Origin of the sequence: Bacteroides sp. ET225, from assembly GCF_024733745.1 — a bacterium.
Classification (GTDB): domain Bacteria; phylum Bacteroidota; class Bacteroidia; order Bacteroidales; family Bacteroidaceae; genus Phocaeicola; species Phocaeicola excrementipullorum.
In genome coordinates this window covers 1-40,662 of sequence record NZ_JANRHN010000029.1, presented here as the reverse complement: position 1 = coordinate 40,662, position 40,662 = coordinate 1, and the positions used below count along the sequence as shown (strand labels likewise).

The following is a 40,662-nucleotide window of genomic DNA, read 5'->3' as shown; positions in this document are numbered from 1 at the left end:
GAATGTGCCGCTGCCTTTACCTCTTCACTCCAGTGAAGAGATCGTATCACTCTAGTGAAGACATCGCATCACTCCAGTGAGGAGATCGTATCACTCCAGTGAAGAGGTTCGTCTGACGGCACATTTTTATGGGCAGTCCACAAACAAGGCATCCGGATAGCCTATGTCTACCAGAAACAAGGCGTTTCCCGGAGCGGATGTCCCCGCACTGCACCTGTCTTTCTTTTCTATGATCTGGCGGAAGCCTTCCACCGAGAGCTTGCCTCTCCCCACTTCCACCAGCGTGCCCACAATGGCGCGCACCATGTTGCGCAAAAAGCGGTCGGCCTGTATCGTGAAAACCCATTCATCCTCGCCTGTCTGCTCCCAGGCGGCCTGCATGATACGGCAGTTATTGGTTTTCACGTCCGTATGGAGCTTGCTGAAACTTGTGAAATCGGTATACTCCAGCAGCGTGCGCGCAGCCTCGTTCATCCGCCCGAAATCCAGCCGCTGGAATATCCGCCACACATACATCCGGTTGAACGGATCTTTCCGTGTGGTGACATAATACTTATAAGTGCGGTAGGTGGCATCGAAGCGGGCATGCGCATCCTGGCGGACACGGCGCACCTTATATACGGAGATGTCGGGCGGAAGGATTCTGTTCAGCTTGTCAGCCATCAGATCCGGATCAGCCATCCGTTCCAAATCGAAATGCGCCACCATCAGACGTGCATGCACGCCGGCATCCGTACGTCCGGCTCCCGTAACTCCTATCGCATCGTCACGCAAGAAAGTGACCAAAGCCTTGACAAGCGTTTCCTGCACGCTCACACCGTTAGGCTGCATCTGCCAGCCATGGTAGTTCGTGCCGTCGTATGCCAAATAAATGAAATACCTGAACATAGCCTGCGGGGGTTAGCGTGCGGTAATATGGAAACATCCCTGGCGAAGTTCATACTTCACATAGCACCGGTCGGCCTTGCGCAGGTCGCGCAGCACCTCCGAAAGCACCAGCTTCAGCGTATCCGCACTGACATCCTGCATCGGGCGTCCGTCGGGATCCTCCACCTTCTCAAAACGCTTCCAGCTGATGTCGAACGTCGTTCCATAGAAATGGCACGACTTCAGCGAAGCATTCATGTTTGTACGCCGCAGGCGCTTCACGTCATCCTTCGTGCGTGTCACCGAGGTCACGATCACACGGTTCGGATTCAGTCCCTTGTTCTCCAGCGAGTCAAGAAAGTTCGCCCCGATCGTATCCAGCAACGCACTGGCCTGCGGAATCAGGAACGGAATGGAATGGGTAAGCGAGTCCATGCCATACAGCTCGCAAGGCGCGATTTCAACCAACCGGCCTTCCATCTCGGCCGCACTCTCACGGCTTTCCATCGGACGGATGCCGATTTTCTTCGCCGTAGCCAACTGTACATCGTTCAGGTCGCCGAACGAACGCTTGTAGCTGATTACGCCACGGATATTGTGCGGGTTGTTCATTTTCATCGACATGTCTTTTTTCTCTTCTCCGCATCCGGCCACAATCATGGCGGAAAACAACGCGAGCGCAACGCACGAATGCAATAGTTTCTTCATATTCTCTGTCTTCTTTTTAGCAGACGCAAAGATACGCAAAATTCGCAAACCTCTATCCCGTTATTACTTTTGATTATACCCCATAAAAAAATGTGAATAGGACAATTCATGGAAAAGGCCTACCTTTGCAGGCGGAAAAAACAACTTAAAACCGATTATCGATATGTTTGAAAAAGGAAACAGAGCCAACACGCTGCACGGCATTCTGCTGATCGCCCTCTTTTCGTTTGCGGCATTCTACATCGCCGAAATACCGTTCGTAAAAAGCCTCTCATTCAGTCCGCTGATTGTAGGCATCATTCTGGGCATGCTGTATGCCAACAGCTTGCGCAACAAGCTGCCCGAAACCTGGGTTCCCGGCATCAAGTTCTGCACGAAGCAGATCCTGCGCGCAGGCATCGTGCTCTACGGATTCCGCCTCACGCTGACCCAAGTGGCCGCCGTGGGACTTCCTGCGGTTATCATCGACACAATCATCGTGGCAGGGACTATCTTTTTAGGAATATGGCTGGGAAAATTGCTGAAAATGGACAAGGACACTTCACTGATGACTTCTACCGGAAGTGCCATCTGCGGTGCGGCCGCCGTGCTTGGAGCCGAGCCTGTAGTGAAATGCGAAGGACACAAGACGGCCATTGCCGTATCTACGGTCGTGATTTTCGGAACCATCTCCATGTTCCTCTACCCGATCATGTACCGCACGGGAATCCTCGACGGACTGACTGACACAGGGGTTGCAATCTATACCGGAAGCACCCTGCACGAAGTCGCTCATGTGGCCGGAGCCGGGAACGCAATGGATCCTACCGATACGCTTGGCATAGCCGGAACGGCCACCATCACAAAGATGATCCGTGTGATGATGCTGGCTCCCGTACTCGTAATCATGAGCTTTGCACTGGCCGGACGCAAAAAGGCTTCACCCGAGGGAAAGGCCGAAAAAAGCAAGATCACCATACCCTGGTTCGCTTTCGGATTCATCGGGATAATCTGCCTGAACTCGCTGCTGCAATATGCGCTGGGAGTGGAGAGCGTGAAAGAGATTCCGCTGAACGGTGCCATCGAATACATCGACACCTTCATGCTGACCATGGCAATGACCGCACTCGGAACAGACACCAGCATCGAGAAGTTCAAGCAAGCCGGAGCACGCCCCTTCGTCCTGGCCGGACTGCTTTATGTATGGCTGGTGGGAGGAGGCTATCTGCTTACCAAATACCTCGTGCCAATGATCGGATAAAAAACATGAAAACGCGAAGGTACGGAGCCGAGCCTCAATGCAATCTTCAGCATCCGCTCTCTCTGCCTTCGCGCAGCTTCTGCCAAGATCAATCTTCCTTTATTTCCTCTATCGGCGTAACGTCCTGAATCTTAGCCTCCTTTTTATGGAAACGGATAAGGCGCACAACGTCTGTCAGCGAATAAACGATAAACGATATGCCCAGCATGATGAAAGGAACCATGGCCGCCTCAAACGGATTGAACAAGACAACCAGACCGGATGCCACAATCAGCACTGGCATGAAATACATCACCAAAGGAACTGCAAAATACCGTCTGGCAACCAAAAGCCCTGACAACTGGTTCAGCCCTCCCAGCAGAAGCAGCACACCCAGCACATACATCAGGATAGTCACAAAAAAGGCCGGCGTCAGAATAAGCCATAACCCGAGAAAGGCACTGCCCAGCGCAACCACAGGAAATATCACTCGCACATTCTCCTGCCTCATCTTCCGCCGTACATAAAAATAGGAAAAGATCCCGAACAGCCCGGGAATAAGAAACAGCGCGCCAATCGTTATCACCAGATAAGTAACGGCCACATCGGGCCACGCCACAAGCAGCACACCGATTACCAGCGCACACAAAGAACTGATGATGCCATAATTTAATGAATTCATACAAAACGGGGTTTAAAATACAGTCACGAATATAAGAAAGAAGTACGATATAACAAACAGAAACAGCATAAAATCCCAAATCCGGCAACCGATCATACCTACTCTTTAGTATTTAATATCTTTTTTTACCTATATATAGGTATTGTCCGCTTTTCTGCATCCCCATAACTTTGCTTCCGTTAAAAACAACAAAAAGCAAAGAAGAAAAATGAAAGGAAAAGTATTTTTATTCTCCCTCATTCTTGCAGCATGTTATGCACATGCGTTCGCAGCAGGCGAATCAGCAAACAACCATTCAGACGCAGCGGATGAAAAGCAGGAACAGCCTGCCAAAAAGAAATCACGCTTCACAATCGGAGGCTACGGCGAAGCGGCATACAGCCGCAACTTCTTCAGTGACAACTACCTGAGATACACAGATGCCGAAAAGTACAGAAACAGCAACAGCAAGCACGGACGGTTTGACCTGCCGCATGTTGTGCTCTTCTTCGGATATGATTTCGGCAAAGGATGGACTATGGGCACTGAAATCGAATTCGAGCATGGAGGCACCGAAAGTGCCGTCGAGATTGAAGACGAAGAAGGAGGCGAATACGAAAGCGAAATCGAACGAGGCGGAGAGGTTGCCCTCGAACAGTTCTGGATCCAGAAATCCTTCTGCCGGCAGTTCAACATCAAAATCGGACACATGATCGTTCCTGTAGGCGGAACAAACATGCACCACACTCCTACAGAGTTTTTCGGGGTTTACCGGCCCGCCGGAGAAAACACGATTCTGCCTTGCACATGGCACGAAACAGGCGTCAGCATCTGGGGGCAGGCAGGCGACTGGAGATATGAAGCCATGCTGATGCCTGGACTTGACTCCGACCGCTTCGGCCGTGAAAACTGGATCAAAGACGGAGCGGCCAGCCCTTACGAATTCAAGATAGGCAATTCCATAGCGGGGGCTTTCCGCATCGACAATTTCTCCGTCCCCGGACTGCGCCTTTCATTAAGCGGATATGTGGGCAATTCTTTCAATAACCACCTGACCGAACCGAAAGCTGGATATAAAGACATCAAAGGAACAGTGGGAATCGGAGCTTTCGACTTTCACTACAATGCGCACAACTGGGTTGTCAGAGGAAACTTCGACTACGGGCACCTCTCTGATGCCGATGCCATCACAGCCGTCAACAAGAAATACCGCGACGACGCTCCGTCGCCCAAACAAAACGTAGCTTCTGACGCTATCGCCGGAGGCATTGAAGCCGGATACGACATATTCTCCCAAATCAGCAAGATGCGCCAAAAAGAACAAAAGTTTTATGTGTTTGCACGCTACGACTACTACGATTCCATGCACAAGATGGCAGGAAACGTATTGAAATATGACTGGTGCAGCCGCCACCGCATCGCTGCCGGCATAAACTACTATCCGATGAAGGAGATTGTCATCAAGGGGGAATACGCTATAGGGCTCCTGAAAAAGCAATACAACAACGAACCTGCTCTCTCGTTCGGCATCGCTTACGCAGGACTTTTCAATCTATAAAATGAATGATCAGATACAGATAACAAAAAAACAGAACGAAAATGAAAATGAAAAATGTATTGATGGCATCTGCGTACATGGTACTGGGTGCATCTTTCATGACAGGCTTTTCTGCCTGCAGTGACAACGAAAACACTCCGGAACCTGAAGAATTGAGCCAACAGGAACAGGCGCTGAAGGCAGTCATTGAAGACTATGTGAACAAGTCGGTCGTCCCTACATACAAAGGACTGGCTGACGCTGCAATCGAGCTGGCCGACGCATGCCGCGCCATGTGCAACGCAGGCCCTTCAAACCTGACGGAGGACATGGTAAAGCAAGCCGGAGAGAAATGGATTACTGCCCGCCGTTACTGGGAGCTAAGTGAAGCATGGCTGTACGGAGCTGCCGCCGACTACAATATTGATCCGCATATCGATACCTGGCCGCTGGACAAGACAGCGATGGAGAACATGCTGAACAATGAAAGCCAGATGGCACAGATGAAAGACGAAGAAAGCGCCGCCACCTATGTGAGCAACAGCCTGGGACAAGGCTTGCTGGGATTTCACGCCATCGAATACATGCTGTTTGAGCCGGCAAACGCAACAACCGACCAGACCAGTCCGCGCCCGGCAGGCAAATTCACTGCAAACGAGCTTTATTATATGGCCGCTGTAGCCGATGACTTGCGCAACCAGTGTGTACGCCTGGAGATTTCATGGGCAGACGAAGGCACATACAGCGAATCTTCTGAAAAATGGACTTATCTGGCAGACGCAGAACTGGAACCGACTTTCTATTACGGCGAATCGATGAAAAACGCCGGACAGGGCGGAAGCAAATACAAATCATATGCAGAAGCTGTGCAGGAGCTGCTGGTAGGCGCCCAAGACATTGCTGACGAAGTGGGAGGACAAAAAATTGGCAACCCGATCGGCAACGGTGTGGAAAACGATGCCAACTACATCGAATCTCCGTATGCACTGAACTCAATCACCGACTTCATCGACAACCTGAAGAGTGTCCGCACCGCCTACATGGGGTATCAAACGGAAAATGGAGTGACAGAAAACTACATCCAGCCGGTCGAACACTCGTTAAGCGACTACATCAAAACCGTCGACCCGGAACTGGACACGAAAGTCATCAATACCATCGAGGGAGCCATCGAAGCCATCGGAAACATGAAAGAGCCGTTTGCATCCACAGCCCGCGATCCGCAATACGAACAAGTGAATCTGGCCGCACAAAAAGCCTGCCAGAATGTAAACGATATTTTGGATGAAGTGATGAACGCTATCCAGAACAATTGATACCGAAGCGTCCATGCATTGGTCGTTCTGCGTGCAGCACAACAAGATGCGTGCAGCCCTCCATTCGACTGTTATCGGACCGGCACACGATTTTCCCGGCTGCACGCAGCACGGCGCACCGTTTGCAAAGTCATCTCAAAGCAAAAGCTTTGAGATGACATACCCATCTTTTATAACTGACTCAATGTTGTTTTATGAAAAAAATTTATTTGCTCAGTACACTATTACTCACAGGATTAACAGCCTGCAGTGATGAAAATCCGGCTACTGATCCGGAAAACAATCAGGAAAACCAGGAACTGCCGGAATGGTATTACACCGGCGGCGAACTGGGAACCGCGTTCATTTCAACATCCGCCGCATACGAACAGCCGACACCGGCGGTAGAAAATGCAGACATGACCCTGTCATTCAAGCGAGGCGAACAGCTTTTTGAAAAAGTGTTTGTCAGCAACCCCGACGGTGTACGCGGCGGTTTAGGCCCGACTTACGTACGAAGCTCATGCATGCATTGCCATCCGGGATACGGACATGGCAAAAGCCAGCCCGACGGTCCGTTCCAAACAAACGACATGGGCAATGGCTATCTGCTGGTTGTATACAATCCTTCAACCAATGCATATGTCAACTGGCTTGCAGGAATGCCTCAAGGACACGCGACTGTTCCGTTCAAGGCTCCCCTCGATGAATCAAAAGTCATATTGACATGGCATGAATATACTGACGCATACGGAAACAAGTTTCCCGACGGAGAAACTTACAGTCTGAGATATCCGGAAGTGACACTGCCTAAAGACGCTGTTTACGCTTACAATGAAGGCGTTCTGTCGGATGCAAACATGGGAAGCTATGAAGTGCGTCTGGAATCGACCATCGGCATTTACGGAACAGGGCTGCTCGATGCCATCAGCGACGAGGATCTGAAAGCGGAATATGCAAAGCAAGAAAAAGACGGTTATCTGAAGAACGGCATCAATCCCGCTTTCTTTCAGAACGGCGAATGGACAAACCAATATACAAGCAAGGAAGCCACATCCGACGGAAAGAAGTATCCGTACCGTTTCACGTATGCACTAAGCCGCGGACCATTGCAGGATGCGGCCGGAGCAAATGCTTTCTGGAACATTACAAACGTTACACGAAGCGACCGGAAATATCACTATAAGGATGCTGGCGGATACTATGCAAAGGCTGCCGCACAAGATCCGGACGTACAGGCTGGATTTGCCGATTACATTGCGCAGGTTGATCCGGAAAAGAAACACAGCGACTGGCACACAGCCGACATGGAACAAAACATCCTCAATTACCTGAACGCTACCAGCCTTGAAGCTGAGATATCAGACCAAAGCTACATCGATCTGATGGTATGGCACAGAGGGCTGGCGGTACCGGCCGCACGCAATATAGACGATGAAGAAGTGCTGAGAGGAAAAGAACTCTTCGAACAAATCGGCTGCGCTTATTGCCACAAGCCAAGCTGGACAACCGGAAACGACGAGATACGCGATCCGGCAGGCTTCTTTACCGGATCAACAGCCAACGAACTGCCGCGTTATCCGAATCAGAAAATATGGCCTTACTCAGACATGATCCAGCACAAGCTGCATATGCAGAATGACATCCGCACAGGCTGGTGCCGCACGACTCCGCTTTGGGGGCGCGGACTACACCAGAGATGTACGGGAGCCGAGTATGCAGACCGTCTTCACGACTGCCGCGCACGTACCACGACCGAAGCGATCATGTGGCACGGAACCAGCAAGGAAAGCGATGCCTATGAAACGACAGAAAAATTCCGCCAGCTTTCCAAAGAAGACCGTGACGCAATCGTAAAGTTCATCGATTCCATCTAACCCCTATAACAAGGATGCGCCGTTATATGCCCAGATGCAAACGGGCTCGCAAATGATTCCGCTCAGCACAGGCACTCTGCCGCATCCTGCCGTTTCCCAAACGTCCCGTAGCTTTTATCCGCAACCGAGCGACGGGACGTTTTTCGGGAATAAACGCCAACAACAGACTTACAATGAGAATTATCAAACACCTCTGTTTCGGAACGGCCGGAGCACTAATCATCTTAATGATAGCCGCCACAGTTCTGGAAAAAACGGGAGGCACTTCTCCCGGATCGTCTTCCATTTACAGTTCACCATTATTCATCGCCGCATGGGGCACGGCAGCAGTTGCATCCGCCATTTATATCTTCAAGCGGAAATTGCAGAAAAGTCCGTTCTCTCTCCTGCTCCATCTTGCATTCCTCGTCATTCTGGCAGGAGCCTTTGCCACTTACCTGAACGGCAGGCAGGGAAGCATCCATCTGCGTGTCGGCGACCGGCCTTCGGCTTCGTTTGCCGCGTCGCATAAGGAAGAAAGCTTCCCTTTCCAGATCCAACTGACTGATTTCTACATCGACTATTACGAAGGAAGTGCCGCTCCAATGGATTTTACAAGCCGTATCCGCATTACAGACAACGGAAACGCCATCGAAGCAGACATTTCCATGAACAACATCTTTTCTTACCGTCACTACCGCTTTTACCAGTCCTCTTACGACAAGGACATGAAAGGAAGCACCCTTGCCGTATCTTATGATCCATGGGGAATCGCCATTACATATGCCGGATATCTTCTGCTTCTGGTTTCCATCTGCGGATTCTTCTTCCAAAGACACAGTGCCTTCCGCCGACTGCTGCGCCATCCGGTTTTGCGAAAAGCATCAACGGCCGTATGCTTGCTGCTTTGCCCGTCACTCACAGCATTTGCTGCGGAACAACCGAAGCACCTGTCTAAGGAATCGGCATCAAGCATAAATGGCATTTATCTTTATCACCAAGACAGGATCTGCCCGCTGCAAACATTAGCGAAAGATTTCACTCTCAAGATATACGGAAAATCCAACTATAAAGGACTGAACGGAGAACAGGTGCTTACCGGGTGGTTCTTTTTCTACGACGACTGGAAAACGGAGCCGATCATCCGCATCAAAAGCAAAGCCGTGCAGCGAATGCTGGGCATCAAAGGGCAATACGCCTGTCTGAACGATTTCTTCGGAGCGGAAGGATACAAACTAAAAGACAGCGGGCTGGAACAAGATACAAAATACAAGCGGGAAATAAACGAAGCCAACGAAAAATTCAATCTGATCAGCATGGTGGCGACAGGAAGCATGCTGAGGATATTTCCCTGCCGGGAAAACGGAAAGATACGCTGGTTCTCCCCTGTGGACCGGCTTCCTGACGACTTGCCGGCAGACCAATGGCTCTTTATCCGGAAAAGCCTGGGACTTCTGAGCGAGCAGGTGATGAGAAACGACGAAGCGTCGATTAGGGAAATCGCCGGCAAAATCAGAAAATACCAGCAGAAAACAGCAAGCGGAACGCTTCCATCCGACAGGCAGATTGAAGCAGAAAAGCTCTACAACAGCCTGAACTACACCAAGATTCCTGCCTTCTGCTGCCTGGTAATCGGCCTTTTCGCATTCATCCATAACTGCCGGAAGCTGGTAAGAAACCAGACCCTGAAAAGCAAAACCGAAAAACGGATATCCATGATCCAGTCTGCACTGCTCGGCCTTTTGTTTGTCTTTCTTGCGATACTGATCGGACTGCGCAGCTATATCAGCGGACACATTCCTGTTTCAAACGGATTTGAAACGATGCAGGCTATGGCGGCATGCGCTTCATTGATTTCCCTGCTCTTCAGGAAGAGATTTGAGATGTCCATTGCCTTCGGCTTCATCATCTGCGGATTCTCCCTGCTTGTTTCCATGCTTGGAGAGTCAAATCCCCCCATCACTCCGCTGATGCCGGTACTTGCATCACCGCTGCTCAGCATCCATGTGCTGACCATCATGATTTCGTATGCGCTACTGGCTTTTCTCATGCTAAACGGTACGGCAGCCCTGATCATCCGATATGCAGGAAAAACACAGAATGAAGCGGTCGAACGACTCTACATCATAAACCGGATCTTGCTGTATCCCGCGATTTTTCTGCTCGCTTCAGGAATCTTCATCGGCGCAGTCTGGGCAAATGTTTCATGGGGACGCTACTGGGGATGGGATCCCAAAGAAACTTGGGCACTAATCACACTGATGATTTACTCTGCCGCATTCCATACAGACTCGCTTCCCTACTTCAAAAGGCCGATGTTCTTTCACTGGTTCTGCATCATCGCGTTCCTTTCAGTGCTGATAACATATTTCGGCGTCAATTTCTTCATGGCCGGACTTCACAGCTACGCATAAAAGAACGGGGTGGCAAGAAGCCTGCGCCCTTGCCACCCCGCTGCTGACATGACTATTCCATTATATCAAGAATCCCAGCAGAATACCGGCTGCAACAGCCGATCCGATCACTCCGGCCACATTCGGCCCCATGGCATGCATCAACAAATAATTTGTAGGATCATACTCAGCTCCTACAATCTGCGAAATACGTGCCGAATCCGGTACGGCAGACACACCGGCATTTCCAATCAGCGGATTGATCTTGTCGTCTTTCTTCAACACCAGATTGAAAATCTTGACAAAAAGAACACCCGAAGCTGTAGCCACAATGAATGAGAACGCTCCCAAAGCAAAAATCTTAAGCGAGTTCCATGTAAGGAATTCCGAAGCCTGAGTAGAAGCCCCCACCGTTAATCCGAGCAACATGGTAATCGTATCAATCAGCGGACCACGAGCCGTTTCTGCCAGGCGGCGTGTCACACCACTTTCTTTCAGAAGGTTGCCGAAGAAGAGCATTCCCAGCAACGGAAGTCCGGAAGGCACCAGAAAGCAAGTCAGAAGCAGACCGATAATCGGAAACATCACCTTTTCCGTATGAGATACGGCACGCGGAGTCTTCATGCGGATCAGCCGTTCTTTCTTCGTCGTGAGCAAACGCATCACCGGCGGCTGGATCACCGGAACCAACGCCATGTAGGAATAAGCTGAAACGGCAATGGCTCCCATCAGATTCGGTGCCAGCTTGGAAGAAAGGAAAATGGCCGTCGGACCGTCGGCACCGCCGATAATGCCGATAGAAGCAGCCTGCATGGGATCAAACCCAAGCCACAAGGCAGCAATATACGCGCCGAAGATACCGAACTGAGCGGCAGCGCCGATCAGCATCAGCTTCGGATTGGAAATCAAGGCTGAAAAGTCGGTCATGGCACCGATACCGAGAAATATCAGCGGCGGATACCATCCCGAAGTAACCCCTTGGTACAAGATGTTCAACACTGATCCCTCTTCATAAATGCCCACCTGGAGGCCGGCATCCATGTTGAAAGGAATATTGCCAACCAGAATACCGAACCCGATCGGAATCAGCAACATCGGTTCAAATTCTTTTGCTACGGCAAGATATATAAAGAATATGCCGACCAGAATCATCACCACATGTCCTGCCGTAGCATTATAGAACCCCGTATAGGTCCAAAAGTCGGCAAGGTTGTTCTGAAGAAAATTAAGAAAATCGCCCATAACTACTCGATGATTACAAGATCAGTACCTTCAAGAATTGACTCTCCTTTGCTCACCTTGACGGCTGTCACTTTTCCGTCACGGTCTGCCTTGATGTCATTTTCCATTTTCATGGCTTCAAGCACAACCAAAGTCTGTCCGCGCTTCACTACATCTCCTTCCTTCACTTTAATTTCGAGTATCACACCGGGCAGCGGTGACTTGACTCCGGATTTTCCGCCGATAGGAGCCGGACGGCTGATGGCGGGAGGAGGAGCTGCCGGCGACGTAGAAGCGGTGCGCAGCACAGGTTTTATCTTAGGGCTTTTCTTCTTTTCAAGCTCCACCACATAGGCTGTGCCGTTCACTTCCACGCGCACGTGGTTTTCCTCAACATCTCCCACAGCCACTTTATAAAGATTTCCGTTGATTTTATATCTATATTCTTTCATGTCTTTCTATTATTAAAGGTTATTTTCTATGAGGGGTTTCACGCAAGGTATAAATCTTCGAGCTCCACGGAGAATAGCTTCTCTTCACACGGCTGATGGTCAGGATCGTTTCTTCCACGTCATGATCGGCTCCCTGAGCCTCGTGCAATGCCATTGTGATAGCTGCTATCACTTCGCCCGGAGCCTCTCCGAAGCCCCGTTCTTTCGCTTCCGTCTTGTCGGTTACGTTGTGAACTTTCATCGCATTCTGCTTGCGGAGCTTGACAGCCAGTTTGCCGACAAAGCGGAAACAGATGTAAAGCAGGATCAATCCCACGAACACCACGCACATTGCAGTAACAGTCATGCCGACCCCTACCGGATCGTGCTGCTCGAATTTCTCCATCTTCGGATTGCTTTCAATGGTCTGGTTGTTGGTGCTCGGAGTGACATACTTTTCTTCACTGTCATCCTTCACTTCCCATGTGGCAGAACCGTCCGTAACACGCGCATACGACTGGTTAGGCTTCAGCAGTCCTCCGGGAACGACCACCTCGTCCATCAGGTTCCGTCCGGAATCATACAATCCGATCCAATTGTCAGATGTCTTGCTCAACACAAAATTTGTATGGAACGTTCCCCTGCGCGGCGCTCCATCAGCCCAGAACAACAGGTGCTGGCGGGGCGGCATTTTGGTCAGCACATCCCCCTTCGGTATGAAATAAGTGACGGTATCCCCCGGCTCGGAGCTCACCTTTATCAGGCAGCCTGCCAGATTTTCCGTCTTGAATGCCTTGTTGAATATTTCAATCCAACCGCTGTGAACGCCATAATCATCCTGAAAATTGCTCACATTGTCAGTAAGCACCTCATTGATGACCAGCTTGCTTTCGGTCTTGCTTCCCGTACACGACACCAGGCCCACGAACAGAAGCAGCGAAAGAAATATTCCGATTTTCGGTTTCTTCATAATCATCTTCATTTAAAGTTTGTCATTACAATGGAATATTCCCATGCTTCTTGGCAGGATTAGTCTGCTTCTTGGTCTGCAGCTGCTGCAAGGCACGAATAATGCGGAAACGTGTATTGCGCGGTTCGATTACATCGTCGATATATCCATACTTTGCCGCATTATAGGGATTGGCGAACAGTCTGGTATATTCCGCCTCTTTTTCTGTCATGAACGCTTTCGGATCGGCAGCCTCTTTAGCTTCCTTCGCATAGAGCACTTCCACGGCTCCCGCTCCGCCCATCACGGCGATTTCGGCAGTAGGCCATGCGTAATTGATGTCGCCCCTCAACTGCTTGCAGCTCATCACAATGTGCGAGCCTCCGTAAGACTTGCGCAAAGTAATGGTCACCTTAGGAACTGTGGCTTCACCGTATGCATAAAGCAGCTTGGCCCCGTGCAGGATAACGGCATTGTATTCCTGTCCCGTTCCCGGCAGGAATCCCGGCACGTCAACCAACGAAACGATAGGGATATTGAACGCATCGCAGAAGCGCACAAAGCGTGCTCCCTTGCGCGATGCATTGCAGTCGAGCACGCCCGCCAGCGTCTTGGGCTGGTTTGCCACCACACCGACCGACTGTCCGTTGAAACGCGCGAATCCGACAATGATGTTCTTTGCAAAATCCTGCTGGACTTCGAGGAACTCGCCGTTATCCACGATTGCGCCGATCACCTCGTACATGTCATACGCCTTGTTCGGACTGTCGGGAATGATTTCGTTCAACGAATCCTCCAGGCGGTCGATCGGGTCGGTACAGTCTACATATGGCGGTTCTTCCAGATTGTTCTGAGGCAGATAACTCAGCAGTTTCCGGATCAGCGCCAGACCATCCTCTTCCGTCGAAGCCGTAAAATGAGTCACGCCCGAACGGGTTGAATGCACGCTCGCACCTCCCAGGTTCTCCTGCGTCACGTCTTCTCCGGTTACGGATTTTACGACCTTCGGACCCGTAAGGAACATATAAGACGTGCCTTCAATCATCAGCGTAAAGTCAGTCAGTGCCGGCGAATAAACGGCTCCTCCCGCACACGGGCCGAAGATTCCTGAAATCTGCGGAATCACGCCCGAAGCAAGAATATTGCGCTGGAATATTTCCGCATAGCCTCCCAAGGCACAGATGCCCTCCTGAATGCGCGCGCCTCCCGAGTCGTTCAAACCGATCATCGGAGCGCCCATCCGCATGGCCATGTCCATCACCTTGCAGATTTTCTTCGACATGGTTTCGGAAAGAGAGCCAGCCGAAACGGTGAAGTCCTGCGCAAACACATACACCAGGCGTCCGTCGATTGTTCCGTATCCCGTAACCACACCGTCGCCCAGGTAATGCTTCTTTTCCATACCGAAGTTCGTGCAGCGGTGTTCTACAAACATATCCATTTCTTCAAAGCTGCCTTCATCAAGCAACATGGAGATGCGTTCGCGGGCTGTATATTTTCCTTTTGCGTGCTGCTTTTCGATGGCTTTCTCGCCTCCTCCCAAACGGGCTTTGGCACGCAGATCGATCAATTCTTTTACTTTTTCAAGTTGGTTACTCATGGTATTCTGTTTTTATTGTTAATTTAAACCGGAAGGCCAACGAGCCTCCCCTTCGGAGCAGGCTTGGAGATACCTCCCGCATCATTTCATTTTTCGCAAAGTTCGGTCAGCACGCCCATCGTCGATTTGGGATGCAGAAAGGCGATGTTCAGGTTTTCCGCACCTTTCCGCGGAGCCTTGTCAATCAGACGGATTCCGGCCTCCTCAGCCTGGGCCAGCGCATTGGCGACACCGTCTTCCACGGCAAAGGCCACGTGATGCACGCCCATACCTCTCTTCTCAATAAATTTAGCGATGGTACTGTCGGGAGAAGTGGGTTCCAGCAGTTCGATTTTCGTTTCTCCGCATTTCAAAAATGCGGTCTTCACCTTCTGGTCCTCCACAGTTTCTATATTGTAACATTTCAGCCCAAGGACGTTTTCATAATAAGGAAGGGCATTTTCGATGCTTTCCACAGCGATGCCCAGATGTTCGATATGAGAAATTTTCATAACAAAGTTTGTTTTAATGGTATTAAGATTTCAGTTTTATGCAATAACATTGCACAAAGAAAAGAAAAATGTGCTGAAAAAAGAAACTTTTCACCGTTTTTTTGACCCCTCATCTTTTTTTGGCAAAACAGCAAGAAAAGGCACCCTCCGCAATGCGATTCCGCAGGCAGCCCGAAACATTCTTTATCTCCAGATTAAAAACATATATCTTCAACTTAAAGATATACATCTCCAGCCTGAACATGTATATCTCCAGGCTGGAGATGCAGCATATCGCAGGAAAAAAGCGTTTTGCATACCTGTCGGAAAGGGCTTATTCTTTCAGACATAAAGTTTGGTCAGAAGCCTGTTCAGCCATCCCCACCCCACGCGAAACCAGCGGCGGCTGCTCATCTGCCTGCCCCCGAAACGGAGAATGAAATCGCGGTAACCGTATTTCTTGAAAGGAAGTCCGGCCTCAATAAACTCAAAATGGGAATAGCCGCGGTTGTGTGCATAAACCATCGCATTCCAGACGGCCAGCACGCCGGGATACAGCAGCGGATAGCTCTTGCGCAAACCGCCCGAAAAGAGCAAATACGCGTCGTCAGCCGAAAACAAGCAGACCGAACCGCCAATAATCTTGCCCTTATACCTGACTATAAAGATCTTCGAACGCTCGGACGACTGCCTCAGCAAAGAAAAGAAAAAGTCTATGCCCGGAAGATAACGATGAATCTTGGACGAATAATAACGCTTCAGCAGAGCAAAAAATTCTTCCACTTCGGCTTCCGTCCTTGCGATATCCATCTCGGCCCCTCCCTTCAGCCCGCGGTTTATCTGACGCTTTCTGGAAATGCTCATCCACTTGTCTATGCAGTTTCCGTGTATCGAATTGCGCACACGCATCCAGCGGACCGGAAAGTAGCCGCACTCACGGAAATGCCGGTATCCGAACAATGACTCCTCCAGATTGCGGAACTCAAGCAGAAACGAACGGTCCTTGAAGCAGCGGGTCAGGTATTCAAGCAGCTCCCTGAAGATCTCATCCTTCCGGTATGACGAAGGGAAATATTCGCCGGTGCCGTACACGTATGTTTTTGTAAAGAAAAAACGGAAGCGCAGGCTGCGCCGCGTGATGCAGAGCAGCTTTCCCACCGCACGGCCGTCCTCGTAAGCCACGAGCAGCACCGGACGGAAACCTTTAGTCTGCTGCAACGCCTGAAGCATTTCAACGGAATAAAAGACATTCGAACCGGGCAGGGGCGGGACATCTTCGGCATGATAATATGTAGCCAAACGGAGTGCCATACAATGCAAATTTAGATTTTTTTTTTGAGGATTTGAAACGGATGAAGTATATTTGTCGGGACAAAACACTTTTTTTATGGAGAATTTCAGTGAACTGGTCAAGCGCAGACGGAGCATGCGTAAATTTACAGAAGAAGAGCTGACACAGGACGAAGTGGTCACGCTGCTCAAGGCAGCGCTGATGTCGCCTACATCCAAACGTTCGGAAAGCTGGCAGTTCATCGCCGTCGACGACAAGGAAACGCTCGGAAAGCTGGCGCAATGCAAGGCCGCTGGCGCAGCGTTCGTGAAAGACGCTGCACTGGCTATCGTCGTCATGGGCGATCCGCTCCTGAGCGACGTATGGATTGAAGACGCGTCGGTAGCTTCGACAATGATCCTGATGCAGGCAGAAGACCTGAATCTGGGAAGCTGCTGGATACAGGTGCGCGAACGGTATACAGCCGACGGAACGCCGGCAAACGAATATATTCATGAACTGCTGGACATTCCCCTGCAGCTTCAAGTGCTGTCAGTCATCGCGGTCGGCCATAAGGGAATGGAAAGAAAGCCTTTCGACGAAAGCCACCTGCGGTGGGAAAAGGTACATATCAACAAATACAGGGAAGACAATGGCAACGGCAACGAACAATAAAGACACCTACAAAGCTACGGCTGTCTTCCTTGTGGTGATGGGGATACTGTATCTGCTGGACAAGCTGATTCATTTCAGCAGCGCCGGACTCCCCTGGGTGATGCAGAAAGACACCATGCTGCTTTATGCGTCAGTCATATTCCTGTGGTTCAAACGTGACAAGTCCGTTGGAATCATTCTTGCCGGAATCTGGCTGATACAGAACATCGGGCTGGTCATCTCACTGCTCGGGCAAATGTCGGCCTACCTGCTTCCTGCTGCACTGCTGATCATCGGAATCCTGCTTTATTTCTTATCTACACGCTGACTTATGGAAAGACCGGATTTCAACATCGTTTTCGTGGGAGCAGGAAATGTCGCTTCCTGTCTGGCTCCCGCGCTCATGCAGAAGGGATGCCGCATCGTGCAAGTATACAGCCGCACGCAAGAGTCTGCGCAGACACTCGCCCGAAAAGCGGACTGCCCTTATACGACCGATCTGACACAAATATCGGGCGAAGCGGATCTGTATATCGTTTCGGTCAAGGACGACGCGCTTGATGATGTCACCGCACGGCTCGCATGCAGCGGAAATCCCGACGCGCTGTATGCGCACACTGCCGGAAGCATGCCGATGGACGTATGGAAAGGCAAGATTCGCAGATACGGGGTGCTCTATCCGATGCAGACTTTCAGCAAGCAGCGAGCTGTTGATTTCTCTGCCGTTCCTTTTTTCATTGAGGCGAACTCAGAAGAAGATGCCTGCCTGCTGAAAGAAGTAGCCGGAAGAGTCAGTCCGAAAATTTATGAAGCTTCATCCGAGCAGCGCAGGTATCTCCACATCGCAGCCGTATTCGCATGCAACTTTACCAACCACATGTATACCCTCTGCGACCGGCTGCTTGCTGCCCATGGACTCCCCTTCGAGTCTATGCTCCCGCTGATTGACGAAACGGCACGGAAAATACACGAACTGCCGCCGCTGGAAGCGCAGACCGGTCCGGCCAGGAGGAACGACCGGAATGTAATCGGCCGGCACCTGGACATTCTAAAGAAAGAGGCACCGGAACTGGCTGACCTATACGGTATGATAAGCCGGAGCATCCATACGTATGAACTCAACAACAAAATGACATCAAGATGATAAATTACGATCTCACAAAAATCAAGGCTTTATTCTTCGACGTAGACGGTGTGCTGAGCGGTGAAACCGTGGGGCTTCACCCAAACGGCGACCCGATGCGCACGGTGAACATCAAGGACGGCTATGCACTCCAGCTGGCCGTAAAATGCGGACTGCACGTGGCCATCATCACCGGAGGAAAGACCGAAGCCGTCAGAAAGCGTTACGAAGGACTGGGCATCAAGGATGTGTATCTGGGAGCCGCGGTCAAAACCAAAGAATACAACGAACTGCTCCAGAAATACAGCCTCAAGCCAGAAGAAGTGCTCTATATGGGCGATGACATTCCCGACTACGAGGTACTGCAACTGGTGGGCCTTCCCTGCTGCCCTGCCGATGCAGCCCCCGAAATCAAGGCCATCTGCAAATACATCTCTCACCGCAACGGAGGTTACGGATGCGGACGTGACGTAATCGAGCAGGTGCTCCGCGCCCAGGGGAAATGGATGTCGCACCAGGAGGCCTTCGGATGGTAAACTGCTTGCAGGGGCAGGCCGAAGCCGATGCTTCTCTGCCTCCTCTAGCTTATCTAACTGCTTTAACTATGCTTTAACGGATATGGAACTGAAAAACTTGAAGAAATATCACATCATACTTGCCTCAAACTCTCCGCGCAGACGCGAACTGCTCTCGGGGCTTGGAATAGACTATGAAGTAAAAATACTTCCGGGTATCGACGAAAGCTACCCCGAGAACCTAACGGGAGAAGAAATTCCGATGTACATCGCCCGCGAAAAGGCCGACGCTTATCGCCCGTCTATCAAACCGGACGAACTGATCATCACAGCCGACACAATCGTCTGCCTTGAAGGACAAGTGCTCGGAAAGCCCAAAGACGAGGCAGATGCCTGCCGGATGCTCCGCCTGCTATCGGGACGCACACACCAGGTAATCACCGGCGTATGTATCACTACAGCCGAAATGCAACGCACGTTCGCGGCTACAACGGATGTCACGTTCGACACGCTCAGCGAAGAAGAAATCACCCATTATGTAAACAATTACCGCCCGATGGACAAAGCCGGAGCATACGGAGTGCAGGAGTGGATCGGCTTTATCGGCGTGACCCGACTGGAAGGCTCGTACTTCAACGTTATGGGACTTCCCATACAACGGCTCTACAAGGAACTGAAAAGAATCTGAGCAGGAGGAAGCTATGGAAATGGTCTTTTTGCTCATCGGACTTGCCGCCGGAGTCATTACCGGATATTTTGCCGCAGCGCGCAAGACCGCGGCTCTTAACATGCAGATCCAAATGCAGCAGACGCACGCGCAAGATTTGCTGAAGGCGGAAGAACAGAAGGCCGGAGCCTTGATGGAACAGGAAAAGCGCGAAAAGGAACTGCTTCGAATGCAATTGAACGAAGCTGTGAAAGAACTGAACGGAAGCCGGCAAAGGGAAGCCGCGCTGCAAACGGAAAACCGCAACCTGAATGAAAAGCTGGAACAGCAGAAAGAGGAAATAGCCAACCTGCACAATCAGTTCAAGCTGGAGTTCGAAAACATCGCCAACCGCATTTTCCAGCAGAAAACAGAGAGTTTCAACAAGCTCAGCGCCGAAAGCCTTGCTGCCCTGCTGAAGCCTTTCGGCGACAACCTGCAAGAGTTCAGGCACCAGGTAGCGGAAGTTTATGACAAGGAATCCAAACAGCGTTTCTCGCTCGAAGACCGCATCAAGGAACTGATGCAGCTCAACAGGCAGATCAGCGACGAGGCAAACAATCTGACCCGTGCGCTGAAAGGTGACTCAAAAATGCAGGGAAACTGGGGGGAAATGATTCTTGAAACAATTCTCGAACGTTCCGGGCTGAGAGAAGGAGAAGAATATTTCCGCCAGGAATTTCTGAAAGGCGAAAACGGGGAACCGCTCAAAAATGAGTCCGGACAAAAAATGCAGCCGGACGTTCTGGTCAAATATCCCGACAACCGTCAGGTCATTATCGACTCAAAGGTTTCGCTGACAGCATACGCCAACTATGTAGGATGTGAGGACAAGGACAAGCGCGACCAATACCTGAAAGCGCATCTGAATTCGGTCAAGACGCACATCGACGAATTGAGCCGGAAGGACTATTCAAGATACGATGCCCAGGCACCCGACTTTGTGATGATGTTCATTCCCAACGAGCCTGCCTATCTGCTGGCTTTGCAGACAGACCATGACCTGTGGAACTATGCGTACCAGCGGAAAGTGGTGCTGATGAGTCCGACCAACCTGATAGCGGCCCTGCGCATGGCACTGGACTTGTGGAAGCGGGAATACCAGCTCAAGAATATTCAGGAAATCGTAAACCGCGGAAGCATGCTCTACGACAAGCTCGTCAGCTTTACCGAAACGTTCGAGAAAATCGGGGACACTCTAAATACTGCTTCCAGAGCTTACGAAACCGCCAGAAACCAACTTGCCGACGGGAAAGGAAACGTCATCAGCCAGGCCGACAAACTGAGGAAACTGGGTATCATTCCCAAAAAGAAACTTCCATCCAGCATGTCAGAAGGAAAAGAGAATGCCGGCAATTTTACCAAGGATGCCCTTAACAATTAATGCAAAAGACACAAAAACACAGAAATAAGTACTCGAGAAACTTTAATCAGGTACAATAACTGTGTTTTTGTGTTTTCTGCACACAGGCATCTGGACCGACGCTTTATCTAAGCTTATCTTTCAGATAATCGGGGAGGACAGGCATTGCTCCGTTCTGCGTGCAGACATAAGCCGAAACCTCTGCAGCCAGTTTGTGCGCTTCGCCAACAGGCTTGCCATTCAGAATGGCTGCCACAAAGGTCGCGGTGAACGAATCGCCCGCACCTACTGTATCTGCCACCTCCACCTTCGGAGTTTCCACGAACGAAACTTCCCCTGGAGTGAACACATAGCTTCCATTCACGCCGCAGGTCAGAATCAGCATCTTCAAGTTGTATTTGGCAAGCAGAATCCAACACTTGTCCTGCAAGTCAATGCCCGGATAACCGAACATACGGCTGACAGTCACCAACTCTTCATCATTAATCTTCAGAATGTTGCACTTGCGCATCGAGTTGCAGAGAATCTCCTTGGTATAGAATCCCTGCCGCAGGTTTATATCGAAAATCTTACACTGTCCATCTCCCTCCGGCATCACATCAAGAAAACGGTTGATGGTTTCGCGTGAAACTACACTCCGCTGCGCCAGCGAACCGAAACATACCGCACGTGTCTGACGTGCCAAGCCTTCCAAAGCCGGAGTAAAAGGAATGTTGTCCCATGCCACGCCCTCCTTGATATCATAACAGGGAACTCCCTCTGCATCCAGTTCCACCTGCACCGTTCCCGTAGGATAAGGAACAACTTCAATCATGCCGTTCAGTTTCTTTTCACGGAAATTGTCCAGAATTTCAATGCCCAGCTTGTCATCGCCTACGGCACTTACAACCCGGCTTTCCAGCCCGAACTGTGAGATATGATAAGCGAAATTTGCCGGAGCACCGCCCAACTTCTTGCCTTCCGGAAGCACATCCCAAAGTGCTTCACCCATTCCAACTACAATCGTGTTATTCATGATGATATAAAATTAATGTTTGATTCTCAAAGTATAAAACAACAGATAAAGCACACCAACCGTCATTACGGCAACAGCACCGTCTTGACCGACCGCATCACTGGCAAACCCCATCAGCAGCGGGAACACCGTACCGCCAAACAGTCCCATTATCATCAGTCCGGAAACTTCATTCTTCTTCTCCGGCTCGGCAAGCAAGGCCTGCGAGAACACGATAGAAAACACGTTCGAATTTCCAAAACCAATTAAGGCAATACATACATAGATGACGGCAAGCGAATCGAACGCAAACAGCCCGACCATCGCCAGAAGCATACAGCATACGCTTATAAGGAAGAACGACCTGGACGATACCGCACGCAGAATGAACGCACCGGAAAAACAGCCGAGTGTACGGAATATGAAATAAAGGCTGGTTGCAAATCCGGCTTCGGTCAGGCTCATCCCCACACGTTCCATCAGAATCTTCGGAGCCGTAGTGTTCGTGCCGACATCAATCCCCACATGGCACATGATGCCAAGGAAAGAAAGCAGGATGAACGGCTTTCCGAGAAGTTTCAGGCAAGCCTTGAAACCTGAGGCACTATCCGCTCTTTCCTCTTCAATGGGAGTGGCGGAAAGCAGCAGGATGGCAAAGACTGCAATGATCATATAAATAGGGAACAACACGCGCCAGCCCAAGCCGAAATTCGGAATGGCCTGTATAGAACCCCACATGGCAATGTAAGGAGCAAGGAATGAAGCGATAGCCTTCACGAACTGGCCGAATGTCAGCGTACTCGCCAGACGGTCACCGGAGATGATGTTGCTCAGAAGCGGATTGAGAGAAGTCTGCATCAAGGCGTTTCCGATGCCCAGCAGAGAGAACGAACAAAGCATCACTCCATAGCTGTCCCCGAAAATCGGAATCAAAAGCGATGCGAATGTCACCACAAGGCTGAGCAGTACGGTTTTCTTACGTCCGATTTTATTCATCAAGACCCCCGTCGGCACCGAGAATATCAAAAACCAGAAGAACACCAACGACGGGAAAATGTTCGCCTCCGAGTCAGTTAGTCCCAAATCGGCTTTCACATAGTTCGACGCAATTCCCACCAGATCAACAAAGCCCATCGCAAAGAAGCAGAGCATGACGGGAACCAGCTTTCCATATTTCATCTTGTTGTCAGTTGTCATGATTTTCAGTTAATGGTTAACGGTTAATAATTAATTCGATAGACCGTCATTGATTTGACTGTGAAGTTTCCACGGACAGACACGAACGACATCTTGTTGTAAGGTTCCGAAGGGAATATCTGATTTGTCATCACGAACTTGCCTTCCTCGCCAAAAGCCTCGATGCTTGAACGGTCGACAAACAGACGGAGGCGGATGTTATCCGTTTCAGGTGTCGGAGCAACCGTAACGGCGGGAAAATCTGTACTGAAATCCACCTTTCCGCTCTCGCTGCGATCCATCACAAACTGCTTGCGCATTACGTCATAATACATCTTCACCTTCTCTCCCTTGCCATTTTCCAGATTGAACGCAATTCTCGACGCGCCCGCATTCTTGATAGTCATGTCTATCTCATACGCACCTTCATTGCCGTCAATCAGACTCGGCAGCTCATAAGAGTCGCTCACCTTGAACGAAGGAATCACGGTCTTCCCTTCGCGTGCCTGTTCTATTTCAGCGGAAGGGGCGCATCTCAGCAGCAGCTCCCCATCTTGACGGTAAAGCGTAAGGTCGCGCGCAATGGTGTTCGAGCCACGGAACTGCATGGTCGGAAGCACCGCCTGATATTGCCAGTTGCTCATCCAGCCGAGAGCCACACAGCGTCCGGCAGGCGCGTTGTTGAAAGTGACCGTGGCATAATGGTCTTTTCCCCAGTCCATCCATTTGGTTTGTGTCGGCGATTCGTTCACGAACTTCTTCCCGTCAAACGTTCCGACGAAATATTGGGCTGCATTGCCTCCGAAAGGTCCGCCCGGATTGATGTTGCATATCAGCACCCACTTCTTTTCCTTCGTACCTTCCACCGGCAGTTCGATCAAATCCGGACACTCCCATACGCCGCCATGCGCACCCTGCTTTGCGCCGAAACTGCTTTCGTATTTCCAGTCTTTCAGATTCTTTGACGAATAGAATTCCATCTCCTGTCCGCCTGCAAGCACCATCACCCAATGCTTTCCGGGCGCATACCAAACAACTTTCGGGTCGCGGAAATCACGCTTGACGGAAGTGACGACCGGATTGTGCTCGTATTTCGTGAAGGTTTTCCCGTTGTCCGTACTGTAAGCCATGCTCTGGGTCTGGGTATCTCCCCACGGGGTAGACTTTGCGGAAGTATAGAAAGCAATCACCGCTCCCTCGCCGAAACCGGCCGTATTGCCGTAGTCCACCACCGCCGAACCGCTGAATATGGAACCCCACGCATCGGGCAGAATGGCATCGCCTTCGAACTTCCAGTTCACAAGGTCAGTAGTAGTGGAATGCCCCCAAGTCATGTTTCCCCACGTGGAGCCGTATGGATTGTGCTGGAAATACAGATGCCATACGCCGTCTTTGTAGAACATCCCGTTCGGGTCGTTCATCCATCCGTAGGACGGCGTGTGGTGATAAACGGGACGAAACTTCTCACGGTTCGTCGTGTCAAATGTGTCCGACAGGCTTATCTTCTTCCAGCAGAGGGACGATTCGGGCATTCCCTGCACATCAATCGAGATGTCCTGCCCCTCGTATTCCGACAAATCGAGCGGCACATAATAGTCCACCTTCTCACGCGCCAGACGCACGTTCGCAGCCACGCCCTGATGCTGATTGTTCACTATAATATACACTTTGCCTTCCGGCGCATTGTCCTGCACAGGGAGCAGCAAGTATTTCTTCGCCTCTTTGACAAGGACAATGTTCTGCTCGTTGGCCAGAGGGCGGATCTGCAGGTTTCCCTGTGCACTGGCTATAAGACCGGCACACAAAAGAATCCCCATGCAGGATGTTTTTCTGATGGCAGACAAATCGCTATGTTTCATCGTTTTCATTATTTCTTAATCAAATAATCGACCTTATCATTTTAAAGTTAAATTTTGTCTGGAAAATAAGATTCCGACACGTTTCTCCTTTCACCGGAAAAAGCAGGCGTTTGCCTCGGACAAAGCACCGGATTGCCTGTGAGCAAACAGCCCGTTTCCTTTCATTCCTGAACGCTTACCTTAATGTCACTCACCTCAATCGAACCGCCGTAATTGTTGATTGACCAACAATTCTTCTGTATACCGTAAATACGGTTGGTATAAGCCACATCGTCGTTAATGTAAACCACACAGACCGAATTGTCCGTATAGACCGTGATGTTGTACACATTGTCAGATGGAGTATTGAACACATACCCGTCTATGCCTTCGATGAAGCCTTTTCCCTCTTCGCCTTCCTCTTCAAAATTGACTTTTCTCGTTGTTCCCGGTTCCGGATTGACTATGACCGAATAATACTTCTTGGAGTCCGTTCCGCGAACCAACGAGAAGCCGAACTTGTCAGAGGCAGAAGCCGTCTTTACCGTAAACGAGATTTTATTGTGCACCTGCAACCTATTGAACAACATGTATGAATCGCCCGTCATCGTGTAAACGCCATTGTTATTCGCCACTCCCGACTCACTCTGCGACATAATCTTCACTTCTTGCTCCGATGCATACTTCCTGTCGATGCCTTCCACTGCGCCTAAGGTAAGCGTACCGTCCTCATGCTGGATTATCCTATGAGCCACAAGATTTCCCGCCCATTCCGGTTCGTTCGGAGATGCGCCCACATTCGTATTGTCGTTTCCTGCGCGTGTCGGACACCATCCCCAAATGTAGCGGTTCGTCCCGTCTGAAGCGGTTTTTCCTGCATAGAATCCCCTTGAATCCAAGAAGCCTTCGTGACTGTCCGGCCAAGTGACGACATCATTCGCAGTGGCCGCCTTCAATTCGTCCAAAGTGCGTCCCTTGAAATACTGCACCTTGCGGATTACCGCATGTTTCTCTGAATAGACCAGATACCACCAGTCACCCATCTTGAACAGGTCCGGACACTCATAGAAACGGTCCCACATCATGGTCATGAAAACGCCTGCATGACTCCAGGTCTTCAAATCGGGCGAAGTGAACTCAACCAGTTTGCCTTTCGTTCCCTCCATCGTGGAAACCAGCATGTGGTATGCGCCGTCATCGCCCTTAAACACAAACGGGTCACGAAAATCTGACCTGCTGTACCCGTAGTCGCTTCCCGCCAGATAGAACGACCTGTTTTTTGTCCATGCCTTGAAGTCGGGGGAAGTGGCCACCATGACCACTTCTTGCCCCGCCGTATGCCCCGTATAGAAGGTATAGTACAGCTTTTCCGCTTCATCATAAATTGTACTTCCCGTCCCGATGGCAGCATCAGGTTCCGACACCGTTCCTGTAGGAATCAGTTCCCCCAACGAAGTGTACGAAGCCGCATCCGCCGTACTCACCGCCCAGATGGGATGATAAGTTTCCGCATTCGGACGATAATCCTGAAGATACAGAACCTTGAAGTCCTTGGCCACCGGATCATAAAACGGCATCGGGTCGCCCACATAGCCCACGTATGGTTTGTAATATGTGCCGAACGTCATCTCGTCGGTCGAAGCGAAATAAGTCGCTGTTCCGTCCCAGTCCTTTTGCGTCAAGACGGGGTCTTCATCGCTGCAACTGCCCAACGGCAGCAGCAAAGCAGTCAAAGCTAAAGAGTATATCATTGTTTTCATATTATTGTCGTTTATAAAATTAATCATTCACCGGATAAATAGTTGATTGCATTGAGGGTCATCGCCGCCACATTGCCGTGATATTGGTCATTCGATACGTCTACGCCATAAGAATACCAATCGTAAGCGCCCGAACCGATACAGAGGATACGTCCTCCGGCCGCATTTGCCGGATATTCCCATGCTACAACCGCACCATCGCTGCCATATCCCAAATCAATGCCGCCGTGATTAGTCTGCCAATCCTCCAATGTAGAATATCCGCCCCAATCAGAACCGATATGCCACTGAGCAGTGCTGTTCGTTATGCGATAACCCGTATCACAAGTGTAAACGCCTTGCTTGCCGTCAATCGTTTCAACCACCCCTTGATAAAGCGGATGGTCTTCATGTCCGTCTACGAAGAAGCTCCACGGACCTCCTGTTATTTCACCTGTTTCTTCCACTTGTCCCCAGCAGTTGTTCGGATTGCTTCCGTCTTTCGTGGCACCCATCTTCACCGCATAGTAAGTTGCATAACGGGTAAGCAACAAACTTCCTCCATTGTCATAAAACTCCTTCATCTTCACAACGGCGCTGATTGCATCCGGCGCAGCCGCATCAAACTTATCCATATTATCCAAACCGTTGTCAACGTGGAAGTGCCACCACATCACCTTGCATTCGTTCAAATCAACCCGACTCGCGCGCACATCCTCGAATGACACATACTGAGAGTTTGACACATTCTGCAACATCCATGTCGCCGCTTCCTTCTCTTCCGCATTCAGCTGGTCGATGGAAGAAGCCAAGCCCACATATACAGCGCTTGGAGAATCGGATTGCTCCACCGTAACCGTGTAGACCGTCGTAGCGGAATTATAAACTACCGTAAACTCTACCGGTTGCGAGAAGTCAATAGCCTGACCGGAAGCAGGAGTCACTTCCGCTCCTTCGGAAGTCGTAATGGAAGCCACCATGCTTGTAATGTCTACAGCAGTCGGGACACGCACCAGAATGGTATGAGCGTCTTCATTAATGACCCCTATATAGCTGTCGTTCAACCGGAACTCGGTAATTCTCGCCTCGTCATGCTTCACATTTACCGTATATTCCAAAAAGGCATTTCCATTTGTCACTTGCAGCGTCTGCGCGAAAGAGAAATCTGCCACATCTCCTACTTTCATGGAAGCCATAGCGCCTTCAGACACTTTGACGTCGGTTACCTCCATCGCCTTCGTGTCATAGCCCACAGGAACGCCCACCGTCACCGTCATAGCCTCGTTGTCGATTGTCCCCTCATATTCATCCAACGCCAAGTCTGTCAGCCAGCAATCGCCGTCCAACCGGAAATTGTCTGAAGTATTGTCATCGCTGCATCCTCCAAATGCAACCGCCGTCACAAACAGCCCCGACAAGAGGAACAGTTTGTTTATCATTGTCTTTGTTTTCATATATTCAATTTATAAAGTCAAACATTACCAACCGCCACAGTTCTGGGTATAATGGCCGTTGCTTGCGCTGATTTGCGCAAACGGAATGGGCAGGTATTCGTTTTTATTCTTGGTAAACGAAGCGTTCGTATAGATTGTGCAATTGTCAGCTTCCCCCGCATAGTATTTGTTCAGCACCTCTGCTGCCTCTCCCCAACGCACCAGGTCAAAGAAACGGTCGCACTCCATCGCCAGTTCCACACGACGCTCAAATTTCAGCATCTTCAAAGCCTCTTCTTGCGAATATGCGCCCGAATACGGCTGCACGTTAAACATCACGTGATAATCGGCAGGATAATTTGAAATCATGGCCGTACTCTGCTTTGCCCGGTTACGAACCTCATTGATAAGGCTTACAGCCTCATCTATACGACCGTCGTTCAATTGAATCAACGCCTCGGCACGCATCAACAGCACATCCGCATAACGGAGGACAATGTGATTCATCGAACTGCCCCAATAGCCGTTGCCTTTAATGATATAGTCGCAATCCGGATCGACATTCTGCTTCAACGTCACGTAATAGCCATACAGTCCGTTGCTCCGGCTCCACGTGGATGTTCTGTCCATCATATAGTTTTCATTGAACTCGTATGGCAGGCCAGACATACCGACGGTAAGGAACAGACGAGGATCGGCATTGTCCGACGTCATCTCATAATCCGCGTCATTGAACGTGTCGAAGAAAGGATGGCCGTCAGCATCCGTCTTGAAGGCATTCACCAGATTCTGGCTCGGCTTGTAGAAATCGCATCCGCCATCCGTCACTCCCGGAATATTAGGCACTATCAGACCATATCCCCAATTGCAGTTGCCATAAGTTGTTCCGTCATTCATGGAATACTGCATGGCCCACAACGATTCAACCCCATTCTCATACTGAGGCTCCGGACGGAAGTTGTTATGAAAATCCGATTCCAATCCATACCCTCCAGCAGTCATGATGCTCTTTTCCGTATATTGAATCACTTTCTTCAAGTCGTCCGCATTGATGCCGGTCACTTCATTATTTTCCGGATTGTCCTGACGGTAAGCCTTATAAAGATACGTCTTTGCCAGGTAAGCGGCAGCGGCTGCCTTTGTCGGTCTGCCCTTGTCTGCCTGCGTATCAGGCAGGTGGTCGTATGCAAACTGGAAATCATCGGCTATCAACTGCCATCCTTCATCATTCGAATAAGTCGTGTTCGAAAGGTTGTTGTATTCTTCCGGAGAAAGGTTTTCGTCGTTCGCAAAAACAATCTTCTTGTAAAGCTGCTTCAAAAGAAAATGGCCATGTCCGCGAAGGAATCGCATTTCTGCAATTCGCTGCTGCTTAAGCGGATAAACTGTTTCATCTACCTGATTCAACAACTGCAACGCGGTATTGGCGCGCGAGATACAGTTGTAAAGACGCTGCCACATGTCACTGATATTCCAGGCCGTAGTCATGATACCTTGTGAAATCTCCAACGTATGGAACACATCACCATCTTCCGTTCCGTTTCCACCTTTATAAGCGTCATCCGAACGGACATCATAATTCCACATTGTGAAAGAAGAGTTGATGTCTTCCGCCGTAATCCATATTGCATAAGCGGAAATTATCAAATTGTCCACATATTCAGGATTCTGCAATGTTTCGTTATCAATCGTCCCTTGAGGCACCTGGTCTTCCAAGAAATCAGAGCAGCCGGCACAAACGAGAGCCAATCCCAAAACAGTCGTATATAATATTTTTCTCATAATCCTCAATTTTTAATTGGTTAAAAACTAACATTGACACCAAAAGTCAGATTCATCGGAATCGGATAGCCGAAGTTCGGATTTTCAGGATCAACCCCCGTAAATTCTTTGCTCTTGATTGTAAGCACATTCTGGGCACTAACATACAGACGGAGTCTTTCCATCTTCATTTTTTGTGCCCATTTTTCGGGTACATTATATCCCAACTGAATATTACGGAGTTTCAAAAAAGAACCATTTTCCACAAAATAAGTTGACACACGTTTTTCATTATTGATGTCGTCACGGGACAATGCCGGAATATCCGAATCCGGATTCGTGGGTGACCAGGCATCAAGCACACGCTTGCCCTTGTTCAGGAAACCAATATTCAGTCCGCTCCACAAATCAGTTTCTTTCTTCAAGTCACTGATAACGTCCACACCCTGAACACCCTGCCAGAACATGGTCAAATCAAAGCCCTTATATTCAAGATAGATATTCAAGCCGTAGCTGAAAGCAGGGGTCGGATCATAAATCCATTGCTGGTCTGATTCATTGATTACACCATTGCCGTCAAGGTCTCTCCATCGGATACGTCCCAGCCCAGCGCCTTCCTGAGTCGCATGATTGTCAATTTCTTCCTGCGATTTGAAAATACCGTCGGCTACATAACCGACCTGTGAACCGTTCGGGTGACCGATTACACTTTCCACTCCATTTCCTCCGAACGTTCCGTTGGCAGCGACAGTAGCAGGAAGAGCTGTAATCTTATTACGGTAAGCCGAGATATTCGCATTCAAATCGTATTTCAGACCGAAAGCGGTTGTATTGCGGTAACCGATGTTGAATTCAAAACCTTTGTTTTCCATTTCACCGGCATTGATCCATTGCGAACTGCCTTCGCCCATAGCAGCAATACCTGCCATCTGTACAAGAATGTCAGTGGTCTTCTTCCAATACCAGTCGAATGACCCATACAAGCTCTGATTGAAAAGAGAGAAATCCAATCCAAGGTCAGTCTGTGTTGTGGTTTCCCATTTGATATCGTCATTCCCAATCTGGTCACGTTTAAATCCGGATTGAAGAATGCTTCCGCCATTGACACCGGCAATATCGTATGAAGTTCCGTAAGTCTGACCTCCGAAAGCAGAAGTACCGTAATTCGGAACATAAATAGTATAACGGGCGATGTTGGAAATTTCCTGATTACCGGTCTGTCCCCATGAAGCGCGGACCTTCAAGTCATCCAACCACGTCAGATTTTTCATAAATTTCTCCTGACTGATACGCCAGCCGGCTGATACAGAAGGGAATGTCGCATAACGGTTATTTCTGCCAAAACGGGAAGAACCGTCCCGACGCACTGTCACTGAAAACAAATACTTGTCAGCATACGTATAATTCAATTTACCGAAGAAAGACACCAGAGAATAACCTTCAGCCTTACCGTAAGCCTGTGCAGTTCCGACACCGGCATTCGGCCACATATAGTCAGGGGTGAGAATCGCAAAATCTTCTTTATAGCCTGAAAACCAGCTGTCATCTTCACGGTTCAACTCAACACCGGCCATCACATCTCCACGATGCTTGCCGATTTCCAGGTTGTAGGTAGCTACCGCATTCCACATCCATTTGGTCCAATGCTCCTGTTTGGCCTCGATTGCATTTCTGTCGTTGGCGACATTGCCCTCCGTTATAGGATAAGTAAAAATACGCTGCTGTTTCTGAGCATAGTCCAAGCCAAAAGTAGAACGAATATTGAAACCTTTGAACGGGTTCAGATTAATATAAGCATCACCGAACATACGCCAATAAGTATAACGGTTATCCGCATTACGCTGCAGACGAGCTACCGGATTCTCACGGTCGGGATAGCCACCCACCGGACCGGCAAAATTTCCGTTGATGTCATATACAGGTAAAGAGGGGTTGAACTGAAGCACGTTCTCCAAGAAACCACCCGGAGCCTGTACCTCTGAAGTACGGTTCAATGTAAAATGTTCTCCAATAGTCAGAATATCGCCTATCAGCTTGTAATCCGAGTTCATACGGGCAGAAAAGCGTTCGAAATCACTTTCCTTGATAATACCTTTGTTTTTATAATACCCCAAAGAGAAAAAAGAAGAACCTTTTTCCGATCCGTTGCTTACAGATACGTTATATTGCTGAATCACTCCTGTACGGGTAGTTTCGTCAAACCAATCTGTATCGGCAGAAGGAACGGTATGGTCTGAATCAAGGAAACGGGACATGCTGATGCCATTCAGCTGAGGATAACCGTTGGCATCATATCCCCAACTGTATTTGTAGCCCAACGGATTGGTGTTCGGATCCTGACCATCGTTGACGTATGCCTGCCACATCGCCCTGCCGTATTCCTCCGCATTCAGCACTTCCATCTTGTTCGTGTACATGGAGGCAGAAACAGAAGCGTCGAAAGTCACGCTCAGCTTCCCTTCCTTTCCCTTCTTGGTAGTAATGATGATAACGCCGTTTGCTGCACGCGAACCATAGATGGAAGCGGAAGCCGCATCCTTCAAAACCTGGATTGACTCAATGTCGTTTCCGTTCAGTTCGTGCATACCTGCTTTAGTAGGAACTCCGTCTATGATATAGAGCGGATCATTATTGTTCAACGTACCGACACCGCGGATGCGGATAGTAGTGGAACCGCTCGGATTACCGTCAGCCGTAATGTTCATACCCGGCACACGGCCTTGCAAGGCTTTCATCGGGTTGTTCTCATTGGTCTTTGACAACTCGTCCATATCAACCACCGAAATGGCACCCGTCAAGTCAGCTTTGCGTTGAGTTGTATAGCCTGTCACCACCACTTCATCCAACATTTCGGAATCTTCTTCCAGAATGATGTTCATCACTGCCTGCGCCTTTAGCGTCTGGGGCTTGCATCCAACGTATGAAACAGAAATCTCGGAACCTTGTTTCACTGTCAAGGTAAACTTACCGTCCAGATCTGTGACAATGCCATTTTGTGTATTGCCTACTTCTATTACAGAAGCACCGATGACGGGCAATCCGTCCGCCTTGGCAACCACTGTCCCGCTCACCTGCATGTTCTGGGCATGGAGCGTCGCGCATAGTCCCATAAGGAAAAACGCAAAGAGGAATGTTCTTTTTATGCCTTTCATTACGCATTAAATTTTAATTGTTAAACATTGTTTTATCATCAGCTTGTTCAAATTCGAACACCGCAAATGTATCACATTGGAATGAAAAACAATGAAAAGAATGTTTCCTCCATATTCAAATTTGTTTCTCCGCAACATTTATGCTATATCAAGAAACATTTCAGCAACGCCTGCACGCACAAAAAAGAAACATTTTTTATCTTCAGGCTGGAAATAAAGATTTTGTACGGGAAGTCCGACTTTTACCCAACCGGAACGAAAGCCTTCGCCCGGACAAGAGCATAAAAATGCGTTCCGCCATTTTTATGAAACGACGGAACGCTTTTGCCGGCAGCAAATAACTGACCGGAAAAATATCAGAAGGCTTCTTTCCGCTTTCTGCAGGTGGCTATCAGATATGCGCCCAAAAGAATGAGAGGAACGCTGAGCCACTGGCCGATGTTCAGCATCATGTCCGCTTCTTCCGCCACCTGCGGATTCTTCATGAACTCCAGTCCGAAACGGGAGCCGAAGAATATCAGCAAAGACACGCCGGTGATAAGCCCGATATATTTCTGAAGATGGTATTTATGATACATCACCCACGAAACGACAAAAGCTACCAGGCAATAGAGCATTTCGTAAATCTGGGTCGGATGGCAGGGCTGCGCAACCCCGTCACGGTTATAAAGTTCCTGCCACTCGCGCGAACGCACAAATTCGAAACCCCACGGCAATGAGGTGGGATAGCCGAATATCTCGGAGTTCATCAGGTTTCCGAAACGGATGCACATGCACACGACTGCCACGGCAGGTATCATGCGATCGAACAGCCACCATACGCTCTTCTTCGTCACTTTCTTCGAATACCACACCAGTGCCAGAATCAGCAGGAACACCCCGCCGTGACTGGCCAGTCCTCCCTTCCATATTTTCAGGATTTCCAGCGGATGCGCTCCGTAATAATCCCACTCGTAAAACAGGCAGTGGCCCAAGCGCGCGCCTACCACACTGCTTACGATGCAGTATATAAACAGTTTGTCGGCCCAACTGTCGGGATAGCCTTCTTTCTTGAACAGGCGCGACACGATTTCGTATGCCAATATGAAACCCAATCCCCACATCAGTCCATACCAGCGGATTTCGATCGAACCAAGATGTAACATGACGGGATCTACATCCCATACAATACTTGCTAAAGTCATTTCGTTTCTTCTTTTTTACAATTATTTTCTGCAAAGGAACAAAAAAGCGATTGTACTATGGCAGAAGTTCTGTTAAAAATTAAAACAGGACAGATCTTTTGTCCGCTCTTCCGGCTTGCCTGGCGGCCCGGCACGGCTCATTTCAAACGAAACTCCGCCATCATCAATATTTTCCGGCGGCTTTCTCCCACACTTACCTCTTTAAAGTAACGGTAACGGCCAGGCTTGTTGGGATGTACGTCAGGAAGCAGATTCGCCTCAAACGTCGCGCTATCCCCCGGAGAAAGCACATAACCCAAATCAACAAACGATCCTCGGAGAGGAAGAACGTACCACCGTCCGTTCCGTTCGCAAGCCAGCGAATAGCGGGCACCGTATGTAAGCTTCATGCCGCTCCAGTTATGCAATGCAAAAAAAGCCTTTTCGGACTCGGCCGGAAAGGAAGGAGAAAACGGTTCCAGGCGGATACCCAACGTATCAGACGTACCGACTTTCGTGCACGGTTCGTTTCCGTCAGAACCTTCAAACCGAAGACAGGGAGCGTCCATTATCTTCTCGCGAAACTCTTTCCTCCGTTCGGGGGTATTCATCACAAGCCAGAACGTCACTTCCTGCAAGCCGACTCCCGACATCGACACATTGGCGCGTACCGCCTTATTCTCAGGCATCCGCAAACGCTTCCATATTTCTTCCTGCAAAGCGTCCAGCTCCTTTTCGGAAAGAAACTTTCCGCCTCCCAGCTTCTGACCGGATGCCAGACTGTCTTCCACGCACCGGAGAACCGTATCTTCCTGCACTGTCTGAACTGTGTCAGCAACTGCCTGCGGATGCTTGCCTGCCGCCTGCCTGCACATCCTGTCAAGGCAAGCAGGCATCCGGCAAGTAAAAGCTGCATTGTTTTCATAGCTGCACCGATTTGATCTACGCAAAAATAATCATTTCCTGCGAAACAAAATAAATTACCCTGCAACAATCCTCCAACTGTTGCAGGGTAACGGAAAGCAGCCGCACGACAATCAGCCGACTGCTACACGGCAGACAAATCTTATCACACCAGATGTGCAATCCACTCGTCACGGTCGCCCGGAAGCAGATCGACAACAGGAATTTCAATCATGGTATAGCATCCCGGCTGCTGGCGCATGGAAGCACGTGCCACGCACACCAGAACCTGAGCTGTCAGGGCAGGATTGTTGATCTTCATGTCGAACTCGAACAGCTGGTTATGCGTCTTTCCCGAAACGCCTTTACGGACAAGGTTTACACCGTGACCCACATCGTTCAAGTCGTCCACGCAAGCCACCTGCTTCACATGCGTTTCATCATTCACAAAATACGGATCAGACTTGATAGCCGCCTCCACGGTCTTGAAGTCAGCTCCTTCCTCCAGCTCCACATAAACCATACGGCGATGGATGCCTGTTCCCACCGGAATGGTCATCGACAGCGCATCCTTCACACCGTCGATGGCACGAACGGCTACCGAATGTCCCATGCTGCGTCCCGGACCGAAGTTGGTGTAAGTGATTCCCTTCGGAGCGATTGCCTCCAGCAACGTGCGGACAACCGAATCGCTTCCCGGATCCCAGCCGGCAGAAATCACCGAAACCGCATTGTGCGTTTTGGCCACTTCGCCCAACGAACGGCGCAAGCCGGTAATCTGTGTATGAATGTCAAAGCTGTCGACCGTATTGATGCCGAGAGCCAGAATTTCTTTTGCATATTGCTCTACACTGCGAGTCGGAGTAGCCAAAATAGCCACATCTACATCCTTCAGTTCCCTGATGTCTTTCACCACTTCATAATCGGCCAGCTCTGCCGGCTTGTTTTCTGCCCCATGACGGCGTACGATACCTGCCACTTCAAAATCGGGAGCGGCCTCAAGCGCTTCCAGCGTAAACTTTCCGATATTGCCGTAACCAACGACGGCTGCTCTAATCTTTTTCATCTTTCTTATTGATATTATTTAATAATCGGTTTCTTTCAACGCTGCAAAAATACAAAAGCAGAACTATTCTAAAAAAGAAGAAAGAAGCGTTTTTTCAAATATCCTGGCTATACTTACAATTTATAAGTTTTTTATAGCTATTTTTGCCTGCAATTTACGATTAATCAAAAAATCATGATTGAATATATCAAAGGAGAACTTGTAGAAGAAACGCCGGCACTGGCGGTCGTCGACTGCAACGGCTTGGGCTATGCCATCAATATTTCACTCAACACCTATTCTGCCGTCCAGGGAAAAAGAAACGTCAAACTTTACATTTATGAAGCTATCCGCGAAGACGCATACGTACTCTACGGATTCGCTACTAAAGAAGAACGCGAACTGTTCCTGATGCTGATCTCAGTATCCGGAATAGGAGGAAACACCGCACGCATGATTTTATCGGCATTGTCACCAGCCGAACTGTGCAATGTGATCAGCAACGGAAACGACAAGCTGCTGAAAACTGTAAAAGGCATCGGACTGAAGACAGCCCAGCGCATCATCGTAGAGCTGAAAGATAAAATCTCCTCCATCGGCATCAGTCCGTCGGCTCCGGCAAATACCATCAGCACAGTCGTACACAGCGAAATTTATGAAGAAGCCGTGGCTGCGCTGACCATGCTGGGATTTGCCCAGGCACCTTCGCAAAAGGTTGTTTCGGCAATTCTGAAAGAAGAACCGGAAGCTCCCGTTGAGAAGGTCATAAAAATTGCCCTGAAACGGCTTTGATGCAACATCGGGTTTCAAGAGAATGCGCCTGTGCATCCTCCTGAAATCCGTCTGCTTTTTCACTCTCCAGACAAGAGGGTATGCCAAAACACAAGTCAACTTTCACCCTCGCATCCCGAGCAAAGCAAAGAAACAACGCCCGACGAAGTCAATCTCGGAAACATAAGCTGATGCATGCAAGATATTTCACTTCGGTCAACATGACATCGCCTTTTTGCAGCCAAATTCCGTCATGCCTTTCCTATTCGACCGTAACCGACTTCGCCAGGTTACGAGGCTGGTCAACATCCATTCCTCTATATACAGCTATATGATAAGCCAGAAGCTGCAGCGGAATAGAAGCTACCAAAGGAAGCAGACACTCCAACGTATCCGGCAACTCAATGCAATAGTCTGCCAGCTTCTTTATTTCGGTATCACCTCGGGTCACAACGGCAATGACCCTTCCTTTTCTGGCCTTGATTTCCTGAATGTTACTGAGCACCTTGTCATACAGTGCCGATTGCGCCGCAATTACCACCACAGGCATCTCTGCATCTACAAGAGCGATCGGACCATGCTTCATCTCCGCGGCCGGATAGCCCTCGGCATGAATATACGAGATTTCCTTCAGCTTCAGCGCCCCTTCAAGAGCCACCGGGAAAGCATATCCCCGGCCCAGATAAATGAAGTTGCGCGCATAGGTAAACATCTTGGAAAAGTCTGCGATAAGACTGTCCTGCTTCAGCACTTCCCGCATCTTGCCGGGGATTTCCACCAGTCCGGCTACAGTCTGATGATATTCTTCCTCAGAAACAATGCCTTTTTCCTTTCCGAGAAGCAAAGCCAACAATGCAAGCACCATGACCTGACCGGTAAACGCCTTGGTTGAAGCGACACCTATTTCCGGCCCCACATGAATGTAGGAACCCGTATCAGTAGCGCGGGCTATCGACGAGCCTACTACGTTGCATATCCCGTAAATAAACGCACCTTTCTCTTTGGCCAGTTCAACAGCAGCCAGCGTATCGGCTGTTTCGCCGCTCTGCGAAATGGCAATCACCACATCATCCGAAGAAATGACAGGGTTACGGTAACGGAACTCAGACGCATATTCCACCTCGACAGGCACACGGCAGAAGCTTTCTATCAACTGCTTCCCGATAAGGCCGGCATGCCAGGAAGTTCCGCAGCCAACGATAATAAAACGATGGGCGCCGGCCAGGCGTTCCTTAAAGTTGGAAACGGCAGACAATGTCACCGTTCCCGCATCGGGATTAACCCTTCCGCCCATGCAGTCGCTTATACATCCGGGCTGGTCATAAATTTCCTTAAGCATGAAATGCGGAAAACCGTTTTTCTCCAACTGGCCAATATTCATGGCAATAATCTGAACTTCATGCGAACATTCCACATTATTCAGGTTAACAATCCGCAAAGGCATGCCAGCATGCAATACGGCAATCTCTCCATCTTCAAGATACACAGCCTTGTTGGTATAAGCAACCATGGGAGTTGCATCGGAGGCAAGAAAGAATTCATCCTTGCCTATCCCTACAACCAAAGGGCTGCTCTTGCGGGCCGCAATAATCTCGTCAGGACACCTTCTGTCGATCACGGCAATGGCATAAGCCCCGACCACTTCACGCAAAGCCAACTGCACAGCCGTCAGCAAATCCAGATTGCCCTGATTCTGTATATAACTTATCAGCTGCACCAGAACCTCCGTGTCTGTACTGCTTTTAAACGTATACCCCTTAACTGCCAGTTTCTCTTTCAGTGCCGCATAATTCTCAATAATGCCGTTATGAACCAAAGCCAAATTGCCATCAGACGAACAATGCGGATGAGCATTGACTGTGCTTGGTTCACCATGCGTAGCCCAGCGAGTGTGAGCAATGCCCATACGGCCGGTCACATCCTGCTTTTCAGCCACACGCTCCAGATCAGCGACCTTGCCCAACGATTTATATATATTCAAATGGCAAGAGTCGCTCATCAGTGCAACACCTGCACTGTCATAACCACGATATTCCAAACGCTTCAGCCCTTCAATCAGAATGGGATAAGCGTGGCGGTTTCCAATATATCCAACGATTCCACACATAAAAATGAATATTGCATTAAAACGATGCAAATGTACATAACAATCCGCAAAAACAATATCACATTGATACATTTTTGAGTGAAAACAAAACAATATTACAATCCTATTACATCCATTTCTGAATTATTGTCAAAAGAAAATCGCCGCAAGGCAAGTTTTTTAAAAATTTAATTTGTATCTCTACACATATTTATTATCTGCCCTATAGAAAAGAAAAGGCTGCCTCAAACCAAATTTGTGCAGCCTCTTCCTCTTGGAACTATAAACTAATCAAGTCAACGCATCACGATACGTCTTTCCGCTCTGTTTCTTTTCTATTTTCAGTTTGATGACAAACGGTTCGTCAGGCAAAGCAGAAGGAACATCCACGTTAAATTCATTGCGGGCTGTTTCCTCCACTTTCACTTCTTTTCCTCCAACAACCTGCGCAGCCTTTATACTGGTGCCTCCGGGTGTTTTAACGACCAGATGCCTGGAATAGGGAGGATTGAAGACAACCATATACACGTCATCGCCCTTGCGCGTGTAATATCCCCACGGCTGCTTTTCAAAGCCGGCATAGTCGCACCCGTAGATGCACTCGCCGTTCTTCTTCATCCACGATCCGATATATGCTGCAAGCTCTTTCTCTTCCGGACGGAAGTCGCCGTCACCTTGAGGACCGAAGTTGACCACCATGTTTCCTCCCATCGAAACCGCATGCACCACGCGTTCAAGCACCTCAACCGGAGTCTTCACGTAGCTGAGCGACCAGTCTTTGTGATAACCCCACTGGTTTTCGGGAACTGTCATGCATGCCTCCCAGTCCCAGCGGGTCACTTTCAGGTCTTTTACCGGATCGGGAAGGCGGCGTTCATAGCCCGATTCATAGTCACCCATCATATGTCCGTTGCTGTCGAAGTGACGCTTGCCATAGTCGTCCGCACGCAGACGGCTGTTGATTGTCACTCCCGGAAGCAGCTCCTTCAGCATCTTCTCGGCATGAGCTGTCCACCACCCGTTTTTCTTGATGCTGGCATCCCACGTGCCGTCGAACCAGAAGTCCTTCACCGTAGGATAACGTTCCGCCAGCTCTCTCAGCTGGTTGTCCGTGAACTCAAAGAAGCGGGCCATAGCCTCCTCGTCCTCTTTCGACTTGATGTCATAACGCCAGTCAGGATGGCTCCAGTCCATAACGGAGAAATAGAAATGCACGTCGATGCCTTCATCATTGTAAGCCTTTACCAGCTCGCCCAAAATATCTTTCTTATAGGGAGTCTGGGCTACCGTATACTTGCTGTACTTGCTCGGCCACAGACAGAATCCTTCGTGATGCTTGGTGGTAATCTTCACATATTTCACTCCCATTTGCTTCGCCATTTTCGCCCAGGCCTTGGCATTGAACTTCTCCGGGTTCCACTGGTCCATCAGCTTCATCCACTCGTCAGAAGAAACCTTTGCCCATGACTTCAGCCATTCAGCTGCACCTTTGTATACTTTCCCGTTCCATTCTCCGCCGGGAATGGCATACAGTCCCCAATGAATAAACGCGCCCAGACGGTTGTCGCGGAACTTCTGCATGGCAGCATCCTGGCGTTTGCCCAAGCGGTCTGCGCCATACTGCAGAGGTATTTCCAGGTCAGCAGGCAGTTTCTTCGGCTGGGCCTGCGCAGCCATCCCCACAGAAAACAAAGACAAGAAGATGAATGTCCTAAAAAAGTGTTTCTTCATAAATGATACTTAAATTAACTGTTAATGATTAT

General features: G+C 49.6%; 34 protein-coding genes. 13 read left to right on the top strand and 21 right to left on the bottom strand.

The window, feature by feature from the left end; genetic code table 11:
• Positions 1 to 126: 126 nt before the first annotated feature.
• Entirely contained in the window at positions 127 to 888 is a 762-nt protein-coding gene (gene truA, locus NW212_RS11810) for a tRNA pseudouridine(38-40) synthase TruA (RefSeq protein ID WP_258338844.1), read from the bottom strand.
• 12 nt (positions 889 to 900) lie between these two features.
• The gene (locus tag NW212_RS11805; RefSeq protein WP_258338843.1) at positions 901 to 1,575 is read right to left on the bottom strand and encodes a DUF5715 family protein; all 675 of its coding nucleotides are present in this window, start codon (positions 1,573 to 1,575) and stop codon (positions 901 to 903) included.
• Positions 1,576 to 1,738: 163 nt separating this feature from the next.
• On the opposite strand from NW212_RS11805, the gene NW212_RS11800 reads away from it, so the two are divergent.
• The gene (locus NW212_RS11800; protein WP_258338842.1) at positions 1,739 to 2,815 is read left to right on the top strand and encodes a YeiH family protein; all 1,077 of its coding nucleotides are present in this window, start codon (positions 1,739 to 1,741) and stop codon (positions 2,813 to 2,815) included.
• Between the two features lie 88 nt (positions 2,816 to 2,903).
• Here NW212_RS11800 and NW212_RS11795 read toward each other — a convergent pair whose 3' ends face one another.
• The gene (locus NW212_RS11795; protein WP_258338841.1) at positions 2,904 to 3,476 is read right to left on the bottom strand and encodes an HdeD family acid-resistance protein; all 573 of its coding nucleotides are present in this window, start codon (positions 3,474 to 3,476) and stop codon (positions 2,904 to 2,906) included.
• Between the two features lie 208 nt (positions 3,477 to 3,684).
• On the opposite strand from NW212_RS11795, the gene NW212_RS11790 reads away from it, so the two are divergent.
• The 4 genes from NW212_RS11790 (at position 3,685) to ccsA (ending at position 10,557) form a co-directional block, all read left to right on the top strand.
• Entirely contained in the window at positions 3,685 to 5,013 is a 1,329-nt protein-coding gene (locus NW212_RS11790) for a hypothetical protein (RefSeq protein WP_258338840.1), read from the top strand.
• Between the two features lie 41 nt (positions 5,014 to 5,054).
• Entirely contained in the window at positions 5,055 to 6,308 is a 1,254-nt protein-coding gene (locus NW212_RS11785; RefSeq protein WP_258338839.1) for an imelysin family protein, read from the top strand.
• Positions 6,309 to 6,502: 194 nt separating this feature from the next.
• Complete coding sequence (locus tag NW212_RS11780) at positions 6,503 to 8,164, top strand: di-heme oxidoredictase family protein (RefSeq protein WP_258338838.1); 1,662 nt, start codon at positions 6,503 to 6,505, stop codon at positions 8,162 to 8,164.
• Between the two features lie 173 nt (positions 8,165 to 8,337).
• A complete protein-coding gene (ccsA, locus tag NW212_RS11775) occupies positions 8,338 to 10,557 on the top strand; it encodes a cytochrome c biogenesis protein CcsA (protein ID WP_258338837.1) in 2,220 nt (739 codons plus the stop codon).
• 60 nt (positions 10,558 to 10,617) lie between these two features.
• Here ccsA and NW212_RS11770 read toward each other — a convergent pair whose 3' ends face one another.
• From NW212_RS11770 to mce, 5 genes are all read right to left on the bottom strand, one after another.
• The gene (locus NW212_RS11770) at positions 10,618 to 11,778 is read right to left on the bottom strand and encodes a sodium ion-translocating decarboxylase subunit beta (RefSeq protein ID WP_258338836.1); all 1,161 of its coding nucleotides are present in this window, start codon (positions 11,776 to 11,778) and stop codon (positions 10,618 to 10,620) included.
• Between the two features lie 2 nt (positions 11,779 to 11,780).
• Positions 11,781 to 12,209 carry a biotin/lipoyl-containing protein gene (locus tag NW212_RS11765; RefSeq protein WP_258338835.1) on the bottom strand — a complete coding sequence of 143 codons (429 nt, stop codon included), beginning with the start codon at positions 12,207 to 12,209 and terminating at the stop codon, positions 11,781 to 11,783.
• A 19-nt stretch (positions 12,210 to 12,228) separates the two neighbouring features.
• Entirely contained in the window at positions 12,229 to 13,158 is a 930-nt protein-coding gene (locus tag NW212_RS11760) for an OadG family transporter subunit (protein WP_258338834.1), read from the bottom strand.
• A gap of 25 nt (positions 13,159 to 13,183) precedes the next feature.
• Positions 13,184 to 14,737 (bottom strand): acyl-CoA carboxylase subunit beta, encoded by a 1,554-nt coding sequence (locus NW212_RS11755; RefSeq protein WP_258338833.1) that lies wholly within the window; start codon positions 14,735 to 14,737, stop codon positions 13,184 to 13,186.
• Positions 14,738 to 14,823: 86 nt separating this feature from the next.
• Positions 14,824 to 15,228: a methylmalonyl-CoA epimerase gene (mce, locus tag NW212_RS11750; RefSeq protein ID WP_258338832.1), complete on the bottom strand. Its 405-nt coding sequence runs from the start codon at positions 15,226 to 15,228 to the stop codon at positions 14,824 to 14,826.
• Positions 15,229 to 15,244: 16 nt separating this feature from the next.
• On the opposite strand from mce, the gene NW212_RS11745 reads away from it, so the two are divergent.
• Positions 15,245 to 15,559 (top strand): hypothetical protein, encoded by a 315-nt coding sequence (locus NW212_RS11745; protein WP_258338831.1) that lies wholly within the window; start codon positions 15,245 to 15,247, stop codon positions 15,557 to 15,559.
• Here NW212_RS11745 and NW212_RS11740 read toward each other — a convergent pair.
• Positions 15,550 to 16,518 carry a GNAT family N-acetyltransferase gene (locus NW212_RS11740; protein WP_258338830.1) on the bottom strand — a complete coding sequence of 323 codons (969 nt, stop codon included), beginning with the start codon at positions 16,516 to 16,518 and terminating at the stop codon, positions 15,550 to 15,552. The genes NW212_RS11745 and NW212_RS11740 overlap by 10 nt on opposite strands.
• A gap of 76 nt (positions 16,519 to 16,594) precedes the next feature.
• Here NW212_RS11740 and NW212_RS11735 point away from each other — a divergent pair, with 76 nt between their 5' ends.
• The 6 genes from NW212_RS11735 to rmuC all read left to right on the top strand — a co-directional run bounded on the left by NW212_RS11735 (position 16,595) and on the right by rmuC (position 20,859).
• Positions 16,595 to 17,152 carry a nitroreductase family protein gene (locus NW212_RS11735; RefSeq protein ID WP_258338829.1) on the top strand — a complete coding sequence of 186 codons (558 nt, stop codon included), beginning with the start codon at positions 16,595 to 16,597 and terminating at the stop codon, positions 17,150 to 17,152.
• Positions 17,130 to 17,459 (top strand): hypothetical protein, encoded by a 330-nt coding sequence (locus NW212_RS11730; RefSeq protein WP_258338828.1) that lies wholly within the window; start codon positions 17,130 to 17,132, stop codon positions 17,457 to 17,459. Before NW212_RS11735 ends, NW212_RS11730 begins: the two co-directional genes overlap by 23 nt.
• 3 nt (positions 17,460 to 17,462) lie before the next feature.
• Positions 17,463 to 18,275 carry a Rossmann-like and DUF2520 domain-containing protein gene (locus tag NW212_RS11725; RefSeq protein WP_258338827.1) on the top strand — a complete coding sequence of 271 codons (813 nt, stop codon included), beginning with the start codon at positions 17,463 to 17,465 and terminating at the stop codon, positions 18,273 to 18,275.
• Complete coding sequence (locus tag NW212_RS11720) at positions 18,272 to 18,790, top strand: HAD family hydrolase (RefSeq protein WP_258338826.1); 519 nt, start codon at positions 18,272 to 18,274, stop codon at positions 18,788 to 18,790. The genes NW212_RS11725 and NW212_RS11720 overlap by 4 nt, the downstream gene beginning before the upstream one ends.
• 82 nt (positions 18,791 to 18,872) lie before the next feature.
• Positions 18,873 to 19,457 carry a Maf-like protein gene (locus NW212_RS11715; RefSeq protein ID WP_258338825.1) on the top strand — a complete coding sequence of 195 codons (585 nt, stop codon included), beginning with the start codon at positions 18,873 to 18,875 and terminating at the stop codon, positions 19,455 to 19,457.
• 13 nt (positions 19,458 to 19,470) lie between these two features.
• On the top strand, positions 19,471 to 20,859 hold the full coding sequence (gene rmuC, locus NW212_RS11710) for a DNA recombination protein RmuC (protein WP_258338824.1): 1,389 nt from the start codon (positions 19,471 to 19,473) through the stop codon (positions 20,857 to 20,859).
• A 103-nt stretch (positions 20,860 to 20,962) separates the two neighbouring features.
• Here rmuC and NW212_RS11705 read toward each other — a convergent pair whose 3' ends face one another.
• From NW212_RS11705 to NW212_RS11660, 10 genes are all read right to left on the bottom strand, one after another.
• The gene (locus NW212_RS11705; protein ID WP_258338823.1) at positions 20,963 to 21,853 is read right to left on the bottom strand and encodes a carbohydrate kinase; all 891 of its coding nucleotides are present in this window, start codon (positions 21,851 to 21,853) and stop codon (positions 20,963 to 20,965) included.
• 12 nt (positions 21,854 to 21,865) lie between these two features.
• On the bottom strand, positions 21,866 to 23,029 hold the full coding sequence (locus NW212_RS11700) for an MFS transporter (RefSeq protein WP_258338822.1): 1,164 nt from the start codon (positions 23,027 to 23,029) through the stop codon (positions 21,866 to 21,868).
• Between the two features lie 23 nt (positions 23,030 to 23,052).
• Positions 23,053 to 24,825 carry a DUF4980 domain-containing protein gene (locus NW212_RS11695; RefSeq protein WP_258338846.1) on the bottom strand — a complete coding sequence of 591 codons (1,773 nt, stop codon included), beginning with the start codon at positions 24,823 to 24,825 and terminating at the stop codon, positions 23,053 to 23,055.
• Between the two features lie 203 nt (positions 24,826 to 25,028).
• Complete coding sequence (locus tag NW212_RS11690) at positions 25,029 to 26,606, bottom strand: glycoside hydrolase family 32 protein (protein ID WP_258338821.1); 1,578 nt, start codon at positions 26,604 to 26,606, stop codon at positions 25,029 to 25,031.
• Positions 26,607 to 26,629: 23 nt separating this feature from the next.
• Positions 26,630 to 28,039 (bottom strand): DUF4960 domain-containing protein, encoded by a 1,410-nt coding sequence (locus NW212_RS11685; RefSeq protein ID WP_258338820.1) that lies wholly within the window; start codon positions 28,037 to 28,039, stop codon positions 26,630 to 26,632.
• Positions 28,040 to 28,063: 24 nt separating this feature from the next.
• Positions 28,064 to 29,800: a RagB/SusD family nutrient uptake outer membrane protein gene (locus tag NW212_RS11680; RefSeq protein ID WP_258338819.1), complete on the bottom strand. Its 1,737-nt coding sequence runs from the start codon at positions 29,798 to 29,800 to the stop codon at positions 28,064 to 28,066.
• Positions 29,801 to 29,820: 20 nt separating this feature from the next.
• Positions 29,821 to 32,889, bottom strand: coding sequence for a TonB-dependent receptor (locus NW212_RS11675; protein WP_258338845.1), 3,069 nt, complete (start codon positions 32,887 to 32,889; stop codon positions 29,821 to 29,823).
• A 398-nt stretch (positions 32,890 to 33,287) separates the two neighbouring features.
• A complete protein-coding gene (lgt, locus tag NW212_RS11670) occupies positions 33,288 to 34,115 on the bottom strand; it encodes a prolipoprotein diacylglyceryl transferase (protein WP_258338818.1) in 828 nt (275 codons plus the stop codon).
• A 137-nt stretch (positions 34,116 to 34,252) separates the two neighbouring features.
• Positions 34,253 to 35,044, bottom strand: a complete 792-nt coding sequence (locus NW212_RS11665) for an immunoglobulin-like domain-containing protein (RefSeq protein ID WP_258338817.1) — start codon at positions 35,042 to 35,044, stop codon at positions 34,253 to 34,255.
• A 119-nt stretch (positions 35,045 to 35,163) separates the two neighbouring features.
• Positions 35,164 to 36,063: a diaminopimelate dehydrogenase gene (locus NW212_RS11660; protein ID WP_258338816.1), complete on the bottom strand. Its 900-nt coding sequence runs from the start codon at positions 36,061 to 36,063 to the stop codon at positions 35,164 to 35,166.
• Positions 36,064 to 36,237: 174 nt separating this feature from the next.
• Here NW212_RS11660 and ruvA point away from each other — a divergent pair, with 174 nt between their 5' ends.
• Positions 36,238 to 36,834, top strand: coding sequence for a Holliday junction branch migration protein RuvA (ruvA, locus tag NW212_RS11655; RefSeq protein WP_258338815.1), 597 nt, complete (start codon positions 36,238 to 36,240; stop codon positions 36,832 to 36,834).
• A gap of 241 nt (positions 36,835 to 37,075) precedes the next feature.
• On the opposite strand, the gene glmS is transcribed toward ruvA, so the two are convergent.
• Positions 37,076 to 38,920, bottom strand: a complete 1,845-nt coding sequence (glmS, locus tag NW212_RS11650) for a glutamine--fructose-6-phosphate transaminase (isomerizing) (protein WP_258338814.1) — start codon at positions 38,918 to 38,920, stop codon at positions 37,076 to 37,078.
• Positions 38,921 to 39,190: 270 nt separating this feature from the next.
• Positions 39,191 to 40,630 carry an alpha-L-fucosidase gene (locus tag NW212_RS11645; protein ID WP_258338813.1) on the bottom strand — a complete coding sequence of 480 codons (1,440 nt, stop codon included), beginning with the start codon at positions 40,628 to 40,630 and terminating at the stop codon, positions 39,191 to 39,193.
• Positions 40,631 to 40,662: the final 32 nt, after the last annotated feature.

Coding starts and splice junctions, on each gene's coding strand:
- NW212_RS11745 (WP_258338831.1), top strand. CDS start 15,245: ATGGTATTAAGATTTCAGTTTTATGCAATAACATTGCACAAAGAAAAG.
- NW212_RS11780 (WP_258338838.1), top strand. CDS start 6,503: ATGAAAAAAATTTATTTGCTCAGTACACTATTACTCACAGGATTAACA.
- NW212_RS11695 (WP_258338846.1), bottom strand. CDS start 24,825: ATGGGGATTCTTTTGTGTGCCGGTCTTATAGCCAGTGCACAGGGAAAC.
- rmuC (WP_258338824.1), top strand. CDS start 19,471: ATGGAAATGGTCTTTTTGCTCATCGGACTTGCCGCCGGAGTCATTACC.
- NW212_RS11765 (WP_258338835.1), bottom strand. CDS start 12,209: ATGAAAGAATATAGATATAAAATCAACGGAAATCTTTATAAAGTGGCT.
- NW212_RS11680 (WP_258338819.1), bottom strand. CDS start 29,800: ATGAGAAAAATATTATATACGACTGTTTTGGGATTGGCTCTCGTTTGT.
- NW212_RS11725 (WP_258338827.1), top strand. CDS start 17,463: ATGGAAAGACCGGATTTCAACATCGTTTTCGTGGGAGCAGGAAATGTC.
- NW212_RS11735 (WP_258338829.1), top strand. CDS start 16,595: ATGGAGAATTTCAGTGAACTGGTCAAGCGCAGACGGAGCATGCGTAAA.
- NW212_RS11760 (WP_258338834.1), bottom strand. CDS start 13,158: ATGAAGAAACCGAAAATCGGAATATTTCTTTCGCTGCTTCTGTTCGTG.
- mce (WP_258338832.1), bottom strand. CDS start 15,228: ATGAAAATTTCTCATATCGAACATCTGGGCATCGCTGTGGAAAGCATC.
- NW212_RS11785 (WP_258338839.1), top strand. CDS start 5,055: ATGAAAATGAAAAATGTATTGATGGCATCTGCGTACATGGTACTGGGT.
- NW212_RS11755 (WP_258338833.1), bottom strand. CDS start 14,737: ATGAGTAACCAACTTGAAAAAGTAAAAGAATTGATCGATCTGCGTGCC.
- lgt (WP_258338818.1), bottom strand. CDS start 34,115: ATGACTTTAGCAAGTATTGTATGGGATGTAGATCCCGTCATGTTACAT.
- NW212_RS11675 (WP_258338845.1), bottom strand. CDS start 32,889: ATGGGACTATGCGCGACGCTCCATGCCCAGAACATGCAGGTGAGCGGG.
- NW212_RS11685 (WP_258338820.1), bottom strand. CDS start 28,039: ATGAAAACAAAGACAATGATAAACAAACTGTTCCTCTTGTCGGGGCTG.
- NW212_RS11770 (WP_258338836.1), bottom strand. CDS start 11,778: ATGGGCGATTTTCTTAATTTTCTTCAGAACAACCTTGCCGACTTTTGG.
- NW212_RS11705 (WP_258338823.1), bottom strand. CDS start 21,853: ATGAATAACACGATTGTAGTTGGAATGGGTGAAGCACTTTGGGATGTG.
- NW212_RS11660 (WP_258338816.1), bottom strand. CDS start 36,063: ATGAAAAAGATTAGAGCAGCCGTCGTTGGTTACGGCAATATCGGAAAG.
- ccsA (WP_258338837.1), top strand. CDS start 8,338: ATGAGAATTATCAAACACCTCTGTTTCGGAACGGCCGGAGCACTAATC.
- NW212_RS11700 (WP_258338822.1), bottom strand. CDS start 23,029: ATGACAACTGACAACAAGATGAAATATGGAAAGCTGGTTCCCGTCATG.
- NW212_RS11800 (WP_258338842.1), top strand. CDS start 1,739: ATGTTTGAAAAAGGAAACAGAGCCAACACGCTGCACGGCATTCTGCTG.
- NW212_RS11740 (WP_258338830.1), bottom strand. CDS start 16,518: ATGGCACTCCGTTTGGCTACATATTATCATGCCGAAGATGTCCCGCCC.
- NW212_RS11805 (WP_258338843.1), bottom strand. CDS start 1,575: ATGAAGAAACTATTGCATTCGTGCGTTGCGCTCGCGTTGTTTTCCGCC.
- NW212_RS11645 (WP_258338813.1), bottom strand. CDS start 40,630: ATGAAGAAACACTTTTTTAGGACATTCATCTTCTTGTCTTTGTTTTCT.
- NW212_RS11715 (WP_258338825.1), top strand. CDS start 18,873: ATGGAACTGAAAAACTTGAAGAAATATCACATCATACTTGCCTCAAAC.
- ruvA (WP_258338815.1), top strand. CDS start 36,238: ATGATTGAATATATCAAAGGAGAACTTGTAGAAGAAACGCCGGCACTG.
- truA (WP_258338844.1), bottom strand. CDS start 888: ATGTTCAGGTATTTCATTTATTTGGCATACGACGGCACGAACTACCAT.
- glmS (WP_258338814.1), bottom strand. CDS start 38,920: ATGTGTGGAATCGTTGGATATATTGGAAACCGCCACGCTTATCCCATT.
- NW212_RS11730 (WP_258338828.1), top strand. CDS start 17,130: ATGGCAACGGCAACGAACAATAAAGACACCTACAAAGCTACGGCTGTC.
- NW212_RS11720 (WP_258338826.1), top strand. CDS start 18,272: ATGATAAATTACGATCTCACAAAAATCAAGGCTTTATTCTTCGACGTA.
- NW212_RS11690 (WP_258338821.1), bottom strand. CDS start 26,606: ATGAAAACAATGATATACTCTTTAGCTTTGACTGCTTTGCTGCTGCCG.
- NW212_RS11795 (WP_258338841.1), bottom strand. CDS start 3,476: ATGAATTCATTAAATTATGGCATCATCAGTTCTTTGTGTGCGCTGGTA.
- NW212_RS11790 (WP_258338840.1), top strand. CDS start 3,685: ATGAAAGGAAAAGTATTTTTATTCTCCCTCATTCTTGCAGCATGTTAT.